This is a genomic window from Xanthomonas arboricola pv. juglandis, assembly GCF_001013475.1.
GTDB classification, from domain to species: domain Bacteria; phylum Pseudomonadota; class Gammaproteobacteria; order Xanthomonadales; family Xanthomonadaceae; genus Xanthomonas; species Xanthomonas arboricola.
In genome coordinates, this window is sequence record NZ_JZEF01000003.1 from 115,343 (window position 1) to 172,764 (window position 57,422).

The following is a 57,422-nucleotide window of genomic DNA, read 5'->3' on the forward strand; positions in this document are numbered from 1 at the left end:
TGGCCGGGATGTTCGCGATCGAGCAGTTGCTGCAGGAAGTCGGCAAACAAGGGGTGATAGCGGAACCATTCGCGCTCGCCATCCATGGGCACCAGCAGGCCGTGGAAATGTTCCAGCCGCGCCAGCAGCCGGCCGCTGTCGTCGCACTGGCGCACCGCATCGGCCAGCGCTGCGTTGACGCGCTCCAATGGACTGGTCCGCAACAGCAGATCGCGCGTATCGGCATCCAGATCGTTGACCACCTGTTCGGTCAGGTACGCGGCAATCTGCGCACTGCGGCCGGAGAAACGCGCGGCCACCTCCTGTTGACGTTGCGCGCCACCCTCCAGCCAAAGACGCGCCAGATGCAGCGCCACCGGCCAACCTTCGGTGTAGCGCAGCAATTCGTCCACCACCGGCGCCGGGACCTGGGGGCCCAGCAATGCCTGCGCCTCGTGCTCGTCCAGCGCCAGTTGCGCACTGCCGAGACGGCTGAGCTGCGCCTGCAGGTCCAGCCGCGCCAGCGGCAGTGCCGGCACGCGCCGGGTGGCCAGCAGCAGGTGCAGGCGTCCGCCGCCGTGCTCGACCAGCCGCAGCACCAGCTCGTCGACGATGCCGCTGCCGAGCCGGTCGTAATCGTCGAGAATCACGCTGATGCGCCGTGGCGCCGTGCGCAGCGCGCGGATCAGCACCGTCACCGCCTCGCGCGGATCCTGGTCGCGGTTGTGCAGCACTGCGGCGCACAGCGCCGGATCGGCACCTGCGTGCTGGATCGCCAACGCCAGATGGCCAAGGAAACGCCCGGCATCGGCGTCCTCTTCGTCCAGCGACAGCCAGGCCACGGCCGCGTGCTCGCGTGCGCGCAGCTGCGCATGCCACTGCGCCAGCAGCGTGGTCTTGCCGAATCCGGGCGGTGCCAGCAGCAGGGTGAGTGGCCGGACCTGGGCCTGATCCAGCGCCGCCAGCAACGCGCCGCGCACTACCGCACCGGTACGCGGCAGCGGCGGCTCCAGCTTGCTGGCAAGCAGCCAATCGGGAAGGGCGGAATCGCGCGACGGTGAGGGGCGCGGTGTGAGCAACGCAACAGGCTTGAGCATGAGGCGAGGGCGGCCCTGGCAAGCGTCGGCAGCGCGCCGGCTCGACACGCTGCAGATCGTGATGAAACAGCGGCGATGCATATCGCGTCACCGTGACCGGCGACAACGTCATATCGGCTGCTTCGAGGGTCCCCACCCATGCCCATCCGTGGACACCTCTCAGAAAGGTATGACAGCCACAAGACAAAAGCAAAGCTTGTCGTTGCGCCGTCGCCTGAATGGCGCAAGCGCTGGCGCAGGGTGTACGCCGGCGCCAGGCAACAGCCGAGTCCATCCGGACGCCATGGGCCCGGCCGCGACGCCGGCGCCGCGCCTGTTCAGTGTCGGCGCGGAGTCGAGATACACATCAGGCATCGCCGATGCCGCGAGCCCAGCCAGCGCCATCGGTGAGCATCGCGAGGCACGCGGTCACGCCTGGCTTTCAACGCCACACAAGGTCAGCGTGTCCGTGCCAGCTCGCAGACAAGACGACGCCCGAAGACGCCTCAGTGCGCCACTTCCGCAAACGCCTCGCGCGCGGCGGCCAGCGTGGCCTCGATCACTGCCGCGTCGTGCGCGCTGGACATGAAGCCGGCCTCGTACGCCGACGGCGCCAGATACACGCCCCGCTGCAGCATCGCGTGGAAGAAACGGTTGAAGGTGGTGATGTCGCAGGCAGTGGCCTGCGCGTAGCTCTCCACGACTTCGTCGGTGAAGAACAGCCCGAACATGCCGCCGACCTGATTGGTGGTGACGGAAATGCCGGCCGCGCGCGCGGCATCTTCCAGTCCCTCGCACAACACGCTGGTGGCCTCGCTCAGGCGGGCGTGGAAGCCGGGCTCCTGCACCAGTTCCAGCATCGCCAGGCCTGCCGCCATCGCCACCGGGTTACCCGACAAGGTGCCGGCCTGGTAGATCGGGCCGGCCGGAGCAATCTGCTCCATCAAGTCGCGCCGGCCGCCGTACGCACCCACCGGCATGCCGCCGCCGATGATCTTGCCGAAGGTGCTGAGGTCCGGCGTGACCCCGTAATGCGCCTGGGCGCCACCGAGCGCGACGCGGAAACCGGTCATCACCTCGTCGAAGATCAGCAGTGCGCCATGCCGCGTGCACAGCGTGCGCAGGTGCTGCAGGTAGCCGGCCTGCGGCGGAATGCAGTTGGCGTTGCCGACCACCGGTTCGATGATCACTGCCGCCACGTCGGCACCGATCTCGTCGAACATGGCGGTGGCGCCTTCGAAGTCGTTGAAGCTGAGGGTGGCGGTCAGCTCGCTCAGGCCGGAGGGCACGCCCGGCGAGGTCGGCACGCCCAGGGTCAGCATGCCGCTGCCGGCCTTGACCAGGAACGAGTCGCCATGGCCGTGATAGCAGCCTTCGAACTTGATGATGCGGTTGCGCCCGGTGGCGCCGCGCGCCAAGCGCACCGCCGACAGCGTGGCTTCGGTGCCGGAATTGACCATGCGCACCATCTCGCAGGACGGCACCAGCTGGTGGATCGTCTCGGCCATGGTGACTTCGGCCGCACACGGTGCACCGAAGGACAGGCCGTCGCGGATCGCGCGCTCCACCGCTTCGCGTACTGCCGGGTGATTGTGGCCGGCAATCATCGGCCCCCACGAGCCCACGTAGTCGATGTAACGGTTGTCGTCCACGTCATACAGATACGGGCCATCGGCGCGCGCCACGAAGAACGGCTCGCCGCCGACCGACTTGAATGCACGCACCGGTGAGTTGACGCCGCCGGGCAGCAGCGTCTGCGCCTGGGCGAACAGGGCGTGGGAGCGGGTGTGGTTCATGCGCGCAGATCCTTGAGTGGTACCGATTGGGGGCGGCGCTGCCCGACTGCGGGCGGCGCACCCGCCATTGTCAGGCTTGCGGCCCCCGTCCGCCTACCCACCAGATGCCTGCCTACCCGTCGGAGCGCACGGGTAGGGCGATCCGGCTGCCTATGATCGAACGCAAGGGTATCGACGGTTTGGCATGAGCAAATGACCGGTGGTCATTGGTCTGCTGCGGCAGATGTTCAGAGAGTGTGATTCCGGTAGCCATTGGCGCCGTTCATTTTTGTCGCGTTGCCGACAGTTCCAGACTTGGGGAGAAAACATGAACCGTAGTATCCAGAAGCGTGCCTTGGCGTTGGCGCTGGTCGTGGCCATGGGGAGCGTCCACGCGCAGTCCACCAGCGGCAGCATCGTCGGCAGCGTGGGACAGAGCAGCGGCACCAGCGTGCTGGTGGAAAACAACAGCGGTTTCAGCCGCGAAGTGCCGGTGGATGCACGCGGCCGGTACACCGCCGGCAATCTGCCGCTGGGCACCTACAAGGTCACGGTCAAGCGCGATGGCGCGGTGGTGGAAACCCGCGAAAACGTCGCGATCACCGTCGGCGCCAACACCGACGTCTCGTTCGCTGCCGCTTCGGGGAGCGGCATGCAGACCCTGGACAGCGTCACCGTCACCGCCGCGGGCCTGACCACCATCGACGTCAGCAGCGTGGACACCCGCACCGTGGTCACCGCCGAGCAGCTGCAGCAGCTGCCGCTGGGCCGCACCGCCGAGGCGATCGCTTTGCTCGCACCGGGCGTGGTGGTCAACAGCGGCGGCTTCGACAATGGCCCGCTCGGTGGCTCGCTGCCCAGCTTCGGCGGCTCGGCCGCCAGCGAAAACGCCTATTACCTCAATGGGTTCAATACCACCACCATCAGCAACAACCTGGGTGGTCTGACCCTGCCGTACGGCGCCATCGACCAGCAGGAAATCTTCACCGGCGGCTATGGCGCGCAGTACGGCCGCGCCAATGGCGGCGTGATCAACCAGATCGGCAAGCGCGGCACCAACGAGTGGAAGTTCGGCGCCGCCGTCATCTGGGAACCCAATGGCCTGCGTGCCAACCAGCGCGATATCTACTGGCGCCCGGACAGCCAGGGCAGCACGATCAACAACGCCGCCTACCGCTACGCGCGCTCGGCCAATGGCCTGTATCAGCCGGCGAGCGAGGCCGAAGCGAATCAGACCACCTACAGCGCCTATGTCGGTGGGCCGATCATCCAGGACAAGCTGTTCTTCTTCCTGGCCGCCGAACAGGTGGATTCGGACGGCGTACGCGTCGGCACCAATCGCGACACCGACAACGGCCGCACCGGTGGTCTGACCGATTACGACTACAAGCAGAAGCGCTGGTACGCCAAGGTGGACTGGAACATCACCGACAACCACCTGATCGAGGTGACCGGCGCCAGCGACGAGGCAGAGACCAACGGGTCGATCTACCGCTACGACTACGTCAATCGCCAGCGTGGCAGCTATTTCACCGACGAGTCCACCTGGAAGACCGGCCCGACCCTGTTCACCGGCAAGTACACCGGCTACCTCAGCGACAACCTCACCGTGACCGCGCTGTACGGCAAGATGAAAACGCCCGACGAGCTGACGCCCTTCAACTACGACGCAGCCGGCGGGCCGGTCATCAACAGTGCCGCGCTGCAGAATCCGGCCTACACCGGCGGCACGCCGCGCATCGGCAGTCAGCTGGTCACCTCGGTCAGTTCACCGGATCGCGAATACAAGAAAGACAATCAACGCCTGAATCTGGAATGGCGCATCGGCCACCACACGCTCAACTTCGGTATCGACAACCAGAAGTCCGAGGGTATCGATGTGGGCTCGGTGCTGTCCGGCCCGGGCTTTGCGTGGACCTACGGCCAGACCAACGATCCCAATGGCCTGCGGACGGGCGGGCTGGTCAGCCAGTCGGCCAATGAAGCCGGTGGCATCGGCGCGCCGAGCCCGGGCCTGGTCGATCCTGTCAACGGATCGAGCGGTTATTACGTGGTGCGCAACATCAATACCAGCCTGTATTCGTACGAGGCCAAGCAACGCGCCTATTACATCGAAGACAAGTGGCAGGTCACCGACAACGTGTTACTGAGCATCGGTCTACGCAAGGACGAGTTCACCAACTACACCCCGTCCGGCGACCCCTACATCGAAGTGGATAATGCCTGGGCGCCGCGCTTGGGCTTCAGCTGGGACGTCAACGGCGATTCCAGCCTGAAGGTGTTCGGCAACGTCGGCCGTTATTACCTCGGTCTGCCACTGTCGGCAGTGAGCCTGTTCACCCCGGCCACCACCACCGATACCTACTTCACCTACAGTGGCATCAATGCCGATGGCACGCCGGTCCTGGCGCAGCAGCTGGGGTCGGCGGTGTCGGCCAACTCGCGCTTCGGCCGCATCGCCGATGTGCGCACTGCAGTGGTCAAGGACATCGAGGGCGAGAACCAGGACGAAGTCATCCTCGGTTTCACCAAGCAGCTGGAGACCGGCTGGGTGCTGGGCGTGCGCGGCACGCATCGCCGCCTCAATGCGGGTATCGACGATCAGAACTACGACGTCTCCAATACCGCATTGATCGCCGCTGCGGCCGCGCAGGGCGTGACCATCGATTTCTCGCAGGTTGCCGGTGCATCGCTGATCAATCCCGGCCAGACCAATACCTGGGGCGTGATCGGCACCGATGGCCAGTTCCATGAAGTATCGGTGAGCCGCGAAGCGGCGGGTTTCCCGAAGTTCAAGCGCAACTACTCGGCAGTCGAGTTCAACCTGGAACGTCCGTTCGACGGCAAGTGGTACGCCAAGGTCAACTACGTCTGGTCGCATAGCTACGGCACCACCGAAGGCCAGGTGCGTTCGGACCTGTGGCGCACCGGCGGCGCCTTGGGCAGCTATCAGGGCCAGGCCTCGGTTTCCACCACGCAGAGCTGGGACCACGCGGCGCTGATGGAACACTTCAACGGCGATCAATCCAACGATCACCGCCATCAGCTCAAGTTGTTCGGCTTCTACCAGTTCACTCCGCAATGGGGTGCGTCGGCCAACTTCAGCCTGATCTCGGGCGCACCACACAATTGCCTGGGCAACTACTACGGCGACAACTACACCGGCACCGATCCGGCTGGCTACGGTGGCAGCGCGATCACCGGCGGTCCTTACCACTACTGCTACAACCCGGAAACCGGCACCGGCGTGGCATCGCCTCCCGGCTCGCAGGGACGGCTGGGCTGGATCGCGCAGCTCGACATGGGCGTGACCTACAAGCCGGCATTCGCCGCCGGCAAGCTGGCACTGCGTTTCGACGTGTTCAACATCACCAACGAGCAGACCGCAACCAACATCTATCCGTTCTCGCAGTTGCCCGACAACACCACCAACCCGCTCTGGGACCAGGTCGTGGCCTATCAGGCACCGCGCTCGGGTCGGGTGACATTGAGCTACGACTTCTGATCGCGCCAGGCAATGAGCTCGGTTTCGGCAGCGACGCGTGATGGCACGCGTCGCTGCCTTGTTTTTGGCGTTTGGGTGCTGGCGCTCAAGCCGCTTCAATCATCTGACGTACGACGCGCGGCAGGTGTAGAGCGGTTGATCTGCGGCTTGGCTGCAGGGCCCTTGCCCGCCCACCGTCGCGGGACACGCTGCAAGTACGTCCCTGTAAGCTCTTACGCGGCATCCATGCCGCGTAAGGTCCCGCGACGGTGGGCGGGCAAGGACCTGTCGAGATGGTCGGTGTGCGTGGTCAAGAGCGGAGCATGACGTGCGCTGGTCGTATCACGTTGCCTCAGGAAATCCCGCATCGCAGTTCCAGCGGCACGCAGGCTTTCCACAAGCGCACTCCGAGTTTCTCACTCAACGCAGGTCTCGCAACACCCAGGGTTTGCCTGACCACCGACCAATTGCCTGGTGCGGTGTCCTCACCGATTGCGGGACTCCTGGCGGCCTGGATGCCGCCACGCAGCCTCCAGAGACGGATGCACGGCGCGTCCCGCGAGCGGTGAGGGCACCGCGAACACGACGCTGCGAGTTGGCTGCACGGCCCTTGCCCGCCCACCATCGCGGGACGCGCCGCAAGTACGTCCATGTAGGCTCCGGCGCGGCATCCATGCCGCTCAGGGTCCTGCGACGGTGAGCGGGCAAGGACCAATCGAGATGGTCGGTGTGCACGGTAAGAGCGGTGCTGGATGCGCCTCGTTGGATCGTGGAGCAACGGCTTCACGTCCTAATGCATACCGCACGAGAGACAGCTTTTCACAAGAGCGCCGACCAACTGTCTGGTGCGGTGTCCTCACCGATTGCGGGACTCGTGGCGGCATGGATGCCGCCACGGAGCCTCCAGGGACGGATGCACGGCGTGTCCCGCGAGCGGTCAGGTTGCTGCGCCCTCGACTCACGCAGCTTGTGACTGCATCAGGTAAACGACGCTTCGACTCGAATCCTGGTTTCCGGTGTCTTCGCTAGCGCGTGTGGCCCGCCACGGTTGTTGTCTGTTACCTGCCAGCCACGCTACCGTGCAAACCCGGCCCGATAGGCCTGCACTGCCGCGAGCGGATCCGGCGCGGCATAGACGCCGCTGACCACCGCAATCAACTCGGCGCCCGCAGCCACCAACGCGGGCACCTGCGCAGCCGCGATGCCGCCAATCGCCACCCGTGGTACTCCCAGCGCTCCAGCTTGCTGTAGCAACGCAGGCGTTGCGCGACGTGTCGTCACCTTGGTGGTGGTGGGGAAGAACGCACCGAAGGCCACGTAGCTGGCACCGGCCGCGACCGCTGCGTACGCACGCGCGATCTCGTCATAGCACGACACTCCGATGATGGCCTGTTCGCCCAACAGCGCACGCGCCGCCGCCACCTCGCCATCGTCTTCACCCAGGTGCACGCCCTGCGCGCCCACCTGCAATGCCAGCTGCGCATCGTCGTTGATGATCAACGGCACGGCGTGCGCGGCGCAGGCCTCGTGCAGCGCACTGGCCTGCTCCAGGCGCAGCGCCGCGGTGGCCTGCTTGTTGCGGTACTGCAGCCAGGCGACAGCGGGCAGCAGCGGCAAAGTGCGCGCGATCAGGCGCGCGGTGTCGGGCTCGTCGGGTGTGATGAGGTAGACGCCGCGGGCGTTGTGCAGGTCGGGCATGGCAGCGCTTCCGGAAGCGGTGGGTGGGATGGGACAATGCAGTCCCACCGTTGCGTGACCGCGATTATCCGATGAGCGAGACATCCACGACCACCTACCGCACCTGGATGTGCGTCGTCTGCGGGTTTCTCTACCACGAGGCCGACGGCATCCCCGAAGAAGGCATCGCCCCGGGCACCGCCTGGCAGGACGTTCCCGACACCTGGACCTGCCCCGATTGCGGCGTGACCAAGGACGATTTCGAGATGGTCGAGATCGACTGAGGCGCTGCCCGTTCGGCTGGATTGGTGCGTTTTGCGCGCCACAACATCGCCTGCTTCCATTCGGGCGGGCGCTGATGACGACGCGGCAAGCTGTGTTTTCAGTGCGCGCGCGCGCGCTGACTGTTCAGCTCGACCAGATGCTCATGCAGATTGGTCGCATCCTGCGCACTGGGGTTGAGCTGCAGATAGCGCGACAGATCGTGGCGTGCGCCGTTGCGGTGGCCCAGATGCAGATAGGCCATGCCGCGATCGCGTAGCGCCTCGGGCTGGTCCGGCACCAGCTTCAGGATGCGGTCGGCACTGCGCGCGGCGCGATCCCAGTGCTCGGCATCGGCGTAGACGCCGTGCAGATTGCGCAGGATGCGGATCAGGATCGCGCGGTGCGGCGCGGGGTCGAGGATCTGCGCCAGGGCGCGGTCGTCGGGGATCTCGCCACCCAGGTGCGGACGCGCGCGCTCGCGCAGCTCGTCCACGCCCAGCGGACGGCCCCCGTTGAACGGATCCATGACCAGCACGCCGTCGTCCACCGGCAAACGCACCAGGAAATGCCCGGGAAACGACACGCCCGCCAGCGGAATGCCCAGCCGGCGCGCGACTTCGATCTGCACCATCGCCAGCGAGATCGGGTTGCCCAGCCGGCGTTCGAAGACCTGGTTGAGGTAGCTGTTGCGCGGGTCGTAGTACTCGTCGTGATTGCCCGAATAGCCCAGCTCGTCGAACAGGTAGCGATTGACCGCGGCCATCTTCAGCGGCCACAGGTCGATCGCCTCTACCTCGCGGCGCAGGTGCTCGACGTGGCTTTGCACCAGCGTGTCGTACAGCTCGGCGTCCAGCTGCGGATACTCGTCGCGCGCGATCAGCAGCGCGGTGGACATCAACGGCACTGCGTCGTCGTCCAGGCTGGCGAGCGCAGTCCAATGGGGAAGTGGGAGCATGTCGACCATGCTGCCAAGAGTGTCGGCAAGCGGCGCGTGGTTCAAGTCCGGTACTTCCTGACAGCAAGGGCCTGTCGCGTGAGATTCACTTGAGCTTTGGGATATCCGGGCTCAGGGTCAGGCTGGCGCCGTCCTGCAGGTTGAGCTTGGCGGCCTGGCCGGCATTGAGTTCCAGCACGTAACGGGCCGGGCGCTTGCTGGGGTAGGGCGGGCAGGCATCGCCGGCCGAACACGGCGGCACGTCGCGCTGCTGCGAGACCAGCCGGCGCTCATCGTCGAAATACAGGATATCCAGCGCGATCTTGGTGTTCTTCATCCAGTACGCCAGCGGTTCCTGGCGGTCGTGGACGAACAGCATGCCGTGATCGTCCGCCATGGCATCGCGAAACATCAGGCCTTTGGCGCGGTCGGCATCGTTCTGCGCCAGCTCCACCTGGTAGCGCGTGCCGGCCAGTTCCACCCAGCTACCGCCGCTGCTGGCGCAGCCGCCGAGCAGGATCAAGGACGCAAGGGCGAGGAGGCAAAGACGGCGCATGCGGCATTCCAGCGGGCGGGGATGCCGCACCATCTGCCAAGCGGCCGCGTGCGTCAAGCCGCTGTGGTGCGTCGTACCGTCATCGCAGGTGACAGGAGTCCGGCCCGCTGTCGCTTCGCAACGCGGGCCGCAACTGCGCGTGCGCGTGCTTGCACGCGATCGCTCAGATCACCCGTGGCGGCTCGCCGCCGACGATCACCACATCGGCCGGGCGACGCGCGAACAGGCCCACGCAGACCACGCCGGGAATCTGGTTCAGGCTGCGCTCCAGCGCCACCGGGTCGGTGATCTGCAGGTTGTGCACGTCCAGCACCACGTTGCCGTTGTCGGTGACCACGCCATCGCGCCATACCGGCTGACCGCCTGTGAGCGCCAGGATCTGGCGGGCCACCAGGCTGCGCGCCATCGGAATCACTTCCACCGGCAGCGGGAACTTGCCCAGCACCGGCACCTGCTTGCTCGGGTCGACGATGCAGATGAAGCGCTCGCTGGCCTCTGCAATGATCTTCTCGCGCGTCAACGCTGCGCCGCCGCCCTTGATCAGGCAACGATTCGGGTCGCACTCGTCGGCGCCATCCACATACAGCGACAGATTGCCGGTGTGGTTGAGATCCAGCACCTCGATGCCGTGGCGCCTGAGCTGCGCGCTGCTCTGCTCGGAGCTGGACACCGCCCCCTTGATGCGGTGGCTGATGCGGCCCAACGCATCGATGAAGTAGGCCACCGTCGAACCGGTACCGACCCCGACGATCATGCCGTCTTCCACGTAATCGATCGCTTTTTCGGCGGCCAGGCGTTTTGCTTCGGACATTTTGGGGCTCGGGATGGGGGAATCGGGAATCGGGATTGGGGAATCGCAAGAGCGGCTGGGCTGAGCGGGATTTGCAAATCGCAAATCCCGAATCTCTACTCCCGGCTACTCCATCGCCAGCAACAATTTCCACTGCGCGGCGGTCACCGGCAGGATCGACAGGCGGTTGCCGCGGGCGATCAGTGGGAAGCCTTCGCCCAGTGCGTCGGCCTGCTGCTTGATTTCGTCCAGTGCGATCGTGCGCGTGAGCTTGCGCTCGAAGGCCACGTCCACCAGCATCCAGCGCGGATCTTCGCGGGTGGCCTTGGGGTCGTGGTAGTCGGATTTGGGATCGAACTGGGTGTCGTCCGGATATGCGGCGCTGGCGACCTTGGCGATGCCGACAATGCCCGGCACCTTGCAGTTGGAGTGGTAGAACAACACCCCATCGCCGACATGCATGCCGTCGCGCATGAAGTTGCGTGCCTGGTAATTGCGCACGCCGTTCCACGGTTCGGTGCCGACGCGTTCCAGATCATCGATGGAAAACGTGTCCGGCTCGGACTTCATCAACCAGTAGCGCTTGCGGGCAGTCATACGGAAACGGCGTCGTCTTTCAGGAAGGTGGCGTGTTCGGTGCAGATCGCATCCACCGCCACGTCCCAGGATTCAGTGGGCAGGGCGGGCAACTGCTGCGCGGCGAAGCCGACGCCGACCAGCCAGGGCGGCGGCGTCTGGCGATACCGGAACGCGAAGCTGCGATCATACCAGCCGCCCCCCATGCCCAGCCGCCGGCACTGCGCGTCGAAGCCGGTCAACGGCGTCACCACCAGCGCCATCTCCTCGGGTGCGAGCAACTCGGTGCGTGCCACGTCCGGCTCGGGGATGCCGTAGCGGTTGCTGACCAGCCCCTGGCCCGGCCGCCACGGCGCAAAGCGCAAGACGCGCCCATCCAGCACCGGCAGGCAATAGCGCACGCCGGCCGGCAGGCTCAGTTGCCAGCGGTGCAGCGCGATTTCGCCATCCATTGCCCAGTACCCGGCCACCGCACCGGTCTGCGGCGCGAACGGCAGCGCCAGCAGGCGCTCGGCCAGCGCATCGGCGGCTGCCAGGCGCTGCGCTGCGGGCAGGCTGCGGCGCAGCGCGCGCAACTGCTGGCGCAAGGCGTCTCGGTCGTCGGTCATGGCGTCTCGCAGCGATAGGCGGAGGGATATTGTCGATGGCGTGGACGCGCCTGCCTAGCTGCGTGTGTCCCACCGATCGCGGTGCCTGCAAGTCTCCCGTCTGTCGCTGAGCGCGTGCGTGCAGCACTGGCAACGTTGCGGCGCTCGCACGCATGTCTTGGCGCAGTCATTGCAACAGCGGCGCAGCCGAGCTGCGCGTGCCGTGCGTTTCAGACATGCAAAAAAGAAACGGCGCCCGAAGGCGCCGTTTCAGATTTGCATTCTCCGCCGTGAACGATGCGGGCGAAACGACCTTGAACCCGGGGTTCAAGTGGGGACGTTGTGAGGCCATCGGGCTTCCCGCTACAAGGCGGACTTGCACTCCCGGCTTCGTCGCGCCCCCGTGGTCGTAATTAAGGGACAAGGCGAATGTTTTGCACGCTGTCGTTTACAGCAGAGAACGCAGGTGAAGTATAGACCTCTGCTGCGCGATGGCTAGCCCATTCGTCGGCCGGCGCAATTGAAAGTTCATATTTGCGACGACAGTGCGAACTGCACCTCAACGCGGCGTGTCGGACACGCTGTCCAGGCGGCGATTCAAGCTGTCCAGCGTGTTGGCCAATTCACGGTCGTACAGCGCTTGCTGATCGCGCAGCTGCTGCAATTCATGCGCCAGGTTGAGTGCGGCCAGCACCGCAACGCGGTCCACCGCTGCCATGCGATTGCTGCCGCGAATCTCGCGCATGCGCAGATCCAGCAGGCGCGCCGCAGCGGTGAGGCTCTCGCGTTCGTCGGCGGTGACGCCAACGGTGTATTCACGATCCAGAATACGCACGCTGACCGGCTCGTTGTTGCTCACGTGTGCTGCTCCAGGGATTTCAACCGCACGATCATCGCTTCCACGCGCGAGCGCGCCTGTTCGTTTTTGGTCAGCAATTGCGCGCGCTCGCCGATCAACTGTTCCTGCTGGTGACGCAGGCTGCGGTTCTCGTCGGTCAACCGCTGGCTGCGCTCGACCAGGGCCTCCACACGGGCGGCAAGTGCGCGGATCTGGGCGAGGGCAGCGGCGTTGTCCATGCGCTCACGATAGGGGCGCGTGCGCGCGGCGGTCAAGCGCCCGATCGCAGCCCGCTTACCCGCCGTCAGGCCAATCCCGACAAGGGATTGCACCGCGCCCGGCGCGGCCGGCGTCACGCGCGTGGACCCCGTAGGGAACACGCCGCTGGCGGCCGACGCGGGGTGCCTTGATACACTGGGAAGTCAAATCGCCGGCCCATGTGCCGGCACCTCCTGTTCCCAGCCTGGATGACCCGATGGATCTGCCTGATGTAACCGCTGTGCAAAACGAAAGTCGCCAGTTGGAGTTGGCTTCCTCCGCAGCGGAGTTGCATGGCGGGCTGTGCGGGTGGCTCTCCGGTGGCGGTGCCGACAGCGGCGACTGGCTGGCGCGCATTCTGGCCGACACCGCGCAGGTGGCGCCCAAGCAGGGCGGGGCGCTGGACCAGATGCGTCAGGCCACGGTGGCGCAGCTGGAAGACCGCGATTTCGCCTTCGAACTGCTGCTGATCGATGACGGTGCACCGCTGGCGGCGCGCACCGATGCCTTGTTCGACTGGTGTCGCGCCTTTCTGGGCGGCTTCGGCCTGGCGGCGCAGCAGCGCCCGGCACTGACCGAAGAGGGCGAAGAGGCGCTGCAAGACCTGGCGCGGCTGGCGCAGGCGTCCAGCGACGATTTCGATGCAGCCGACGAAGACGACACCGCCCTGGCGGAGATCGAGGAGTTCGTGCGCGTGGCGGTGCTGTTGCTGCATGGCGACTGCGTGATGGGGCCGCGCTTCCGCCAACGTCTGAACTGACCGCGTAACCGCCATGAAAAAACTCACCGGGATCGGCGCGGCCGAGTACGCGCGTCGGCGCAAGCAGCTGATGCAGATGGCCGGCGATCAGGCCATCCTGATCCTGCCGGCGGCGCCCGAGCGGGTGCGCAGCCACGACACCCACTACCCGTATCGGCAGGATTCGGATTTCTGGTATCTGAGCGGTTTCCCCGAGCCGGAAGCGGTGCTGGTGCTGGTGCCGGGCCGCAAGCATGGCGAGGCGATCCTGTTCTGCCGCGAGCGCGATGCCGAGCGTGAGGCCTGGGATGGCCCGCGCGAGGGCCAGGAAGGCGCGGTGGAGCGCTACGGCATGGACGATGCGTACCCCATCGACGATGTCGACGAGATCCTGCCGGGCCTGTTGGAAGGGCGCAGCCGCGTCTATTACCACTTCGGGCGCGATGTCGACTTCGACCTCAAGCTGATCGGCTGGCTCAAGCGCGTGCGCGAGCAGGTGCGCCACGGCGCGCAGCCGCCGCATGAATTCCTCGAGCTCGGGCATCTGCTGCACGAGCAGCGGCTGTTCAAGTCGCGCGACGAGATCGCATTGATGCAGCAGGCCGCCGACATCAGCGTGCGCGCGCATCGCGCCGCCATGCGGCTGGCGCGGCCGGGGGTGCACGAGTACGAACTGCAGGCCGAGGTGGAGTGCGCGTTCCGCGCCGCCGATGCGTGGCCGGCATACGGCAGCATCGTCGGCACCGGCAGCAATGCCTGTGTGCTGCACTACCGCGCCAACAACGCGCGCAGCCGCGATGGCGAGCTGGTGCTGATCGATGCCGGCGCCGAGTACCGCGGTTACGCGGCCGATATCACCCGCACCTTTCCGGTCAACGGCCGTTTCACCCCGGCGCAGCGTGCGCTGCACGATCTGGTCGGCGCTGCGCAGGCTGCCGCGCTGGCGCAGGCGCGCCCCGGCGTGCCCTACGAAGCCGGGCATCTGGCCGCGGTGCAGACCTTGACCGAGGGGCTGCTGCAGTTGGGCCTGCTCAAGGGCAAGCTGGAGCGCAATATCGCCGACGGCCATTACAAGCGCTTCTATCGGCACAAGACCGGCCACTGGCTGGGGCTGGATGTGCACGATGTGGGCGACTACCGGTTGGCTGGCGACTCGCGTCTGCTCGAGCCTGGCATGGTGTTCACCATCGAGCCGGGGCTCTACATCTCCGCCGACGACACCACGGTGGAGGCCAGGTGGCGCGGTATCGGCATCCGCACCGAAGACAATGTGCTGATCACCGCCGAGGGTCATCGGGTGCTGACCGATGCCTTGGCGCGCAGCGCCGACGAGATCGAAGCGGAGATGGCGAGCGTCGGTGTTCAAATCGTCTGAGCTAACGCCGCAGGCGTATCCGCGACTGCATACCGGCGCCATCGCGGCGGTAGCCATGGCGATTCAATAGCCTAACGACGGCCCGCCGTGTGGGCGATGCAGACATGGCATCTGCATATCCGATTCGCGCATTGCCAACCACGCAGGCCACGCATTGAACCAGTGGTTTCAGCCGCTCTCCGGTTGAGAAGCGTTTGGCCAATACCCGCATGGAGCGTGACTAACTGCACAATTGTGATGGGCATTACTGATTCGACGAATTCCGTCGGCAGGAAACGAAGTGAGCCAATGAATGCGCTGCCGGTGCGGGGCTAATGTCGCTGGTGCAGAAAATAAGGTCGCTAGGCGAAATTGTTTTCTGCTTATTAGCCGATCTCCTTCAGTCCTCACTCGGAAGCCGTTCTATGAAGCTCATGAAGATTCAACCGCTGACGTGGCGCCATGGCCTGTGCTCAACTGCCTTACTATTGACCACGGTTCTAGCTGTTGCACCCGTCATGGCGGCTGGCACGACAAGAATTTTAGCAAATGCGCGCGGCCCCGCCGACGCGTTGAAGACAATCAGCAGCAAGGAAGTATTTGCTGCGCATTGGCAATTAGCCTGGAACAGGTGCAAAGCAGGCTCCCCGTCCACGCGGTCCCTGGCGCTGACCGGATTCAATGTGAGGAGCAGGGACTTGAGAGGTAATTACTCGGTGATCAGTGATTGGGCGTGCCGAGATAGTCCCTGAATCGTGCGAGTCCGGTGCCGATGACGGTGCGGCCATGTCGCTTTCCCATCAAGATTCAGGTGGGGGCGGCAAACACCGGGCGGGTCAGGTTTTCAGGGGCGCCATCGGTGCATACCACCTCGTCTTCGATACGGATGCCGCCGTAGGGTTTGAACTGCGCAACGCGTGCCCAGTCGACGCTGGCGGCGTGGCCGTTCTGCTTCACTTCGTCCAGCAACATGTCGATGAAGTACACGCCCGGTTCGATGGTGACCACCATGCCCGCTTCCAGCACGCGGGTCAGGCGCAGATACGGGTGGCCGGCGGGGCGTTCGATGCGGCCGCCGCGGTCGCTGGCTGCAAAGCCTGCCACGTCGTGCACCTGCAGGCCGATCAGATGGCCCAGCCCGTGCGGGAAGAATGCGGCGCTGACGCCGGTGGCGAGCGCAGCTTCCGGCGACACGGTGAGGATGCCGAAGTCCTTGAGGATGCCCATCAGGGCCAGATGCGCATCCACGTGCAACTGCTTGTAATCCACGCCGCTGCGCACGCCCTGGCCCATGCGCACCTGTGCGGCATCCACCGCATCGATCAGGGCCTGGAATTCGCTGCCGGGGTCGGCGGCATAGGTGCGGGTGATGTCGCTGGCATAGCCGTAGGCCGAAGCACCGGCATCGATCAGGAAGCTGCGCAGCGGCTGCGGCGGCTGCTGGCCGAGTTCGGTGTAGTGCAGCACCGCGCCGTGCTCGTTGAGCGCGATGATGTTGCCGTAGGGCAGTTCGTTGGCGTCCTGACCGACGGCGGCGCAGTAGGCCATATGGATGCCGAACTCGCTCTGGCCGGCGCGGAAGGCCGCTTCGGCGGCGCGATGGCCGCGCACTGCCAACTGCTGGGCGATGCGCAGCAACGCCAGTTCGTACGGCGTCTTGAACGCGCGCTGGTACTCCAGGTAATCGAGCACCGGCTGCGGATTGTTGGGCACATACGCACCGAGCGCGCTCTGCGCCTCGCCCAGGATGGCGCAACGGTCGATCTGCTTGGGCAGCAGCGCCAGGGCCTGGTCCGGGGTACGGATGATGTGGATGTCGCAGTGCTCCACCCACCAGCCGCTGGGCGCGTCGGGCACCACATGCCAGTAGTCGAACGGCTGGCAGAAGATCAGCGTCGGGCGCTTGCCAGGGGTGTAGACCAGCCAGCTGTTGGGCACCCGCGTCAGCGGCACCCAGGCCTTGAACTGCGGATTGACCGCGTAGGGATAGTCGCGGTCGTCGAACACCTGGTAATGCAGGCTGCCGCTGGGCACCACCAGGTGGTCGAAGCCGCCGCGCTGCAGCGCCTCGTCGGCGCGCGCGGTCAGCGTGCGCAGGTGGTCGGAATACAGGTGGCTCAAGGACGGCTGGGGCATGCGGGGCTCGATCGGCAATGCAAAGACAGGTCGCGATTTTGCCGTAATCGTGGTGATGCTGTCCTTCAGCCCAGCATGTGTTCTTCGGCGATCCAGGCGCGCAGGCGTTGGCGATGCGGCTCGGACATGGTCAGGAAGCGGAAGCCGGCCCAGGCTTGTCCGGGTGCGTGCGCGGCTTCGGTCCACAACAGATGCACGCCGACATCGATCTCGGTGGCACGGCCGATGCGCTCGGGCAGGCTGAAGCGCAATTGATACAGGGCGTCGTCATGCAGCGGAACCGAGGCCAGCAGCAGCATGCCGGTTTCCGAGACATTGCCGACCCGGCCGATCTGCGCCTCGCTGAGCATGTCGGTCACCGGTATCAGGTCGGACGGCTGGCGGCGCGGTGCGCGGCGGGTGTCCTGGATCATGGATTGACCTCTGCAATGGGCGCCTGGCCGGCCAGGCTGCGCAGCGTGCGCACGGTGGCATGCCAGGCACGGTCGATCAGGCGCGATTTCTCTTCGACCAGCAGGCGCGCCTGGCCGCCGGCCATCAGCCGCGACAGGCCATCCAGCGAGTGCTCGGCGACCTTTTGCCCACGTTGATTGACGAACAGCGCGTTGCCGGTCATCGGGCTGTACCAGGACAGCCGTTGCCGACGCAGGTCGCCCTGCTGGTTGATCACGAACTCGAACCAGCTGCCGAACGGCAGGCTGCGCAGCTGCGTGTAGCAGGCCTCTTCGGCCGGCGAACGCGGGCCGGCGATGTCCTTGCGCGGTGTGCTGTCGCCCTGGTCGCCCAGCCGCGTGCGCGCCTTGAGCTTGGTGGCGAGCTCGGTGCGCGAGGTCATCTCGTCCTCGCCGCCGGGCGTGGACAGGCGCCGCGCGATCGCCGCCGCTTCATCGTGGTGATAGCCGACCTGCAGCAGCGCGGTTTCGATCTCGGTGCCGAGAGCGATGTCGGCAGGTTGCCCCTTGCTGCGGCAGGTGACTTCGGCAATGCGCGCGGTCAGTGCCTGGCGCTCGTCCCATTCGGGCGATTGCTCGCCCTGGCGCAGCAGTGTCAGCGTCAGCACGTCCGACCATGCCTGACGCAGCAGCGCCTGCACGAAGCGCGGCGGAACGCTCTGCTCGCACAACTGCTCGATGCGCGCCTCGGCCTGCTGCTTGGCCGACTCCAGCCGCTCCTTGCCACGCGCCGCATCCACATGGCGGCGCTCGGCGAGGTCGGCCTTGCGCGCCAAGGCGCGCAGATGCGCCTGGATATCGGCGTTGGCCGCGGCGAACACGGCCTCGTCGCCTTGGTAGTCGTTGACGATCCGGTCCACCGCGCTGCCCAGCTTGTGCAGCAACTGCGGGTCGACGTCGTCGTCGCCCAGCCAGACCGCGCCGGACTCGGCCACGGTGTTGAGCAATTCGCGCACCGGGTGCTGGTCGCGTACGAAGAAATGCGTATCGGCCAAGGCCGCGCGCACCACCGGCACCTGCAATTTGGCGAGCAGGGCCTGCGCCGGGGTCTGCTCGCGCACTTCGCGTTGCATCTGCGCGTAGAGCAGGCCGAGCAGATCGAAGGTGTCGGTGTCCTGCGGCGACAGCGCGGCGTCGGGGCCGTGTTGCGCCCGCAACAACGCCAGCAGCTGGCGCTGCACCGCATCGATGCCGCTGGGCTGCGCCGCCGCTGCTGCCTGTGCCGCCAGCGTGCCCTGCAGGCTGGCCAGTGCGTCGCTGACGGCGGCCTTGGGTACGGCCGAGGAGGCGAGCCGGAGAGATGCTTTTTCGGGTGTTGCCTGCGCGCTGGTCGCAGGCGCTGCGCCGTGATTTGCAGAACTTTGATTCGCCGCTGCGCCTGCGGTGCCGGCCGCCTGCGCCTGACGCGCCGACGACATCAGGCCGCCGAGCGCCTGCACTGCATCGCTCAGGGCGGGTGCTGCCTGCTCACCGTAGGTCGCCCCTGCCAGTGTCATCGGCATGGCGGGCGGATCCAGCAGGGCGCTCTGCCACGGTGTCGGTGCCGATTGCCCGCTCCAGCCAGTTGTAGGCCGCCCGTTGCGCGGCGGCAGCGCGCGCGCTGGCGGCCGCAGCATCCTTCGGTGCGGTGGCTGCTGCAGGCGGTGCGCGCCGCGTCTGCACCTGGGTGGGCTTGACCAGGTACGGGTGATAGATCAGCCCCGGCAGGATGCCTTCCTGCGCGAGCGTGCCGTTGGCGCGCTCGTACAGATCGTTCAAACGCTCGATGACCTGATGCTCGAACACGCGGTACAGCGTCAGCTGCCCGTCCAGGCTCAGTCCCAGCGTTTCGCCGCACTGGCGCAGCACGCGGCACAGGGCGTACGGGCCCAGCGGCACTGCCTCCAGTTCGAACTCGGCCACCGCGCCGATCACCGCCACCCGCTGCGCCAGCAATTGCAGCGCATCGGCGCGGCGGGAGGTCTCGCGGCGCGCAATCTCGCTGAGCACGATATCGCGATCGATATCGGTGTCCTCCACCAGGGTGAGCATCTGCGGATGCGCCGATACATCGGCTATTGGCATCAGCGACGGGCGATCGCGCAGCGTGGCCAAGTCCTGCGCCAGCTGCTGCAGGAACGCCTGCGGAAACCGATCGATGTGGTCGCGCAGGCCGCGCGTCTGCGCATAGGTTTCGGCCTGGATCTGGCTGTTGCGTGCATGCTCGGCCTGATGCAGCAGCTCGCGTTCCAGCTCGACGATGGTCAGCCGCAGCGGCCCGCTGAGCGCCTGCACGCAGTGCGCGTGCAGCGCGGCGAGCAGGCGCCGCCCGCGCGCGGAAACCGGCGCATCGGCGATCGGGCCGCTGAGCGTGTGCTGCAGGGAGGAGGCGGGAGTGGACATCCGGGGGAGGCGGGCTCGGTGCGAGGCGTGAGCTATGTAGCATGTTTTTCCGCCGGGCAGCGACCGCGCGGGCGCATGACGCGGCTTGCCCGCTACGGTCGTTACCCTCATACGAGGGCGCGTGTGACGCAAAATCGCTGGATCTGCGCGCCAGTGCTGTCGCGTGCGCTGTCGATCACGCCGTGGCGTGCTGTTTGCTGTGCCGCCGCGAGATCGCCGTGATCAGCCCAGAAACAGCTCGACCACGTCATTGGTGAAGCGGCGGCCCAGCTCGGTCGGCACCACGCGTCCGTGCTGCGCGGTCATCCAGCCTTGCGCAATCGCGCGCGCCACGGGCAACTCGATGACCGAGGCGGCCAGGCCGGTGGAGACTTCAAAGTCGCGCAGGGCGAAGCCCTCGTGCAGGCGCAGCAGGTTGAGCATGTATTCGAACGGCAGCCGCTCGCGCGGCACGATCTCGTCGCCGCCGATCGACGCCGCGCTGCCAGCGCTGGCCAGGTAACTCTGCGGGTGCTTGTGCTTCCAGCGTCGCAGCACATGCTGTTCGGCGCCGGAACTGATCTTGCCGTGCGCTCCGGCGCCAATGCCCAGGTAATCGCCGAAGCGCCAGTAATTGAGGTTGTGCGCGCATTGCCGCCCGGGCCTGGCGTAGGCGCTCACTTCGTACTGCGCGTAGCCGGCCTCGGCCAGCAGGCGCTGGCAATGTTCCTGCATGTCCCAGGCCGCATCGTCGTCGGGAATGCCCCTGGGCGGCCGCGCGAAGAACACCGTGTTCGGCTCCAGCGTGAGCTGGTAATGCGACATGTGGGTGGGCTGCAGCGCGAAGGCGCGTTCGAGATCGCGTTCGGCCTGTGCCAGGGTCTGCTCGGGCAGCGCGTACATCAGGTCGATATTGAAATTGTCGTAGCCGGCATCCTGCGCCAGCTTGATCGCATGCTCGGCCTCGGCACTGTCGTGGATGCGACCCAGCCGTTGCAGCGCCACATCGTCGAAGGTCTGCACGCCGAAGCTCAGGCGGTTCACCCCGGCGGCGCGATAGCCGTCGAAGCGGCCATGTTCGGCGGTGCCTGGATTGGTTTCCAGGGTGATCTCCAGATTCGGTGCAAAGCGCAGCCGGGCGGCCGCCGCCTGCAGAAACCGGTCGATCGCCTGTGGCGGAAACAGGCTCGGCGTGCCGCCGCCGAAGAACACCGAATGCACCACGCGCCCCCACACCAGCGGCAGGTCCGCATCCAGGTCGCGGATCAACGCATCCACGTAGTCCTCGAACGGCAGCACGCCCTTGGCCGCATGCGAGTTGAAATCGCAGTACGGGCATTTGCGCACGCACCAGGGCAGGTGCACGTAAAGCGACAGCGGCGGTGGAATCAGGTCGGGCACTGCGTCAGGCCATGGTTCACAGCGACAGGGCGTGCAGCTTGTGCTGCAGCGTGGCCAGCGCCACCGCACGGTGGCTCAGCCGGTTCTTCAACGCGGTATCCATCTCCGCAGCGGTCAGACCATGCACCGGATCCAGGAACACCGGGTTGTAGCCGAAGCCGCCCGTGCCGCGCGGTTCGGTGGTGATCACCCCTTCCCAGCTGCCTTCGGCGATCAGCGGTTGCGGATCTTCCGGGTGACGCAGCAGCACGATCACCGCGTAAAACCGCGCGCTGCGGCGTTCGGCCGGCACGGCGCGCATGGCGTCGAGCAGCTTGGCGTTGTTGGCCTGCGCATCGGTCGGGCTGCCTGCATAGCGGGCGCTATACAGGCCGGGTGCGCCGCCGAGCGCATCGACGATCAGGCCGGAGTCGTCGGCCAGTGCCGGCAGGCCGGTGACCGCGCTGGCATGGCGTGCCTTGATCAAGGCGTTCTCGACGAAGGTCAGGCCGGTTTCCGGCACATCGTCCACGCCGAGCTCGCCTTGCGCCACGATGCGCAGCGGCAGGTCGGCGAGCATGGCGCGCAGTTCTTCCAGCTTGCCGGCGTTGCCGCTGGCCAGGACCAGTTGTTTCATTGCTTGGGCTCCAGCAGGTCCCACTTGGTGCCGTACAGATCGCGGAACACCACGACCGTGCCGTACGGTTCCTCGCGCGGGGTTTCCAGGAATTCCACCCCGAACGCCTGCATCGCCGCGTGGTCGCGCCAGAAGTCGTCGGTGTAGAGAAAATGATCCACCCGCCCACCGGTCTGGTCGCCGATGCGTGCGCGCTGGGCGGCGTCGGCCGGCTGCGCGAGCAGCAAGCCGGCGTCCTGCGCGCTGCCCGGGCCGATCACCACCCAGCGCTTGCCGTCGCCAAGTGCGCGATCCTCCAGCACCTGGAAGCCCAGCGCGCCGGTGTACCAGGCGATCGCCGCGTCGTAATCGGCGACCAGCAGGGTGGTCAGGGCGATGCGCCGGCTCATCCGGCCAGTGCAGCGCGTTGCAGGGCGAACAGTTCGCTCATGCCTCGTTCGGCGAGTGCGAGCAATGCGTTGAGTTCGTCGCGGCGGAAGGCGTGGCCTTCGGCGGTGCCCTGCAGCTCGATGAAGCCGCCGCCGTCATTCATCACCACATTCATGTCGGTGTCGCAGTCGCTGTCTTCGGGGTAGTCCAGATCCAGCACCGGCTCGCCGCGATAGATGCCCACCGACACCGCAGCCACGGCGCCGATCAGCGGGTGCTTCTTGATGTCGCCACGCTTGAGCAGCAGGTTCACCGCATCGGCCAGCGCCACGTAGGCGCCGGTGATCGCGGCGGTGCGGGTGCCGCCATCGGCCTGCAGCACGTCGCAGTCCAGGGTGATGGTGCGTTCGCCCAGGGCATTGCGATCCACGCAGGCGCGCAGTGCGCGGCCGATCAGGCGCTGGATTTCCAGCGTGCGTCCGCCCTGCTTGCCGCGTGCGGCCTCGCGATCGGAACGGGTGTGGGTGGAGCGCGGCAGCATGCCGTATTCGGCGGTCACCCAGCCTTCGCCTTTGCCGCGCAGGAATCCGGGGACGCGGTTTTCCACGCTGGCGGTGCACAGCACGCGGGTGTCGCCGAAGCTGACCAGCACCGAGCCTTCGGCGTGACGGGTGAAGGCGCGTTCGATGCGCACCGGGCGCAGCTGGTCGGCCGTGCGGCCGCTGGGACGGGAAAAGGTCATGCGATGAGTCCGGAAGTCGGGAGGTGGGTCTGGGTCGGCGCGTGGCGGGGCGGTCAGCCAGCGCGGGCCGCTAGGGTACCATTCGCGCTTTGAAGGCACGGGACTGACGATGATTCGAAGCATGACCGCGTTTGCTGGTGGCGAACGCATCACGCCCTGGGGCACGCTCGGCTGCGAGCTGCGCTCGGTCAACCATCGGTTTCTGGAAGTGGGCGTGCGCCTGCCCGAAGAACTGCGTGCGCTGGAGCCGCTGCTGCGCGAGCGGGTGGCGGCGAAAAACAGCCGCGGCAAGCTGGATCTGGCGCTGCGCCTGCGTGCGCCGGACAACGCGCAGACCCTGGCCGTGAACGAATCGCTGCTGCAGGAACTGGGCGTACTGGCCACGCGCCTTGACGGCATGTTCCCCAAGCTGCAGGTCGGCTTCACCGATCTGCTGCAGCTGCCCGGCGTGCTGCAGGTGCAGGACGTGGACGCACCTGCATTGCAGGCGCAGGCCCTGGCATTGCTGGACGAGGTGGTGGACAGTTTCGTCGCCGCGCGCGAGCGCGAAGGCGGCAAGCTGGCCGATGCGATCAGCGAGCGGGTCGATGCGATCGAACGCATTGCCGCCGAGGTGCGCACGCTGATTCCCGTCATCCGCGAAGGGCAGCGTGCCAAGCTGGCCGCCCGTCTGGCCGATCTGCCGCATCCGGTGGACCCGGGTCGCGCCGAACAGGAACTGGTGCTGTGGCTGCAGAAGCTGGACGTGGACGAAGAGCTCGACCGCCTGTCCAGCCACATCGCCGAGATCCGCCGCGTGCTCAGGCAGCGCGAGCCGGTCGGCCGCCGCCTGGACTTCCTGCTGCAGGAATTCAACCGCGAAGCCAATACGCTCGGCTCCAAGTCGGTGGACAGCCGCACCTCCAACGCCGCGGTGGATCTGAAGGTGCTGATCGACCAGATCCGCGAGCAGGTGCAGAACATCGAATAGCCGGGAGTGGTGATTGGGCATTCGGGATTGGTCGGCGGCCATCCCGGGTTTCAGCGGGGCGCGGCCAATACCGGTAGCATATCGACCCCGGTGGTACCGGTCCGCAGCCCGTTCGCGAATCCCGACTCCCCAAGCCCGAATCCCTGACCCTATGCGCGGCACCCTCTATATCGTTGCGGCCCCTTCCGGTGCCGGCAAGAGCAGCATCGTCAACGCCACCCTGGCGCGTGATCCCAAGATCGCCTTGTCGATCTCGTTCACCTCGCGCGCGCCGCGGCCGGGCGAACGGCATGCCGAGCACTACCATTTCGTCTCCGCCGATGAGTTCCAGGGCATGATCGAAGCCGGTGACTTCTTCGAATACGCGCTGGTGCATGGCGACTGGAAGGGCACCGCGCGGCAGTCGGTGGAGCCGCAGCTGGCCGCCGGTCACGACGTGCTGCTGGAGATCGACTGGCAGGGCGCGCGCCAGGTGCGCCAGAAGGTGCCCGACGCGGTCAGCGTGTTCATCCTGCCGCCGTCGCGCCAGGCGCTCGACGAGCGCATGCGCAAGCGCGGCCAGGACAGCGAGGACGTGATGGCGCAGCGTCTGGCTGCCGCCCGCGAAGAGATGCTGCATTTCGAGGAGTTCGATTACGTCATCATCAACGAGACCTTCGACACCGCTGTCTCGGAGATGTGCGCGATCTTCACCGCCAGCCGGCTGCGCCGGCAGGCGCAACAGCAGCGGCATGCGGAGTTGATCCGGGCCTTGCTGGACTGAGCGGCTCAAACCCCTGATTCCAAAGGAAACTGAACAGGCCCAGGTTGCCGTGACGGCGGCCCGGGCGTACACTCCGCCCCCTTTCCCTCATTCGATGCGCGGCCGTTGCTGGTCGCCGGGAGCCCGCATGGCCCGCATTACCGTAGAAGATTGCCTGGAAGTCGTGAACAACCGTTTCGAGCTGGTCATGATGGCGTCCAAGCGCGCCCGTCAGCTCGCCAACGGCGTGCAGCCGTTGATCGAAAATGCCGACGCCAGCGACAAGCCCACCGTGATGGCACTGCGCGAGATCGCCGCACGCCGGATCGACAACGCGCTGATCGACGAAGTCGAGAAGGCCGAGCGCGAGCGCGCCGAACGCGAGGCGCTGGAATGGGCCGCTGCCGAAGTCGTTGCCGACGAAGACATGTCCAAGAACGACGATTGATTGTTCGCATCGCTGCGATCGATCTGAACAGCCCGCCATGTGCGGGCTGTTTTCGTTTCGGGCCCGCGTTGTCGCCTGCAGTGTGCAAACGTTTGCCGTGACTGCGTTGCTGGCATAGTCTTCCGGCATGAACCCAGGCCCCACTGCCCAGGCGACCGTCGTGACGTCTCCGTCTTCCGACCAGGCCATCCCCGACTACGTCCTGCACCTCGAACGCGCGGCCAGCTACCTTCCCAAGGAGCAGCTGCCGATCCTGCGCCGTGCCTGGGAAGTGGGCGCCAGCGCGCATGCCGGCCAGACCCGCAAGTCGGGCGAGCCGTACATCACCCATCCGGTTGCGGTGGCCGGCGTGCTCGCCGAGCTCGGCCTGGACATGGAATCGCTGATCGCCGCGATCCTGCACGACACCATCGAAGACACCCCGCTGACCCGCGAAGAGCTGGCGTCGGAATTCGGTGAAGCGGTGGCCGAGCTGGTCGATGGCGTCACCAAGCTGGACAAGCTCAAGTTCCGCGACCGCCAGGAAGCGGCGGCGGAGAGCTTCCGCAAGATGCTGCTGGCGATGTCGCGCGACCTGCGCGTGATCATGATCAAGCTGGCCGACCGCCTGCACAACATGCGCACGCTGGGCGCGCAGAGCAGCGAGGCGCGCAGCCGCATCGCGCGCGAAACGCTGGAAATCTATGCGCCGATCGCCCAGCGCCTGGGCATGAGCCTGATCAAGTCCGAGCTGCAGAACCTGGGCTTCCGCGCGCTGTATCCGTGGCGTCACGCCATCATCGAAAAACATATCCGCAGCCAGCCGGTGGTGCGGCGCGAATCGATGGCGCAGGTGGAAGTGCAGCTGTCGCAGCGGCTGGCCAAGGAAGGGCTGGAGCATCGCCTGGTCAGCCGCATCAAGACGCCCTGGAGCATCTATTCCAAGATGCACGAAGAGAACAAGTCCTTCGACCAGGTGATGGATGTGTTCGGCTTCCGCCTGGTGGTGCGTTCGGTGGCCGATTGCTACCACGCGCTGGGTGCGGTGCATGCCACCTTCAAGCCGCTGGACGGGCGTTTCCGCGATTTCATCGCCATCCCCAAGGCCAACGGCTATCAGTCGCTGCACACCGTGTTGTTCGGCCCGTACGGCTCGCCGATCGAAGTGCAGATCCGCACCGAGGAGATGGACCTGATCGCCGAACGCGGCGTGGCCGCGCATTGGACCTACAAGGTCGGCTCGGCCTCGCCCAACAGCGCGCAGAGCCGCGCGCACGACTGGATCGTGGAGCTGATCGATTCGCAGCGTGCGGCCGGTTCGTCGCTGGAGTTCCTGGACAACGTCAAGGTCGACCTGTTCCCGGACGAGGTCTATCTGTTCACGCCCAAGGGCAAGATCCTGGCGCTGCCGCGCAACTCCACCGCGCTGGACTTTGCCTACGCGGTGCACACCGACGTGGGCAACCGCGCGGTCGCCTCGCGGGTGGACAAGAAACTGGTGCCGCTGCGCACCAAGCTGGCCAGCGGCCAGGCGGTGGAAATCATCACCGCGCGCTCGGCCACGCCCAAGCCGCAGTGGCTGGAGTTCGTGGTCAGCAGCAAGGCGCGTACCGCGATTCGCCACCAGCTCAAGCAGCTCGAACACGAGGACGCCGTGCAGCTCGGCCACCGCATGCTCGATCGCGCGCTGGAAGCGATGGACAGCTCGCTGGAGCGGTTGCCCAAGGGCCGCCTGGACGCCTTCCTCACCGAGCATCGCTATCCACGCCTGGAAGCCTTGCTGGCCGACGTGGCGCTGGGCAACTGGATGCCGACCCAGGCCGCGCAGGCGCTGATGGCCTACGCCGAATTGCGCGGTGGCGGCCACTCCAAGCATTCGCACGAAAAGATCCTGATCGACGGCAGCGAGCGCGGCGTGATCAGCTTCGCCAATTGTTGCCAGCCGATTCCCGGCGACGAAATCATGGGTTACCACACCGCCGGCAAGGGTATCGTGGTGCACCGTCTGGACTGCCCCAACCTGGCCGAGCTGCGTAAATCGCCCGAACGCTGGGTGCCGATCGACTGGGACTCGGGGGTGACCGGCGATTACGACACCGCATTGGTGGTCGAGGTGGAAAACCGCACCGGCGTGCTGGCCCAGCTGGCTGCGGCGATTGCGCAGAGCCAGTCCAATATCGAACGCGTGGATTACCTGGACCGCGATTTCAACGCGGCGGTGCTGCGCTTCAACATCCAGGTCCGCGACCGCCGCCATCTGGCCGAAGTGATGCGCCGGCTGCGGCGCCTGCATGTGGTGCAGAGCGTAGGGCGGCAGTAGCGGCCCGGGTGGCGGCGCGCTGAGGCCGCCCGCGCAACAGCCTGCACTGATGCGCCGACGCCGTGTCTCGGGCCTGCCGCGGCGGCAGGTAGTGGCTGCCGCCGCGTGCTCGGTCAGGCTCCACGCCGCCCTTGCAGCGCGATCTGTCCTGTACGCCGGCACGGTGCCTGGCGATCGTGGCAAGAACCGTCGCAACAAGATCGTGCGCAACAGTCGAGCAAATCCGCACAAACGCCTAAACTGCAGTACACATCTTTGCAGTGGAGCTTCCATGTCCCAGATCATCCATACCGACCAGGCGCCCGCCGCCATTGGCCCGTATTCGCAGGCCGTGCGTGCCGGCAACACGGTGTATTTCTCCGGGCAGATCCCGCTGGATCCGGCCACCGGCGAGATCGTGCCGGGCGATGTCGGCGTGCAGGCACGCCGCGCGTTCGACAACCTCAAGGCGGTGGCCGAAGCCGCCGGTGGCTCGCTCGACAAGATCGTGCGGCTGGGCCTGTACCTCACCGATCTCGGCCAGTTCGCCGCCGTCAATGCAGTGATGCAAGAGTATTTCCAGGCGCCGTTCCCGGCGCGTTCGACCATCGAGGTCTCCGGCCTGCCCAAGGGGGCTGGCTTCGAGGTCGATGCGGTGATGGTGCTCGACTGATCCAGCTCGGCTGACCCGAGCGCCCTGCCGTGCCGCGTGCCGCGACCGTCACCCCGCGCCTGGCCGTCGCAGGCCAGGCCTCGCTTGCCAGCCTGCCCGGCGTCGGCCCCAAGGTGGCCGAGAAATTCGCTGCGCGCGGCATCTTGACGCTGCAGGATCTGTGGCTGCATCTGCCGTTGCGCTACGAAGACCGCACCCGGCTGACCACGATCGCACAGTTGCAGAGCGGCGTGCCGGCGCAGATCGAAGGGCGTGTGGATGCGGTGGAGCGCGGCTTCCGTTACCGGCCGGTGTTGCGGGTGGCGGTCTCGGACGAGTCGCATGGCAGCGTGGTGCTGCGCTTCTTCCATTTCCGCGCCGCCCAGGTCGCGCAGTTCGCACCGGGCACGCGGCTGCGGGTGTTCGGCACGCCCAAGCCGGGACAGAACGGCTGGGAAATCGTGCACCCCAGTTACCGCGTGCTGGCACCGGGCGAGGATGCCGGGCTGGGCGACAGCCTGGATCCGGTCTATCCGGTGCTGGAAGGCGTGGGCCCGGCCACGTTGCGCAAACTCATCGGCCAGGCGCTGGAGCGCTTGCCGGCCGAGGCCGCGCTGGAACTGCTGCCGCCGCACTGGCTGCAGGACGCACAACTGCCGTCGCTGCGCAGCGCGCTGCTGACCATGCATCGCCCGCCGGTGAACACCGACCCGCAGCAACTGCTCGCAGGCGGGCATCCGGCCCAGCAACGCCTGGCGATCGAAGAACTATTGGCGCATCAGCTCAGCCTGCGTCGCCAGCGCATCGCCTTGCAGCGCTTCCGCGCACCGCTGCTGCCTGGCAACGGCACCCTGGTGCAGCAGCTGCGTGCGGCATTGCCGTTCCAGCTTACCGGTGCGCAGCAGCGCGTGTTCGCCCAGATTGCCCGCGACCTGGCAAAACCGTCGCCGATGCTGCGGTTGGTGCAGGGCGATGTCGGCAGCGGCAAGACCGTGGTCGCCGCATTGGCCGCGATGCTGGCGGTGGAGCAGGGCAAGCAGGTCGCACTGGCCGCGCCGACCGAGCTGCTGGCCGAGCAGCACCTGACCAATCTACGTGGCTGGCTGGAACCGCTGGGCGTGCGCATCGTCTGGCTGGCCGGCAAGGTCACCGGCAAGGCGCGCGCCGCGGCAATGGCCGAGGTGGCCTCCGGCCAGGCGCAGGTGGTGGTCGGCACGCACGCCTTGATGCAGGACGCGGTGGTCTTTCGCGATCTGGCGCTGGCCATCATCGACGAGCAGCACCGCTTCGGCGTGCATCAGCGCCTGGCCTTGCGCGACAAGGGGGCGGCCGCCGGCAGCGTGCCGCATCAGTTGGTGATGACCGCCACGCCGATCCCGCGCACCCTGGCGATGTCCACCTATGCGGATCTGGATGTCTCGGCCATCGACGAGCTGCCGCCCGGGCGCACGCCGGTGCAGACCATCGTGCTCAGCGCCGAGCGTCGGCCGGACCTGGTCGAGCGCATCCGCGCCGCCTGCGCCGAAGGGCGCCAGGCGTACTGGGTCTGTACCTTGATCGAAGAAAGCGAGGAGCCCGGCAAGGGCGCGCCCAGTGGCCCGCCGAGGATCGAGGCCCAGGCGGCGGAGGCCACCTTCGAAGCGCTGTCCGCGCAATTGCCCGGCGTGCGCGTGGCGCTGGTGCACGGGCGCATGAAAGCGGCCGAAAAACAGAAGGCCATGCTGGATTTCAAGCAGGGCCTTACCGATCTGCTGGTCGCCACCACGGTGATCGAGGTGGGCGTGGACGTGCCCAATGCCTCGCTGATGATCATCGAGAATGCCGAGCGCCTGGGTCTGGCGCAGTTGCATCAGTTGCGCGGCCGGGTCGGTCGCGGCGCGGCCGCATCCAGCTGCGTGCTGCTGTATCAGGCCCCGCTATCGATGATGGCGCGGCAACGCCTGGAAACCATGCGCCAGACCAACGATGGCTTCGTGATCGCAGAAAAGGATCTGGAGCTGCGCGGTCCTGGCGAATTGCTGGGCACGCGGCAGACCGGCCTGGCCAGTTTCCGCATCGCCGATCTCACCCGCGATGCCGGGCTGCTGCCGCGCGTGCAGGTGCTCGCCGAGCGGTTGCTGGCCGAAGCGCCGGACATTGCCGACCGCGTGGTCGCGCGCTGGATCGGCAGCGCGGTGCGTTATGCCGCTGCTTGAGTGGCGGGGATTGGGGATTCGGGATTGGGGATTGGTCAGAGCTGGCTGCTGCGGCCTGTAGGTTCGCGTGACCGGCCGATCCTTGCGAAGATGCGGCAACGAATCCCGAATGACCAATTCCCAATCCCATGACCAAAAAGATACCGCTGCTGATCGACACCGACCCGGGCGTGGACGACGCGCTGGCCTTGCTGATGGCCTTCAACGACACCCGGCATGACGTCGTTGGCCTGACCATCGCCGCCGGCAACGTGGGCCTGGAGCACACCGTGCGCAACGCCTTGAAGGTGTGCGAGATTGCCGGGCGCGACGATGTGCCGGTCTATGCGGGCTGTCCGCAGCCGCTGCTGCATCCCTCGGTGGACGCGGCACATGTGCATGGCATCGACGGTTTTGGCGATGTCGGCCTGGCGCCGGCCAAGCGTATTGCCGAGACCGAGCACGCCGCGCTGGCCATCCTGCGCCTGTCGCACGAATACGCCGGCGAACTGCTGCTGGTCGCGCTCGGTCCGTTGACCAATCTGGCCCTGGCCCTGACGCTGGATCCGACCCTGCCGCAGCGCGTGGCGCGGCTGGTGGTGATGGGCGGGGCGCTGACCGGGCACGGCAACATCACCGCCGCGGCCGAATTCAATATCGGCTTCGACCCGGAAGCGGCACATATCGTGTTCCGCGGTTTTCCGCAGTTCGACGTGGCCGATTGGGAAGCCACCATCGCGCACGGCCTGCTGCATCGCGATGTCGAGCAATGGCTGGCGGCCGACTCCGCGCAGGCGCGGTTCTACGAGGAAATTTCGCGCAAGCCCCGGCTGTGGTCCGAAGACAGCCGTGGCGAGCACTGGTACGCCGCCGACGCGCTGGCGATGGCGTTCGCGCTGCATCCGGAGGGCGCGCAGCGACTGGAGCAGCGGCCGGTGCATATCGAGCTGGCCGGTACCCACACCCGCGGCATGACCCTGGTGGACTGGGAGCGCCGGGATGGCAACCCCGACAACGCCAACCTGCTGCTGGACTACGATCGCCCGCAATTCTTCGGCTTGGTCGCGGCGGCGCTGGCGGCGGGCTAGGGCGATCTTGCGCCGGGCGTCGGGAGGCCGCTATAATGCCCGGCTTATCCAGGCAGCCCGGCGCCAAGTCCATGAAAGATAACGTTCATCCCAGCTACAACGACGTCGTCTTCCACGACGTGACGTCCGATTTCAAGATTCTGACCCGTTCCACCATGAGCTCGAAAGGGACCGTGAAGTGGGAAGACGGCCAGGAATACCCGCTGATCAAGGTGGATATCTCCTCGGCCTCGCACCCGTTCTATACCGGCAAGCACAAGGTGATCGACACCGGCGGCCGGATCGACAAGTTCCAGAAGCGCTACGCGCGCTGAGCTTGCAGGACGGGCTGTACCGGCAGCGGCCGCGCATTGCGCGGCCGTTGTTTTTTGAGGCGGCGGCAACTTCGTTTTCACCCTTCGACGTGGCGTCTACGACTTCTGTCCAAGCGACGGCCAAAATGTTGCTGTGCGATAATGACGTGATCCGGGGCGATGCCCTGGACTTCCATCACGTGCCTGCCCATTTGGTGACAGGCGCCTTCCACTGAAGGAGCGTACACAGTGTCCGATCTTGATCAGGTCACGCTCAACGCCGGCGACAAGTCGGTCGTTCTGCCGGTTCTCAAGCCCACGCTTGGCAATGATTGCGTCGATATTTCAAAGCTGACCAAAGAAACCGGTCTGTTCACCTACGACTCGGGCTTTACCGCCACCGCCAGCTGCAAGTCGGCCATCACCTACATCGATGGCGACAACGGCGTGTTGCTGTATCGCGGCTACCCGATCGAACAGTTGGCTGAGAAGTCCAGCTTCCTCGAAGTCTCGTACCTGCTGATGAACGGCGAGCTGCCGACCGCGGACGAATTCAAGAAGTTCGACCACGAAGTCACGCATCACACGATGATGCACGAGTCGCTGAAGAACTTCCTCGGTGGCTTCCGGCATGACGCTCACCCGATGGCCATGCTGGCCGGTTCGGTCGCCTCGCTGTCGGCGTTCTACCACGACACCCTGGACCTCAACGATCCGGAGCAGCGCCGCCAGGCCGCCATCCGTCTGATCGCCAAGGTGCCGACCCTGGCTGCTGCCGCGTACCGCTATTCGATCGGCTGGCCGATCCGCTACCCGCGCAACAACCTCAACTACGTCGACCGCTTCCTGCACATGATGTTCGAAGTGCCGAGCGAGCCGCTGGAGATCAATCCGGTGGTGGCCAAGGCGCTGGATCTGCTGTTCATCCTGCATGCCGATCACGAGCAGAACGCCTCGACCTCGACCGTGCGTCTGGTCGGTTCGACCGGCGCCAACCCGTACGCCTCGGTCGCAGCGGGCATCACCGCGCTGTGGGGCCCGGCACACGGTGGCGCCAACGAAGCCGTGCTGAAGATGCTGGAAGAGATCGGCACCGCCGACAACGTCGAGTCCGCCGTGGCCAAGGCCAAGGACAAGAACTCCTCGTTCCGCCTGATGGGCTTCGGTCACCGCGTTTACAAGAACTTCGACCCGCGCGCCAAGATCATCCGCGAGATGACCCACAAGGTGCTGGGCGAACTGGGCGTCAACGATCCGCTGCTGGAAGTGGCGCTGAAGCTGGAAGAAGCCGCGCTGAAGGACGACTACTTCGTGCAGCGCAAGCTGTACCCGAACGTCGACTTCTACTCGGGCCTGATCTACAAGGCGCTGAACATCCCGGTGGAAATGTTCACCGTGATGTTTGCCATCGCACGCACCGCCGGCTGGGTGTCGCATTGGCTGGAGCAGCAGGTCGACCCGGAAATGAAGATCGGCCGTCCGCGCCAGATCTACACCGGCTACGACAAGCGCGACTACAATGACGCCGGCCAGCGCTAAGCGCCTGCGGTTGTCTGCTTGAACGAACGCCCCGCATTGCGGGGCGTTTGCTTTTGCGGGTTGGCGTTGTGATCAGTGGTCACGCGTCATGGCGCGCTGCGCTCAGCGCGTGCGCGGCAGGGCGTGGCCACCATCCTCTTCTGCCAGCAACTGACGCAACTGGGCGGCCGAGGCGCGCTGCATCGGTTTTTCGTCCAGCTGCGACAACGGTGCCTGGCGCAAGGCATCGTACGGCAGCACGGTCAGGTCGAAGGTCAGTTCCTCGGCACTGAACAGCCACACCGGAAACTCGGCCGTGCGCTCGCGGTCCAGGCGCAGCCGGCGCGTGCGCAGTTCGGCCGGAATGCGGTGTTCTTCCAGGAAGCGCTGCACGGCGTCGGCATCGTCGCTGTGTAGCTGCAGCTGCACTGGCGCGTTGGCGTCGGCTGTGCCATCGAGCACCGGGCCGGCCAGGCGCGGCTGAAACGGGCTAAGAAACTCCAGCGCGCGCAATGCGGCTTCGCGACGTTGGCGCAGCCGCAGCCCGTGCGCAGGCCCGGAGAACAGGCGCTGGTGCTCGCGCAACGCATCTTCGATCTCGCGGTTACGCGGCAGCGATGCGTCGTCGTGGATGCCCAGCCGGCTGGCCGCCTTGAGCTTGGCCTGATGAAAATCGCGGATGCCGCCCTCGGCCATCAGTCGGGCCGCTTCGTGCGCCAGGCGATGGCGACGTTCTCGGGTTCGCGTATCGGCGTGTTCGCGCGCGTGATGCATGACCGGGCTCCCCTAATGAACCTGGTTCGACTCTACAACAGCGGCATGAAGAGGTGGCGAATGCCCCCGTGTCTCCCTGCAAGGGCAATCACGCCATGGTGATTGCCCGGTTCCTTCTACTGCAGTCGGAGACAGTCAACGCCACGAACCCGATCGGGGAATCGGGCGGAAGAAGCCGTTCCGATTCCCCAATCCCGATTCCCGATTCCCGGCCCTCAAAAGATATCGAACGCCTTCTCGTCCTGCTGTTCCTGCAGGCCGTAGTCGTAGTCCTGCAGGCGATCCAGGTCCTCGTTCTTCACCCATTCCACCGCACCATTGATGGTGGCCTGGGTCATGCCGTCGGGCGGGTCGTTGGCGGCGATCGGCTTGTCCTTCAGCGCCACGCGCATGTAGTCGATCCAGATCGGCAGTGCCGCCTTGCCGCCGTACTCGCGATAGCCGAGCGAACGGAAGTCGTCGCGACCCACCCACACCGTGGTGGCATAGGGACCGCCGAAGCCGGAGAACCAGGCGTCGCGGTGATCGTTGGTCGAGCCGGTCTTGCCGCCGACGTCCTCGCGCCCCAGCACCTTGGCCGCGGTGCCAGTGCCGCGCTGGACCACGTCGCGCATCATCGAGACCAACTGGTAGGCGGTACGCTCGTCGATGGCGCGCGGCGCGATCTTGGTTTCGGCAGTGGCTGCCGGGGCGGTCTCCGCCGGCGTGGCCGGGGCCGCCGGGGTCGGTTCGATCGACTTGGGCAGCGCGGGGGCGCCGAAGTTGAAGCCGTCCACCACCTGGCTCACCGGCGCGACATTGCCGCCCTGCAAGGCGCAGGTACGGCAGGCCACCGCCGGCACTTCCTTGAAGACCACATTGCCGTCGCGGTCCTTGACCTCGTCCACGATCCAGGTCTCCACCCGCGAGCCACCATTGGCGAACACCGCATAGCCACGCGCCACCGACAACGGCGTCAGCGAGGCCGTGCCCAGCGACATCGACAGATTGGGCGGCAGCTCGGCTTCCTGGAAGCCGAACTGGCTGATGTACTTGCGTGCGAAATCGACGCTGATCGCATCCAGCAAGCGGACCGACACCAGGTTGCGCGATTGCACCAGCGCCTCACGCAAGCGCATCGGGCCGCGGAAGCCACCGCCGTCGTTCTGCGGCGACCAGGTCTTGCCGCGGCGGTCGCGGAACACCACCGGCGCATCGAGCACGATCGAGGCCGGGTTGAAGCCTTTCTCGAACGCGGCCGCATACACGAACGGCTTGAAGCTGGAGCCCGGCTGGCGGCGCGCCTGGGTGGCGCGGTTGAACTTGTTGCCGGCGAAGCTGAAACCGCCGACCAGCGCGCGCAGCGCACCGCTGTTGGCATCCAGCGACACCAGCGCGGCCTGGCCGCGCGGCAACTGGTCGATGATCCACTCGCCGTCCTTCTCGCCGGCGCGGATGCGGGTCAGGTCGCCGCGCGTCAACAGCTTGGCCGGCGTCTTGTTGGTCCAGCGACTGGCGCTGGCCGGCAAGGTCAGCTCGGTCTTGTCGCTCTGCACGACGGTCACGCCGCCGTCGGCATTGGTGCGTGCCACGATCACCGCGCGCAGGCCGCCCTGGGTGAACACGCCAGACAGATGCTTGGCCAGTGCCGCGGCATCCGCATCGGCGGCGACATCGAAATGCTGCTCCACCCCATGCCAGCCATGCCGGTGGTCGTACAGGCGCAGGCCTTCGGCAACCGCCGCATCGGCGCCGGTCTGCAGCGTGGCATCGATGGTGGTGGTGACGTGGTAACCCTTGTTGAGCACATCGCCGCCGTACTTGGCGATCATTTCCTGGCGCACCAGCTCGGCCACATACGGGGCGTAGACCTCGACCGGCGGCTCATGCGGCTTGGCGTGCATCGGCACCGCCTTGGCGGCATCGGCTTCGGCCTGGCTGACAAAGCCCAGGTCGGCCATGCGTTGCAGCACGTAGTAATCGCGGCGCTCCTGCGCGCGTTCCGGATTGCTGATCGGGTTGCCGCTGGACGGGAACTTGGGGATGCCGGCCAGCGAGGCCATCTCGTCCAGGCTCAACTCGCTCATCTTCTTGCCGTAGTAGTACTCGGCCGCAGCACCCACGCCGTAGGCGCGATTGCCGAAGAAGCTCTTGTTGAGATACAGCTCGAAGATCTCGTCCTTGCTCAGCTCGCTCTCGATCTTGCGCGCCAGCAGGATCTCGGCGAGCTTGCGCGTGTAGCTGTATTCGGAACTGAGGAAGAACTGCCGTGCCACCTGCTGGGTGATGGTCGAACCACCCGGCACGCGCTTGGCGTCGGTGCTTGCCAGCAGCCACACCGCGCGGGCGATGCCCTTGTAATCCACGCCGCCGTGTTCGTAGAAGCGTGCATCCTCGGTCGCCAGGAAGGCCTGTTTCAGGCGCAGCGGCACGTCCTTCATCTGGATGGGGTAGCGCCGGGTCTCGCCATAGACGGCCATCAGGCGGCCGTCGCTGGAATAGACGTACATCGGCTCCTGCAGTTCGACCTGCTTGAGCGACTGCACGTCCGGCAACTTGGAGGAAACGGCGTAGTACAGGCCGCCGGCAGCAATAGCGCCAAGCAGGGCGAGCACCACGAACGCGGCCAGGACCCAGCCCAGCCAACGACGAATACGGGGCATGTTAAGAGAGATTCCGATTGCAGATTTCTTGGTCGCAGAGTATAGATGACGCCGGGTTTGGCTGGGGCCGAACTCTGGGGATCGCAGCAGACAGAACTGGGGGCGCGTCGCGGGGCCATTGCCTTGCGCGTGAAGGGCTTGTCAACTGTTAAAATTTGATTATTAATACGAGGGCGCAGACAAGCGTCCAAGTGCCCATCGGCAGGGGAGTTTCCGTGGGGCTTCTACCCAAGAGTCAGTCGCAACTTATCGGTGTCGATATCAGTTCCACTGCAGTCAAGCTCTTGCAGCTGTCGCGCAGCGGGAACCGTTTCCGCGTGGAACACTACGCGGTAGAGCCGTTGCCGCCGAATGCGGTCGTCGAAAAGAACATCGTCGAGGTCGAGGCGGTCGGCGAAGCGATTCGTCGCGCCATCAACCGGTCCGGCAGCAAGGCCAAGAATGCCGCAGCTGCGGTGGCCGGGTCGGCGGTGATCACCAAGCTGATTCCGATGCCGGCCGATCTGGATGACAGCGATCTGGAAGCCCAGGTCGAACTGGAAGCCACCAATTACATTCCGTACCCGATCGAGGAAGTGAATCTCGACTTCGAGGTGCTCGGCCCGATGCCCAACAGCCCGGACATGGTCCAGGTGCTGCTGGCAGCCTCGCGTTCGGAGAACGTGGAACTGCGCCAGTCCGCGCTGGAACTCGGTGGCCTGACCGCCAAGGTGATGGACGTGGAGGCCTTCGCGGTCGAGAACGCCTTCGCCCTGGTCGCCAGCGAGTTGCCGGTGGCTGCCGATGCGGTGGTTGCGCTGGTGGACATCGGCGCGACCATGACCACACTGAGCGTGCTGCGCTCCGGTCGCAGTCTGTATAGCCGCGAGCAGGTCTTCGGCGGCAAGCAGCTCACCGACGAGGTGATGCGCCGGTACGGGTTGACCTACGAAGAGGCCGGCCTGGCCAAGCGTCAGGGCGGTTTGCCAGAGAGCTACGAGGTCGAAGTGCTGGAGCCGTTCAAGGAGGCGACGGTGCAGCAGATCAGCCGTTTGCTGCAGTTCTTCTACGCGGGCAGCGAATTCAATCGGGTCGACTGCATCGTGCTGGCCGGCGGTTGCGCCGCGCTGTCGCGCCTGCCGGAGATGGTGGAAGAACAGCTCGGCGTGACCACCGTGGTCGCCAACCCGCTCGCGCAGATGACGCTGGGCCCGAAGGTCCAGGCGCATGCGCTGGCGCTGGATGCGCCTGCATTGATGATTGCCACCGGCCTGGCCCTGAGGAGCTTTGACTGATGGCAAGAATCAATCTATTGCCCTGGCGCGCCGAGCGCCGGAAGGCGCGCGAGCGTGAGTTCTATTCGATGCTCGGCTTCGCTGCGCTTGCTGGCGTGCTGCTGTCCGGACTGATCTGGTTCTACTACGACGCGCAGATCAGCGGCCAGACCGAGCGCAATGCGTTCCTGACCGCCGAAATCGACAAGGTCAAGGCGCAGAACGAAGAGATCAAGGAACTCGACAAGAAGAAGGACCGTCTGCTCGCCCGCAAGAAGGTGATCGAGGAACTGCAGGCCAATCGCTCGCAGATGGTGCATCTGTTCGATTCGCTGGTGCGCACCATTCCCGATGGCGTGGCCTTGACCAACATCAAGCAGGATGGCGACACCCTGACCCTGGAAGGTCGTTCGCAGTCCAACGCGCGCGTCAGTGCCTACATGCGCAACCTGGAAGGCTCGGGCTGGATGACCAATCCTGACCTGTCGATCATCGAGGCCAAGAGCCAGGACAAGGCCGGGCAACCTGCGGGATCGTCGATGGACACCAAGACGCTGCCGTACGTGTTCACCCTCAAGGTCAAGCTGGCCAATCCGAACGAGGCTGACAAGAACGGCACCGCACCGGTCGACGCGCAAGCGCCGGCTGCAGCGCCTGCCGGCACGGCACCTGCGGGCACGCCAGCGGCGACACCTGCAGCGCCTGCGCCTGCCACGCCGCCGGCGGCTGCGCCTGTGCAGCCAGCGCCGGCGTCAGCCAATCGGCCGCAGGAGGGGGCCGCGTCATGAGTCAGAAATCATTCAAGCTCAGCGATCTGGATTTCAACAACATCGGCGGCTGGCCGCAGCAGGCGCGTATCGTGTTCTGCGTGGTGGTCGGCCTGTTCATCATGGTGCTGGCGTGGTTCCTGTTGATCAGCGGCAAGCGCGATGAACTCGAAGGCCTGGAAGGCACCGAAACGCAGCTGCGCACCGAGTTCGAGACCCAGCAGGGCCGCGCGGTGAATCTGGAGCCGCTCAAGCAGCAGCTCGCGCAGATGGAGCAGGTGCTGCAGCAGATGCTGCGGCAGCTGCCCAGCAAGACCGAAATGCCGGATCTGATCATCGACATCTCGCAGACCGCGCTTTCGAGCGGCCTGTCCAACGAGTTGTTCCAGCCGGGTCCGGAATCGCCGAAGGAGTTCTACGCCGAAAAGCCGATCGCCTTGCGCATGGTGGGCAGTTACCACCAGTTCGGTGCCTTCGTCAGCGGCGTGGCGTCGCTGCCGCGTGTGGTGATCCTGACCATGCACGACATCAACCTCAAGCCGAAGGACCCCAAGGCCGGCATCACCCCGCGCGGGGCGCTGGAACTGTCCGGCACGGTCAAGACCTATCGTTATCTGGACGATGAGGAAATGGCCGAGCAGGAGAAGGCTGCGGCCGACGCTGCGAAGAAGGGCGGCCAATGACCATGAGACTGCTCAAGATCCTGTCGTGCGTGGCGCTAATTGCTGTGTTGCCGGCGTGTACGCGCAGTGTGACCAGCACACCGGGCGATGCGCCGAATCTGGAAGCCTGGGTCGCCGAAGTGCGCGCACGTCCGGCACCGCCGTTGGAGCCATTGCCGGTGATGCAGCAGTTCGAGACGTTCGAATATGCGGCGCAGTCGATGCGCGACCCGTTCAGCGATGCCTGGGTCAGTGCGGAAGGCGGTAACGGCACGCGTCCGGATCCGAACCGGCGCAAGGAGCCGCTGGAAGCCTATCCGCTCGACGCCCTCGATATGGTGGGGACCATTGGCGGCGGCTCGGGCCTGATCGCGCTGGTCATGGCACCGGACAAGGTGACCTACCGGGTGCGGCCGGGCGTGTATCTGGGACAGAGCGATGGCCGGGTCACCGGGGTCTACGAAGACCGCATCGAGCTGATTGAACTTGTGCCGGACGGTGCGGGCGGATGGCTTGAACGGCCGGCCGCGCTCGCATTGGATGATCAATAAAGTGATAGGGGATAGCACGATGACGTTTTCCAATGCCCGGCGGCTGCGTCCGGTTCGGCGCCACGCGGTATTCCAGGCCTGCGCGATGGGGTTCGCGCTGGCGCTGGCGAGCGGTAGCGCTTTCTCGGCGGCAGCACTGAAGCAGCCTGCGCAGGATCCGGCCAAGACCGCTCCGGCGAGCCTGGCGGTGTCCAAGATCGACTTCAAACGTGGCGAGGATGGCACTGGTCGTCTGATCCTGCAGTTCGACGGCCAGGGCGCCAGCCCGGATCTGCGCACGCAGGGCGACAACGTGCTGGTCGATATCAGCAACGCACGCCTGCCCGCCGAACTGCAGCGCCCGCTCAACGTCACCGATTTTGCAACGCCGGTGCAGCGTGTCGAGGTCAAGCCATCCGGCTCGGGGTCGCAGCTGGTGCTGTCGACCAAGGGCGCGTTCGATTCGCTGGCCTACCAGACCGGCAACGAATACGTGGTCGAAATCACTCCGCGCAAGGGCCAGCCCGCGGTCGGGGGCGTCAGCGCCGCAGCCGTCACCCAGGCCGCCGCGCAGATCGCTGCGCGCGGTTACAGTGGCCGCCCGGTAACGTTCAACTTCCAGGACGTGCCGGTACGCACCGTGCTGCAGCTGATCGCCGAGGAATCCAACCTCAATATCGTCGCCTCCGACACCGTGCAGGGCAATGTCACGCTGCGCCTGATGAACGTGCCGTGGGACCAGGCGCTGGACATCGTGCTGCGCGCCAAGGGGCTGGACAAGCGCCGCGACGGCGGCGTGGTGTGGGTTGCCCCGCAGCCGGAGCTGGCCAAGTTCGAGCAGGACAAGGAAGACGCCCGCATCGCGATCGAAAACCGCGAGGATCTGATCACCGATTACGTGCAGATCAATTACCACAACGCAGCTGTGATCTTCAAAGCGCTGACGGAGGCCAAGGGGATTGGTGGCGGTAGTGGTGGTCAAGGTGGACAGGGCGGCGCAGGGCAGCAGGACAACGGATTTTTGTCGCCGCGTGGTCGTCTGGTCGCTGATGAACGTACCAACACGTTGATGATCAGTGACATTCCGAAGAAGGTCGCGCAGATGCGCGAGCTGATTTCGCATATCGATCGGCCGGTGGATCAGGTGTTGATCGAAAGCCGCATCGTGATCGCGACCGATACGTTTGCGCGTGACTTGGGTGCGCGGTTTGGAGTCACCGGTGCGACAGGGCGGGGCATTTTGAGTGGCTCGCTGGAAAGTAACGTCAACTACCTCAACACCTCTGCGCAAGCTGCTCTGGAGCGCGCTAATGGCGGCACACAGACGACGTTGCCGGCGCATCTGTTTCCGTCCGGGCTGAACGTCGATCTTGGGGCTGGCGGCTTCACGAACAGCGGCGCAGCAGGTCTTGCCTACACCCTATTGGGTTCCCACTTCAACCTGGATATCGAGCTGTCGGCGATGCAGGAAGAAGGGCGCGGCGAAGTCGTTTCCAATCCGCGCATCGTGACCGCCAACCAGCGTGAGGGTGTGATCAAGCAGGGCCGCGAAATCGGCTATGTGACCATCAGTGGCGCGGGTGTTGCAGGTGGCGGGTCGCAGGCCAATGTGCAGTTCAAGGAAGTTCTGCTCGAACTCAAGGTGACGCCGACGATCACCAATGACAACCGCGTTTTCCTGAACATGAATGTCAAAAAGGACGAAGTGGCACGCTTCATTACCTTGCCGCAATACGGCACCGTGCCGGAAATCAACCGTCGGGAAGTCAATACGGCAGTGTTGGTGGCCGATGGCGAGACGGTGGTGATCGGCGGTGTGTACGAATTCACTGACCGTGAGAGCGTGTCGAAGGTGCCGTTCCTGGGTGACATCCCGTTTCTGGGCAATCTGTTCAAGAAGCGTGGGCGCAGCAAGGAAAAGGCTGAGTTGCTGGTTTTCGTCACTCCGAAGGTGTTGCGAGTGGCAAGCGCAGCGCAATAAGCACAACCACATGAGAAAAGGGGGCCGCGAAAGCGGCCTTCTTTTTTTCCAGGTTTGCTCGAGTGATGTACATGGCGCATGCAAACGTCAGCTGCGCTAGGTGGCATGCGTGCCTCATCACCCATCCAGATGTCTATCACTCAAGCCCGCCTGCGATGTTCACCGGGATACTCACCTCCGGCGCGGCCGGCAGTGGAGAGCATGAACCCGGTCACTCACTGAACATCTTCCCGCTTCGTAGTGAACCAATCACATTCGAATCGGTCACACTGGGCCTATGAACGCACCGCCGCTGTTGCCCCCAGAAGCCGCTGCCGCGCCCGCCGAGGACCGGTTGCATCGTCAATTCACCCTGCTGCGCGAGTCGCTGGCGCAGCGCATCGTGGGCCAGTCTGCGCTGGTCGAACGGTTGCTGATCGCCCTGCTGGCCGACGGGCATCTACTGGTCGAGGGCGCGCCCGGGCTGGCCAAGACCACCGCGATCCGCGCGCTGGCCTCGCGGCTGGAGGCGGATTTTGCGCGGGTGCAGTTCACCCCCGACTTGTTGCCCTCCGATCTGACCGGCACCGAGATCTGGCGGCCGCAGGACAGCCGGTTCGAGTTCATGCCCGGGCCGATCTTCCATCCGATCCTGCTGGCCGACGAGATCAATCGTGCACCGGCCAAGGTGCAGTCGGCACTGCTGGAGGCGATGGGCGAGCGTCAGGTCACCGTCGGGCGGCACACCTATGCGCTGCCGCAGCTGTTCCTGGTGATGGCCACGCAGAACCCGATCGAGCAGGAAGGCACCTTCCCGTTGCCCGAGGCGCAGTTGGATCGTTTCCTGATGCACGTGCGTATCGGCTATCCACAGGCCGATGCCGAGGCGGAGATCCTGCGGCTGGCACGTGAGGCCGCACGCGACACCCTGGAAAAGCACGAGACGGTACCCGACAAGATCCCGCTGGAAGATGTCTTTGCCGCGCGTCGGGTGGTGCTGGACGTGCATCTGGCGCCGCAGCTGGAGCGCTACCTGATCGAAATCGTGCTCGCATCGCGTGATGCCCAGCGCTACGACCCGGCACTGGCGCGGCGGATTGCCTGGGGCGCGAGCCCGCGTGGGTCGATCGCACTGGAGCGCTGCGCACGGGCGCGTGCATGGCTGGCCGGGCGCGACTACGTGACCCCGGACGATATCCGCGCAATCGCGCCGGATGTGCTGCGTCATCGCGTGCTGCCCAGCTATGAAGCCACTGCCGAAGGCTGGGATGGCGAGCGCCTGGTCGCCGCCTTGCTGGAAAAGATTCCGCTGCCCTGATCGGGTAGCGTGTCGCCGAGGTATGCCGTCCTCTGACCAGAATCCGATGTCTTCGATGCCGTCTTCTTCCCCTGTCACCGCTCCGGCGTCGATCGCCGGCGATGGGCTGCGGCCGACGCTGGCGGAGCTGATCGCGCTGCGTGGCACCACGACCCATCGCGGGCAGCCAGGGCGTGGCCGCCATGGGCTGGTCGGGCCGGTGCCGGCGGCAACGCGTGGGCGCGGGATGGAATACGCCGAGTCGCGCGAGTACGTGGCCGGCGACGATGCGCGGCATATCGACTGGCGCGTCACTGCGCGTACCGGGCGCGCGCACACCAAATTGTTCCAGGCCGAGCGCGAACGCTTGAGTCTGATTGTGGCCGATACCTCACCGGCGCTCTTCTTCGGTACGCGGGTGCGCTACAAATCAGTGCAGGCCGCACGTGCCGGCGCGGTTGCCGCGTGGCTGGCGCAGCGGCAGGGCGACCGGATCGCCGCGCTGCGTGGCACTGCCAGCGAAGCGCCGATTGCACCGCGCTCGGGTCAACGCGGCGTATTACCGGTGCTGGATGCGTTGGCGCGCTGGTACACGCAGCCGCCGTCCGGCGATGCAGGTCTGGAGGTGGCACTGGACCATGCCGCGCGGTTGCTGCGCCCGGGTGCGCGGCTGACCGTGCTGGCCGATGCGCGCAGCGCCAGCAGGATTTCTGCCACACGCTGGTCGGGCCTGGCCTTGCATCACGAGGTGGTGGTGATCGTACTGGTCGACCCGCTGGAGCTGGCGCCACCGGCCCGCGCACTCAGCTTCGATGTGCGCGGCGAGCGCATCGCGATCGATCTGTCCACGCAGGCCGGACGTGCGCGTTGGCAGGCCGAATTCGTGGCGCCGCTGGAACAATTGACCGCGGTCCTGCAGGCACGCGGTGTGCGCTTGCATCGCCTGTCCACCGACGATGCCAGCGATGCCTGGTTGGGCGGCAGTAGCGCCGTGCGGAGCCGATGACGATGTCGCCGCAATCGCTGCCGCTACGCGATGTCCATCTGCCGCCATCGCCGCCATGGTGGCCGCTGGCGCCGGGCTGGTGGCTGGTGATCGCGGTAGTGGTCCTGGTGCTTGGCAGCGCATGGTGGTGGTGGCGTCGCCGTCGTCAGCAGCAGCGGCGCTGGCTGGCGGCATTCGATGCCGAGCTGCAGCGCGCAACGACTCCCGCGCAGCGTCTGGCCGCGTTGTCGGTGTTGCTGCGACGCGCAGCGCGCAGCGTCGATGCGCAGGCCGACCGGCTGCAGGGCGAGGCATGGCTGCAGTTTCTGGACGGGCGCAAAAGCAAGACGCGGGCCTTTTCGCAGGGACCGGGGCGCGCGCTGCTGGACGGCGGCTTTCAACGTGCGCCGGCGGTGGCCGATCTGGATGCGGTGCAGGCGCTGGCGCGGCAGCGGTTTCTGAGTCTGATGCGAGGCCGGCGATGAACTGGCTGCAATGGTCGCAATGGCAGGATGCGCTGGCGCACTGCGCATGGCCGTGGGCATGGTGGTTGATGCCGCTGCCGTTGCTGATGTGGTTCTGGCCGCAGCGCCGTGCCGATACGGCGGCACTGCGCGTGCCTTACGCCGATCAACTGCATGCGGTTGCGCAGGCAAACAGCGCACCGGTACTGCGGGTGCCGCGCTGGCTTGCCTGGCTGGGCTGGTTTTTCCTGTGCGCGGCGCTCGCGCGCCCGCAGCAATTGGGCGATGTGATCCAGCCGCCGCGTGAGGCGCGGCAGATGATGCTGGCGGTGGATCTGTCCGGCAGCATGAGCGAGCCGGACATGGTGCTCGGCGGCAATGTGGTGGATCGCCTGACCGCCGCCAAGGCGGTGTTGTCGGACTTTCTGGATCGTCGCGACGGCGATCGGGTCGGCTTGCTGGTGTTCGGTCAGCGCGCCTACGCGTTGACGCCGTTGACCGCCGACCTGACCTCCGTGCGCGACCAGTTGGCTGACAGCGTGGTGGGGCTGGCCGGGCGCGAGACGGCGATCGGCGATGCGATCGCGTTGTCGGTCAAACGGCTGCGCGAGCAGAAGCAGGGCCAGCGCGTGGTGGTGTTGCTCACCGACGGCGTCAACACCGCAGGCGTGCTCAATCCGCTCAAGGCCGCCGAGCTTGCCAAGGCCGAAGGCGTGCGCGTGCATACGATCGCCTTCGGCGGCAACGGCGGCTATTCGTTGTTCGGCGTGCCGATTCCGGCCACGGGCAACGACGATATCGACGAAGACGGCTTGCGCAAGATCGCCGCGCAGACCGGTGGACGCTTTTTCCGTGCCCGCGATACCGAAGAACTGGCCGGCATCTATGCCGAGCTGGATCGGCTGGAGCCGGTCAAGGCGCTCGGCCCTTCGGTGCAGCCGCGCGTGGAACGCTATTACTGGCCGTTGGGCGCTGCCATCGTGATTGCGCTGCTGGCCTATGTGTTGCCGCGGAGATGGCGATGAACGCGCTGACCGAACTGGCAGGCGGGCTGCAGTCGCTGCATCTGCTGCGCCCGGGGTTGCTGTGGGCGCTGCTGGCGATCGTGCCGGCGGCAGTGCTGTGGCAGTTGCGTCGACGCGATGCGGACGTGTGGCGGCAAAGCGTGGATGCGCATCTGTTGCCGACCTTGCTGGTGTCCGGCAGTCGGCGTGGATGGCTGGGATTCGTGCTGGCTGCGCTGACCTATGCGCTGGCGGTGCTGGCGATGACCGGGCCGAGCTGGCGGCAGACCGAGCGGCCGGTGTATCACTCCAGCATGCCGCTGGTGGTGGCGCTGGACCTGTCCTCCAGCATCACCGCCAACGACCTGCCGCCGTCGCGTCTGCTACAGGCGCGGGCCAAGTTGGCCACGTTGTTAAGCAAGCGGGCCGGTGGCGAAGTCGCATTGCTGGTCTATGCAGGCGAGAGTTTCACCGTTGCGCCGTTGACCGAAGACACCGCCAACGTGGCGTTGTTTCTGGATGCGCTGTCGCCATCGGTGATGCCTGTGGACGGCAAGCGCGCCGATGCGGCGATCGACGCGGCCACGCAGTTGCTGCTGCAGGCGGGTTTCAAGCAGGGCGACATCCTGCTGGTCAGCGACAGCGCCGATCGTGCGGCCGGAAGTTCTGCACGGCTGGCGCGCTCGCGTGGATTCAGCGTGTCCGCGCTCGGCGTGGGGAGCACGCGCGGCGCGGCCTATCGCACCACGACCGGTGAGATTGCGCAGACAAAACTGGATGAAGGCAGCCTGCGCGATCTTGCCGGGCAGGGCGGTGGTCGCTATGCGCGTATCACCGCCGACGATGCGGACCTACGTGCGCTGGGTGTGCTCGACCCGGCGCAACAGCCGCTGGCCGATGAAACCGCCGAGTCCACCGGCGGCAAGACCTGGCTGGACGAGGGCTACTGGCTGCTGCTACCGGTGATGCTGTTGGCACTGCTGGCGTTCCGGCGGCGTACGGTTGTGGCGGTACTTGCATTGGTGTGCGTGTTGCCATTGGCCCAACCCGCGCATGCTGCCGACGGCACCTTGTGGCAACGCGCCGATCAGGTGCAGCAGCAGCGCCTGGATGCAGGCGTGCAGGCATATCGCAGGGGCGATTTCGCCGCGGCACAAAAAGCCTTCGAGAATGTGCCCACCGATGAGGGTTTGTACAACCTCGGCAACGCGCTGGCCAGGCAGGGCCAATACGACGAAGCGATTGCGGCTTACGACCGGGCGCTCAAGCAACATCCGGATCAGCCCGACGCCATCGCCAATCGTGCGGCGGTGGAGGCGGCGCGCAAGCGTCAGCAGCAGAACAATAAAGACGGCAAGGGCAAGGACGGCAAGGGCCAGTCCGACGACCAGAAACAATCCGGTCAGAACGGCTCCGGCCAGAATCAGTCCGGACAGAACAAGCAGAACGATCCAAAGCCTGGCCAGGACGGGCAAGGCAAGCAGGATGCGCAAGGCAAACAGGACGGCAAGGATCAGCCGTCTGCGCAGGCGCCGCAGGACGCAGCCTCGCAGAACCAGCAGTCCAAAAACGGCCAGGGCGAGCAGAGCAAGCAGGACGCAGCGCCGCAATCGGCCGACGCCAAGGCGCAGCAGCAGGCCGATGCCGCGCAGCGGCAAAAGATGCAGCAGGCGATGGCGCAGGCTGGCGACAAGAGCGCCGATGCAAACGGCAAGCAGGCCGCTGCGGCAACGGCGAACGAAACGCCGGAGCAACGCGAGCAACGCCAGGCAGTGGATGCCTGGTTGCGGCGGGTGCCGGACGACCCGGGCAGTCTGCTGCGCACCAAATTCAGGCTGGAACACGAACGCAGGCAACGGGACGGACGATGATCGGCACACACCATTTGCGCCGCGCGGCGATCGGCATGTTGACCAGCGCGATGCTGCTCACCTGTGCACCGGTGGGTGCCGTCACGCGCGCGTGGCTGGATCGCGACAGCGCCAATGCCGGCGACGTGGTGATGCTGAATATCGAAACCGATCAACGCGGTGTCGATCCGGATTACACGCCGTTGCGCAACGATTTCGCGCTGGGGGCCAAGAGCGCCAACCAGCAGATGCAGGTGACTAATGGGTCGGTGACGGTGCGCGCGCTGTTCGGCGTGGTGCTGACGCCGCGCAAGAGCGGCGAGCTGATCGTGCCGGCGATCCGCGTGGGTAACGAGCGCACCGAACCGTTGCGGTTGCAGGTGGGCGCGTCGGCAAGCGATGCCGGCAGTAGCGCGCCCGGCGCAGCAGCAGCGGCGCAAGGCAACGAGGATGCCTTTGTGCAGACGCAGGTGGACGATCCGCAGCCCTATGTGCAGCAAAGTGTGGGCGTGGTGGTGCGGCTGTATTTCGCCACGCAGCTGGCGTCCGGCGAACTCGATCTTGAAGCGCCCGATGGTGCATCGCTGCAGCGCATCGGCGACGACGTCAGTTCGGTCAAGGTACTCAATAACCGCCAATACAACGTGGTCGAGCGGCGCTATCTGCTGGTGCCCGAGCGCAGCGGCCGGCTGGTGTTGCCGTCGGCGCGCTTCAATGGTCGGTCGGTCGGCGGCTTCTTCGACGACTATTTCGGTCGTGGCAATGGCGAGCTGAGTGCACGCAGCGCCAGCATCCCGCTGCAGGTACGCGCACAACCGGCCAACGCGCCGCAGCCGTGGTTGCCGCTGCGCAGCCTGCAGTTGCGCTACACGACCACGCCGCAGCGCGCCACCGCCGGTGAAGCGGCCCAGCTCGTGGTGGAGGCCAGCGCACGCGGCGCCACCCAGGCGCAGTTCCCGGAATTGCCGACCCCGAGCGTGCCCGACGCGCAGGTGTTCGCCGAGCCGCCGCAATACGAAGAACGCTTCGTGGATGGCTCGCCGCAGCTGCGGCTGACCCGCCGTTATTCGATCGTGCCCAACCGCGCCGGTCGGCTGGTGGTGCCCGGCTTGCAGGTAGCATGGTGGGATGTGGGCGCGGGGGCAGCCAAGACCGCGGCGTTGCCGGACCTTACGCTGGATGTGGCGGCAGGTAGCGGTGCGTTTGCGGCGCCCGCGCCCGCGCCAACGCCTGCAGCCAGTCCATCACCGGATAACGTTGCGCCAACCGCTGCGGCCGGTACGTTGAGCCTGCAGCAGGCTGCGGCCACGCAACGGCCATGGGGCTGGATCGCTGCGGCGATCGGCTTTGCGCTGCTGTGGATTGCCACCCTGGTGTGGGCCTTGTCGCGGCGTCGTGGCGGCTCGCACGGCGCGCCGGTGATCAACGCCAGCGATGCAGCTGCGCCCGGACGGCGTGTGACGCACGGTGTGGCCGAGCTGCGACGCGCGCTCGATACCGGCGGCATGGACGACGTGGCCGCGGTGCTGTGCGGCATGGCCGGCGTTGCCGATATCGACAGCGTGCTGGCAGCGTTGAGCGACCCGGCGCAGCGGGCAGCGGTGGCACAGATGCAGCGTGCCCGTTGGGGCGGCGATGGCGACGTGACCAGTGCACGTTCGGCCTTGCGCGAGGCCTTTGCCAAGGGCCCGCGGTGGCGAAATGCCACGGCTGCGGAGCCGGAGGTCTTGGCGCCGCTGTATCCGCCGGCGCCTTGATCGGTTTCGGTGCATCGGAAGTTGCTGACTGGGTCTAGATGGTCACCATGTCCTGTCCGGCTTTGACGCATTGATCCCGGTTGCGCCTGGTTGTTCACCTGTGCTGCTTAAAACAAGGCGTTGGGTCTGTGACCTGGCTGCAGAGCCCTTGCCCGCCCACCCTCGCGGGACACGCCGCAAGTACGTCCTTGTAGGCTCTTACGCGGCATCCCTGCCGCGTAAGGTCCCGCGACGGTGAGCGGGCAAGGACCAGTCGGGATGGTCGGTGTGGTTAGTTGCAAGCAGAGCACGAGGTGCGCTGGGCGCATCACTCTGGGTCCCACCAGCTTCTTATCGCCTTCCCATTGCAAATAGCCGACAGGCTTTCAACACGCAACCTACAGGCTTCTCACCTGCCTAGCGCAAGTCGAGCGACATGCCTTCAAGAAAGCAATCGGCCAACTCTCTGGCGCGGTGTCCTTGCCGGTTGCGGGACCATTGGCGGCATGGATGCCGCCGAGGAGCCTCCATGGACGGATTCACGGCGTGTCCCGCAAGCGGCGAGGGCACCGCGCACTCGACTCACCAGGCTTCTGATTCAAGCATCCGATCGCGCTTCGACGACACTACAGTTTGAAGTCTTGGTTGCTTTGTACGTTGTGTCTCGATGCGCTTGGACAGTGTGGAGAGATCAGTGGCAGAGCGACGGATCTGTGGCTTCGCTGCAGAGCCCTTGCCCGCCCATCATCGCGGGACACGCCGCAAGTACGTCCCTGTAGGCTCTTACGCGGCATCCATGCCGCGTAAGGTCCCGCGACGGTGAGCGGGCAAGGACCTGTCGGGATGGTCGGTGTGCATGGTTGCAAGCAAGAGCTCAGGGACTGATTCCATGCGTGTTCCCAAAGCGGTTGGGCATCGCGCCCCGGTACAGGCGGCTCATGCATCCGCTCTGCCTGCCCACGGCGAGCGCGCCAGATGTGTTGAACGCTCCAGCGCCCGTATCGGCTGACGTAGGGAGCTGCACCTACCCTCGGGCAGGCGCACGGCGACAGGCCGGGTAGGTGGCCGCGTCGATGGCGTTTGTTAAGCTCCGGGACTTGTGTCCAGATCAAGGCCCGACCAGATGACTGCATCCCCCGCCGCACGCCGCCCGGGCCTGCCCCTGCATTGGAAGATGGGCATTGGCTTCGCCGTCGGTCTGCTGCTGGGTCTGGCCGTCTACTACCTGGCCGGCAGCGATGCCGACTGGGTGCGCGTGGTCACCAAATACGTCACCACGCCGTTCTCGCAGATCTTCCTCAATCTGATCTTCATGCTGATCGTGCCGCTGCTGTTTTCGGCATTGGTGATGGGCATTTCCGAAATGGGCGACATCCGTGCGCTCGGGCGCGTGGGGTGGCGCACCCTGGGCTACACCGTCGTGCTGTCCGGCGTGGCGGTGTTGCTGGGGCTGGTGCTGGTGAATGTGCTCAAGCCTGGTGCCGGCGTGGACCCGCAGCTGGCCAACCAATTGATCCAGCAGAACGCTGAGCGCACCCGCGAGATCATCTCCAGCTCCGGCACCCAGCCGCAGGGCATGGACATGCTGTTGTCGATCGTGCCCAGCAACGTGATCGCGGCAGCGTCCAGCAACGGCGCGATCCTGTCGCTGATGTTCTTTGCGGTGATGTTCGGCGTGGGCATGGTGCTGACCGCCGACGAAAAGGTGGCCACGCTCAAGCGCGGCATCGAGGGCATCTTCGAAATCTCGATGACCCTGATCGGCTTGGTGATCCGTCTGGCGCCGTATGCGGTGGCTTGTTTCATGTTCAATCTGGCCGCGCTGTTCGGCTTCGATCTGCTGATCCGCCTGGGCGCTTATGTGGGTGTGGTGGTGCTGGCGCTGGGCCTGCACATGGTGGTCAGTTATGGGCTGGCAGTGAAGTTCGCCGGGCGCTCGCCGATCGGCTTCTTCAAGCAGACCCAGGAGGCCACGATGATGGCGTTCTCCACCGCCTCCAGTAACGCGACCCTGCCGACCGCCCTGCGCGTGGCCGACGAGATGGGCCTGCCGCCGCGGGTGTCGCGTTTCGTGCTGACCGTGGGCGCCACCGCCAACCAGAACGGCACCGCCTTGTTCGAAGGGGTGACGGTGATCTTCCTGGCGCAGTTCTTCAACGTGGACCTGAGCATCGGCCAGCAGTTCATGGTGATGCTGGTCTGCATCCTGGGTGGCATTGGCACCGCCGGCGTACCGTCCGGCTCGCTGCCGGTGGTGGCGCTGATCTGCGCGATGGTTGGGGTCAACCCGGTCGGCATCGGCATGATCCTGGGCGTCAATCATTTCCTGGATATGTGCCGGACGGCGCTGAACGTGACTGGCGATCTGGCACTGACGACCTTGGTTGCCAAGGGCGAGGAGTAGGGAGTCGGGAATCGGGAATGGGTAAGAGCGGGCTATAGCGATCGTTACGTGTGAAGTGAGGTCCTGTTGCACCGCAGCGGTAGCTTTGGTGAGAGCGGCGTCAGCGACCAACCTGCTGCACTGCACCCGATTCCCGATTCTCCATTCCCGATTCCCCAATCCCGGCTCCCTAACGCGCTCTGTGGGAGAATAAGCGGCTCCGCTTCCAGCGGTGTTCCCCTCCGCTTCCATAGACGCCCATGACCCAGCCCACCCGCCGCCAGCTGGCCAACGCCATCCGTTTTCTCGCCGCCGATGCGGTCGAAGCCGCCAAATCCGGCCATCCCGGCATGCCGATGGGCATGGCCGATATCGCCGAAGTGCTGTGGAATGATTTCTTCCGGCACAACCCGAACAACCCGCAGTGGTTCAACCGCGACCGTTTCGTGCTGTCCAACGGTCACGGCTCGATGCTGCAGTACGCGCTGCTGCACCTGTCCGGCTATGACCTGCCGATCGAGCAGCTCAAGCAGTTCCGTCAGCTGCACAGCAAGACCGCCGGTCACCCCGAGCGCAGCGAAACCCCCGGCGTGGAGACCACCACCGGCCCGCTCGGGCAGGGTTTTGCCAATGCGGTCGGGTTCGCGCTGGCCGAGAAGTTGCTGGCGCAGCGCTACAACCGCCCGGAGCTGGAAATCGTCGACCACCGTACCTGGGTGTTCATGGGCGATGGCTGCATGATGGAAGGCATTTCCCATGAAGCCGCCTCGCTGGCCGGTACCTGGGGCCTGGGCAAGCTGGTCGCGTTCTGGGACAACAACCAGATCTCCATCGACGGCAACACCGCCGGCTGGTTCAGCGACAACACCCCGGAGCGCTTCGAGGCCTATGGCTGGCATGTGATCCGCGATGTGGACGGACACGACGCCGAGAAGATCAAGGCTGCCATCGAGACCGCGCTGGAGAACACCGACAAGCCCTCGCTGATCTGCTGCCGCACCAAGATCGGCTTCGGCGCACCGAGCAAGGCCGGCAAGGAATCCTCGCACGGCGCACCGCTGGGCAAGGAAGAACTCGAGGGCGCCCGCAAGGCGCTGGAGTGGCCGTACGGCCCCTTCGAGATTCCCGAAGAGATCTACGCCGGCTGGCGCGCAGGTGGCACCGGCACCCTGCGCCAGGCCGAGTGGGAGCAGCTGTTCGACAAGTACGGCAAGCAGTACGCCACCGAAGCTGCCGAGCTGACCCGCCGCTCGCACGGCGAGCTGCCGGCCGACTTCATCGCCCAGGCCGATGCCTATATCGCCAAGGCGCAGCAGGACGGCCAGACCATCGCCTCGCGCAAGGCCTCGCAGCTGGCGATCGAAGCGTTCGCGCCGTTGTTGCCCGAATTGATCGGCGGTTCGGCCGACCTGGCGCATTCCAACCTGACCTTGTGGAAGGCCAGCAAGTCGGTGGCCACCGATGATCCGGATGCCAACTACGTCTATTACGGCGTGCGCGAGTTCGGCATGACTGCCATCGCCAACGGCCTGGCGCTGCATGGCGGCTTCATTCCGTTCGACGCCACCTTCCTGGTGTTCAGCGATTACGCGCGCAACGGCGTGCGCATGAGCGCGTTGAATCCGGCCCATGCCATCCACGTGTACACGCACGACTCGATCGGCCTGGGCGAGGACGGCCCGACCCATCAGCCGGTGGAACACCTGGCCTCGCTGCGCTACATCCCCAACAACGATGTGTGGCGCCCGGGCGATGCGGTGGAATCGGCGGTGAGCTGGAAGGCCGCCATCACCCGCAAGGACGGCCCGAGCTGCCTGGTGTTCAGTCGCCAGAACCTGCAGCACCAGCCGCGCAGCGACGAGCAGCTCAAGCTGATCGAGCGCGGCGGTTATGTGCTGGCCGATGCCGAAGGCGGCACGCCCGACGTGATCCTGATCGCCACGGGTTCGGAAGTCGGGCTGGCGGTGGAAGCCAAGCAGACCCTGGACGCGGCCGGGCTGAAGACGCGCGTGGTGTCGATGCCGTCGACCGATGTGTTCGATCGCCAGGATGCGGCCTATCGCGAGTCGGTGCTGCCCAATGCGGTGCGCAAGCGCGTGGCGGTAGAAGCGGGCGTGACCGGCTTCTGGCGCAAGTACGTGGGCCTGGATGGTGATGTGGTCGGTATCGACACCTTCGGTGCCTCGGCACCGGCGGATCAGCTGTATGCGTACTTCAAGATCACCGCCGAGCATGTGGTCGCGGCAGCCAAGGCGCTGTAACGCCTTGCGTGGTGCCTGAAAGAAAAAGCCGGCGAAAGCCGGCTTTTTTGTTGGATCTCGTGATCAATGCGCGATGTGCGGTACTTCATCATTCAACGAGCGCGTTGCGTGTTTCAGTGCGCGTCGTTGGCCAGCGCCGATGCGCGGATCCTGGTCAGCACTTTCAGCTGTGCGTCCATCATCGGCGGGTTGGGGTCGTGCCCGGTGCGTGGCAGCAGCAGGAATTCCTTGCTCGGTGCAGAAAGTCCATCGAAATAGGCTTTGCTGATCTGCGCCGGCGTGACCAGATCCTGTTCGCCCTGAATCAGATAGACCGGCATGGCGAACTGCGGCCCGAGTTTGCGCAGGTCGATCTGCGGGCCCATGCCGTCGCCTGCCAGCCCGACGAACTGCAGGAAGGAATAGTCTTCTCCGGCCTCATAGGCTGCACGGTAGTCGGGCGTGTCGTACTCCGCTGCGAAGGTGAACCAGTCTTCCGGTGCCGGGTCGGTACTCAAGGCTTCGTACTTGCGCGTCAGGCGCCTCAGGACGCCGAAGTTGCGCGGGTTGGTCCATGGCGGCGGGCCGATCTTCTCTAGCTTGCCGATCGCGTCTGCATCGCTGGCTACGCTGGCCAGGCTCAGCGTCTTGGTGTAACTGGCCGCCATATCGTCCTGGTAATTGACCAGTTGCGCTGTACCGACATACGCATGGAACAGACTGGGATTTGCCTTGGCGATATTGACCGACAGTGCCGAGCCCCACGATCCACCCATCAGGATGAGCTTGGATTTGCCCAGCCGTTGCGTGGCATAGCGCGCGACTGCGCTACCGTCCTGGGTCAGCCGCTGCATGGTCAGCGTCTCGCCGTCGGCAGGTTTGCTTGCGGCGTAGGTCTTGCCGGAGCCGCGTTGGTCCCATTGCACGATGGTGAAGTCGCGTGTCCAGCTGCCGAACAGGCGATGCGCGAACGGCGTGTTGGGGTTGCCCGGCCCGCCATGCACGATCAGCACCACCGGATTGCGGCAGTCCTGACCTTCGATCGTGACCCATTGCTGGATGCCTCCGATCTGGACAAGACCTGCCTCGTGCACGCCGTTGCCGGGTACGCGGCAAGCCTCGTTCAGCGACGTTTTATCTGACCCTGCAGCGCTCACTCCCGGCGTGCACAGCAGCAATAGAGCGACAGCCATCCAGCATTTCTTCATGTGATCCCCGTTGTAGTGCGTTCCGTCGTTACGTCAGCCAGCTGTTCAGTAGCTCCCGTTCCGAGTGTCGCGTCTATGCGAGTTCGGCTGCAATGGCTGAGGTCAGACCGAGAGTTGCGCAGTGGGCCTCCTGTCCAGGTAGCGCTCGCTTGTGTCAAGTAAATGCTAAAAATATGTCAATCCAGCTATTTAAAATGTGAATCATTCCCATTAAAATGGCGCTGCCGCTGGTAAGGCACACCGTTTCCTCCCCCTTGTTGCCGGCGCGGCGTCTTCGCAGCGCGTGGTCTGATCCGTCTGCGTTGGAGTTCCCGATGATCCGTAGTACCGAATTGCGTCTTGCTTCCGCGGGCGCGCGTCGCCATGTCCTTCCGCGCGCGCTGTTCGCCGCGCTGTGCGTGATGGCCGCCGGCCAGGCATTGGCCGAGACGCCTGCCGCCGGCGATGCAGAGGTCACCACCCTGGACCGGCTCATCGTGCAGGGCGAGCAGGCCAAGGGCTATACGGTGGGGAAGACCACCGCCGGCACGCGCATGAACCTGTCGCTGCGGGAGATCCCGCAGTCGGTCACCGTGATCACCCGCGACCGCATGGACGACCAGAACCTGCAGAGCATCACCGATGTGCTCAACAACGTCACCGGCATCTCGGTGGCGCAGAGCGACAGCGAGCGGCTGGAGTTCTATGCACGTGGCTTCTACATCGACAACTACCAGTTCGACGGCATCCCGGCGTACATGGAGCAGGCCTGGAGCTACGGCGATTCGGCGCTGGACGTGGCGCTGTACGACCGCGTCGAAGTGGTGCGTGGCGCCACCGGCCTGCTGACTGGCTCGGGCAACCCGTCGGCCTCGATCAACCTGGTGCGCAAGCATGCGCTCAGCCGCGACTTCACCGGCACCGTGTCGGTGGGCGGTGGCGATTTCAACAAGACCCGCAGCGTGGCCGATGTCACCGTGCCGCTCAGCCCCGAAGGCACCGTGCGTGCGCGCGTGATCGGCGTGTACCAGGACGGCGAGTCGGACATGGACCGCTACGGCCTGCGCAAGAAGATCGGCTCGGCGATCATCGATGCCGATCTCACCGACAGCACCTTGCTGAGCGTGGGCTACGAGTACCAGAAGAAGGAATCGAACGATGTCACCTGGGGCGGCTTCCCGCTGTTCTACAGCGATGGCACCCGCACTAACTACGATCGTTCGTTCAACCCGGCGGCCGACTGGACGTTCTGGGACACGCGCCTGCAGCGCACCTTCGCCAGCCTGCAGCAGAGCTTCGACAACGGCTGGACCCTCAAGGCCAATCTGAGCCACGAGAAGACAGAAGCGGCCAACCACCTGTTCTATCCGTTCTATACGATCTTCGGGTTCGACCGTGCCACCGGTGGCGGCGTGGTGCCGTATTCGGGCAACTACCTGACCGAGCGCAAGGCCGATGGCGCCGACGTCTATGCGGAAGGTCCGTTCCAGCTGTTCGGCCGCGAGCATCAGCTGGTTGCCGGCGCCAGCTACAACCGCCGCGAGTACGTCAACAACGGCACCTTCGATTTCCCGGCGCCGCTGGACAGCTATCTGGGCTGGACCGGTGCCTACCCGGAACCCAACTGGAGTCCGCGGTTGGTGCAGAGCGACGGCACCATCAAGCAGAAGGCGGCCTACGTGGCTGCGCGCTTTTCGCTGGCCGATTCGCTGAAGTTGCTGGTGGGTGCGCGCTACACCGACTGGCAGATCGATGGCCGCAATCTCGACTCCGCTACGCAGCAATTGGTGCCGTTCTCCGACAGCCAGACCGAAGTCACCCCGTACGCCGGTCTGGTCTACGACATCAACGATGTGTGGTCGACGTACGTCAGCTACACCGAAATCTTCAACCCGCAGACCCTGCGCGATGCCAATGGCGGCTACCTGGATCCGTTGACCGGCAAGGGCTACGAAGCCGGCGTCAAGGCAGCGTGGTTCGACGACAGGCTCAACGCCTCGCTTGCGGTGTTCCGCATCGAGCAGGACAACCTGGGCGTGGCCACCGGCGGCTTCGTCCCCGGTAGCAGCGACTTCGCGTATGAGGCCGCCAACGGCGTGGTCAGCGAAGGCTTCGATTTCGAGGTGTCCGGGCGGGTGACCGAGAGCTGGAACACCACCTTCGGCGCCTCGCACTACACCGCGCGCGATGACAGCGGCACCTCGATCAATACGCACCTGCCGCGCACCACCCTCAAGCTGTTCAACAGCTACACCCCGCAAGGTGCGTGGAGCGATCTGACCGTGGGTGGTGGCGTCAACTGGCAGAACCGCTCGTACTATGTGGACCCGGTCTACGGCGCCTTTCAGCAGAGTGCTTACGCACTGGTCAGCGCGTTTGCGCGCTACCGGCTGTCGCCGCAGTTCTCGGTGCAGCTCAATGTGGACAACCTGCTCGACAAGCGCTACTACGCGCAGTTCAACGGTGGCTATGGCGCATGGGGCGCCTCGCGCAACGGCATGCTGACCTTCAACTACACGTTCTGATCGAAGATCGGGCCGGGCGCGATGTCAGCGCCCGGC

At 65.8% G+C, this 57,422-nt stretch carries 47 protein-coding genes, 1 other RNA gene and 1 pseudogene (1 of these 49 cut by a window edge); 27 read left to right on the top strand and 22 right to left on the bottom strand.

Translation table 11 applies throughout. From position 1 onward, the window contains the following. Positions 1-1,076: the beginning of a winged helix-turn-helix domain-containing protein gene (locus XARJCFBP2528_RS11330; RefSeq protein ID WP_047124715.1), read on the bottom strand. The gene continues 1,696 nt to the left of window position 1, outside the view; 1,076 of the gene's 2,772 nt are visible here — the first part of the coding sequence; its start codon is at positions 1,074-1,076; its stop codon lies off the left edge, out of view. 485 nt (positions 1,077-1,561) lie between these two features. Further along, the gene (gene hemL, locus XARJCFBP2528_RS11335; protein WP_016903024.1) at positions 1,562-2,851 is read right to left on the bottom strand and encodes a glutamate-1-semialdehyde 2,1-aminomutase; all 1,290 of its coding nucleotides are present in this window, start codon (positions 2,849-2,851) and stop codon (positions 1,562-1,564) included. Between the two features lie 307 nt (positions 2,852-3,158). Here hemL and XARJCFBP2528_RS23710 point away from each other — a divergent pair, with 307 nt between their 5' ends. After that, positions 3,159-6,335, top strand: coding sequence for an outer membrane beta-barrel protein (locus tag XARJCFBP2528_RS23710; protein ID WP_047124716.1), 3,177 nt, complete (start codon positions 3,159-3,161; stop codon positions 6,333-6,335). Between the two features lie 1,053 nt (positions 6,336-7,388). Here the strand turns inward: XARJCFBP2528_RS23710 and thiE are convergent. Then, positions 7,389-8,012 carry a thiamine phosphate synthase gene (gene thiE / locus XARJCFBP2528_RS11345; protein ID WP_016903553.1) on the bottom strand — a complete coding sequence of 208 codons (624 nt, stop codon included), beginning with the start codon at positions 8,010-8,012 and terminating at the stop codon, positions 7,389-7,391. 23 nt (positions 8,013-8,035) lie between these two features. Between thiE and XARJCFBP2528_RS11350 the strand changes: the two genes are divergently transcribed. Next, complete coding sequence (locus XARJCFBP2528_RS11350) at positions 8,036-8,275, top strand: rubredoxin (protein WP_047124717.1); 240 nt, start codon at positions 8,036-8,038, stop codon at positions 8,273-8,275. A gap of 98 nt (positions 8,276-8,373) precedes the next feature. Here XARJCFBP2528_RS11350 and XARJCFBP2528_RS11355 read toward each other — a convergent pair whose 3' ends face one another. The 8 genes from XARJCFBP2528_RS11355 to XARJCFBP2528_RS11385 form a co-directional block, all read right to left on the bottom strand. Further along, positions 8,374-9,255, bottom strand: coding sequence for a SirB1 family protein (locus XARJCFBP2528_RS11355; RefSeq protein ID WP_024938107.1), 882 nt, complete (start codon positions 9,253-9,255; stop codon positions 8,374-8,376). Between the two features lie 40 nt (positions 9,256-9,295). Beyond that, complete coding sequence (locus XARJCFBP2528_RS11360) at positions 9,296-9,745, bottom strand: DUF192 domain-containing protein (RefSeq protein ID WP_047124828.1); 450 nt, start codon at positions 9,743-9,745, stop codon at positions 9,296-9,298. 163 nt (positions 9,746-9,908) lie between these two features. Then, positions 9,909-10,556: a ribose-5-phosphate isomerase RpiA gene (gene rpiA, locus XARJCFBP2528_RS11365; RefSeq protein WP_016903557.1), complete on the bottom strand. Its 648-nt coding sequence runs from the start codon at positions 10,554-10,556 to the stop codon at positions 9,909-9,911. A gap of 105 nt (positions 10,557-10,661) precedes the next feature. Then, the gene (locus tag XARJCFBP2528_RS11370) at positions 10,662-11,132 is read right to left on the bottom strand and encodes an EVE domain-containing protein (protein WP_016903558.1); all 471 of its coding nucleotides are present in this window, start codon (positions 11,130-11,132) and stop codon (positions 10,662-10,664) included. Then, on the bottom strand, positions 11,129-11,719 hold the full coding sequence (locus tag XARJCFBP2528_RS11375) for a 5-formyltetrahydrofolate cyclo-ligase (RefSeq protein WP_016903559.1): 591 nt from the start codon (positions 11,717-11,719) through the stop codon (positions 11,129-11,131). The genes XARJCFBP2528_RS11370 and XARJCFBP2528_RS11375 overlap by 4 nt, the downstream gene beginning before the upstream one ends. Positions 11,720-11,976: 257 nt before the next feature. Then, a non-coding RNA gene (gene ssrS / locus XARJCFBP2528_RS22450) (6S RNA) lies at positions 11,977-12,161 on the bottom strand. 96 nt (positions 12,162-12,257) lie between these two features. Then, entirely contained in the window at positions 12,258-12,557 is a 300-nt protein-coding gene (locus tag XARJCFBP2528_RS11380; RefSeq protein ID WP_016903560.1) for a cell division protein ZapA, read from the bottom strand. Continuing rightward, positions 12,554-12,775, bottom strand: coding sequence for a TIGR02449 family protein (locus tag XARJCFBP2528_RS11385; protein WP_024938110.1), 222 nt, complete (start codon positions 12,773-12,775; stop codon positions 12,554-12,556). Before XARJCFBP2528_RS11385 ends, XARJCFBP2528_RS11380 begins: the two co-directional genes overlap by 4 nt. 236 nt (positions 12,776-13,011) lie before the next feature. Between XARJCFBP2528_RS11385 and XARJCFBP2528_RS11390 the strand changes: the two genes are divergently transcribed. Together XARJCFBP2528_RS11390 and XARJCFBP2528_RS11395 are read left to right on the top strand one after the other, a co-directional pair. Further along, positions 13,012-13,554, top strand: a complete 543-nt coding sequence (locus XARJCFBP2528_RS11390; RefSeq protein WP_016903562.1) for a YecA/YgfB family protein — start codon at positions 13,012-13,014, stop codon at positions 13,552-13,554. A gap of 13 nt (positions 13,555-13,567) precedes the next feature. After that, entirely contained in the window at positions 13,568-14,908 is a 1,341-nt protein-coding gene (locus tag XARJCFBP2528_RS11395) for an aminopeptidase P N-terminal domain-containing protein (protein WP_047124718.1), read from the top strand. A gap of 786 nt (positions 14,909-15,694) precedes the next feature. Here the strand turns inward: XARJCFBP2528_RS11395 and pepQ are convergent. From pepQ to rph, 8 genes are all read right to left on the bottom strand, one after another. Then, positions 15,695-17,023 (bottom strand): Xaa-Pro dipeptidase, encoded by a 1,329-nt coding sequence (gene pepQ / locus XARJCFBP2528_RS11400; RefSeq protein ID WP_047124719.1) that lies wholly within the window; start codon positions 17,021-17,023, stop codon positions 15,695-15,697. 65 nt (positions 17,024-17,088) lie between these two features. Then, entirely contained in the window at positions 17,089-17,436 is a 348-nt protein-coding gene (locus XARJCFBP2528_RS11405; RefSeq protein WP_024938115.1) for a PilZ domain-containing protein, read from the bottom strand. After that, positions 17,433-18,977 (bottom strand): DUF1631 family protein, encoded by a 1,545-nt coding sequence (locus XARJCFBP2528_RS24440; protein WP_425511764.1) that lies wholly within the window; start codon positions 18,975-18,977, stop codon positions 17,433-17,435. The genes XARJCFBP2528_RS11405 and XARJCFBP2528_RS24440 overlap by 4 nt, the downstream gene beginning before the upstream one ends. Further along, positions 18,943-19,857 carry a DUF1631 family protein gene (locus XARJCFBP2528_RS24445; protein WP_425511765.1) on the bottom strand — a complete coding sequence of 305 codons (915 nt, stop codon included), beginning with the start codon at positions 19,855-19,857 and terminating at the stop codon, positions 18,943-18,945. The genes XARJCFBP2528_RS24440 and XARJCFBP2528_RS24445 overlap by 35 nt, the downstream gene beginning before the upstream one ends. A 222-nt stretch (positions 19,858-20,079) precedes the next feature. After that, positions 20,080-21,237: a radical SAM family heme chaperone HemW gene (gene hemW, locus XARJCFBP2528_RS11415; protein WP_016903567.1), complete on the bottom strand. Its 1,158-nt coding sequence runs from the start codon at positions 21,235-21,237 to the stop codon at positions 20,080-20,082. 16 nt (positions 21,238-21,253) lie between these two features. Next, a complete protein-coding gene (rdgB, locus tag XARJCFBP2528_RS11420; protein ID WP_016903568.1) occupies positions 21,254-21,853 on the bottom strand; it encodes an RdgB/HAM1 family non-canonical purine NTP pyrophosphatase in 600 nt (199 codons plus the stop codon). Continuing rightward, a complete protein-coding gene (locus XARJCFBP2528_RS11425; protein WP_016903569.1) occupies positions 21,850-22,242 on the bottom strand; it encodes a VOC family protein in 393 nt (130 codons plus the stop codon). Before XARJCFBP2528_RS11425 ends, rdgB begins: the two co-directional genes overlap by 4 nt. Then, the gene (gene rph / locus XARJCFBP2528_RS11430) at positions 22,239-22,964 is read right to left on the bottom strand and encodes a ribonuclease PH (protein WP_039519212.1); all 726 of its coding nucleotides are present in this window, start codon (positions 22,962-22,964) and stop codon (positions 22,239-22,241) included. Before rph ends, XARJCFBP2528_RS11425 begins: the two co-directional genes overlap by 4 nt. A gap of 109 nt (positions 22,965-23,073) precedes the next feature. Between rph and XARJCFBP2528_RS11435 the strand changes: the two genes are divergently transcribed. The 9 genes from XARJCFBP2528_RS11435 (at position 23,074) to XARJCFBP2528_RS11475 (ending at position 33,148) form a co-directional block, all read left to right on the top strand. Then, positions 23,074-23,934 carry a YicC/YloC family endoribonuclease gene (locus XARJCFBP2528_RS11435; RefSeq protein ID WP_047124720.1) on the top strand — a complete coding sequence of 287 codons (861 nt, stop codon included), beginning with the start codon at positions 23,074-23,076 and terminating at the stop codon, positions 23,932-23,934. Positions 23,935-24,085: 151 nt separating this feature from the next. After that, positions 24,086-24,697, top strand: coding sequence for a guanylate kinase (gene gmk, locus XARJCFBP2528_RS11440; RefSeq protein ID WP_039525672.1), 612 nt, complete (start codon positions 24,086-24,088; stop codon positions 24,695-24,697). Between the two features lie 127 nt (positions 24,698-24,824). Continuing rightward, positions 24,825-25,124, top strand: a complete 300-nt coding sequence (rpoZ, locus tag XARJCFBP2528_RS11445; RefSeq protein WP_002812428.1) for a DNA-directed RNA polymerase subunit omega — start codon at positions 24,825-24,827, stop codon at positions 25,122-25,124. A gap of 127 nt (positions 25,125-25,251) precedes the next feature. Next, the gene (locus XARJCFBP2528_RS11450) at positions 25,252-27,423 is read left to right on the top strand and encodes a RelA/SpoT family protein (protein WP_039525675.1); all 2,172 of its coding nucleotides are present in this window, start codon (positions 25,252-25,254) and stop codon (positions 27,421-27,423) included. 271 nt (positions 27,424-27,694) lie between these two features. Then, positions 27,695-28,075, top strand: a complete 381-nt coding sequence (locus XARJCFBP2528_RS11455; RefSeq protein WP_024938123.1) for a RidA family protein — start codon at positions 27,695-27,697, stop codon at positions 28,073-28,075. Positions 28,076-28,104: 29 nt separating this feature from the next. After that, the gene (gene recG / locus XARJCFBP2528_RS11460; protein WP_047124721.1) at positions 28,105-30,249 is read left to right on the top strand and encodes an ATP-dependent DNA helicase RecG; all 2,145 of its coding nucleotides are present in this window, start codon (positions 28,105-28,107) and stop codon (positions 30,247-30,249) included. Between the two features lie 128 nt (positions 30,250-30,377). Further along, positions 30,378-31,316 carry a nucleoside hydrolase gene (locus XARJCFBP2528_RS11465; protein ID WP_016904706.1) on the top strand — a complete coding sequence of 313 codons (939 nt, stop codon included), beginning with the start codon at positions 30,378-30,380 and terminating at the stop codon, positions 31,314-31,316. A 71-nt stretch (positions 31,317-31,387) separates the two neighbouring features. Beyond that, on the top strand, positions 31,388-31,630 hold the full coding sequence (locus tag XARJCFBP2528_RS11470) for a type B 50S ribosomal protein L31 (RefSeq protein WP_016904707.1): 243 nt from the start codon (positions 31,388-31,390) through the stop codon (positions 31,628-31,630). Positions 31,631-31,858: 228 nt separating this feature from the next. Further along, positions 31,859-33,148: a citrate synthase gene (locus tag XARJCFBP2528_RS11475; RefSeq protein ID WP_016904709.1), complete on the top strand. Its 1,290-nt coding sequence runs from the start codon at positions 31,859-31,861 to the stop codon at positions 33,146-33,148. A gap of 102 nt (positions 33,149-33,250) precedes the next feature. Here the strand turns inward: XARJCFBP2528_RS11475 and XARJCFBP2528_RS11480 are convergent, their stop codons facing one another. Together XARJCFBP2528_RS11480 and XARJCFBP2528_RS11485 are read right to left on the bottom strand one after the other, a co-directional pair. After that, positions 33,251-33,901, bottom strand: coding sequence for a hypothetical protein (locus XARJCFBP2528_RS11480; RefSeq protein WP_026064862.1), 651 nt, complete (start codon positions 33,899-33,901; stop codon positions 33,251-33,253). Positions 33,902-34,116: 215 nt separating this feature from the next. Next, the gene (locus XARJCFBP2528_RS11485; RefSeq protein ID WP_047124722.1) at positions 34,117-36,543 is read right to left on the bottom strand and encodes a penicillin-binding protein 1A; all 2,427 of its coding nucleotides are present in this window, start codon (positions 36,541-36,543) and stop codon (positions 34,117-34,119) included. Between the two features lie 215 nt (positions 36,544-36,758). Between XARJCFBP2528_RS11485 and XARJCFBP2528_RS11490 the strand changes: the two genes are divergently transcribed. The 13 genes from XARJCFBP2528_RS11490 to tkt all read left to right on the top strand — a co-directional run bounded on the left by XARJCFBP2528_RS11490 (position 36,759) and on the right by tkt (position 53,695). Next, entirely contained in the window at positions 36,759-37,817 is a 1,059-nt protein-coding gene (locus XARJCFBP2528_RS11490; protein ID WP_047124723.1) for a pilus assembly protein PilM, read from the top strand. Further along, positions 37,817-38,584, top strand: coding sequence for a PilN domain-containing protein (locus tag XARJCFBP2528_RS11495; protein WP_047124724.1), 768 nt, complete (start codon positions 37,817-37,819; stop codon positions 38,582-38,584). Before XARJCFBP2528_RS11490 ends, XARJCFBP2528_RS11495 begins: the two co-directional genes overlap by 1 nt. After that, complete coding sequence (locus XARJCFBP2528_RS11500) at positions 38,581-39,246, top strand: type IV pilus inner membrane component PilO (protein ID WP_047124725.1); 666 nt, start codon at positions 38,581-38,583, stop codon at positions 39,244-39,246. The genes XARJCFBP2528_RS11495 and XARJCFBP2528_RS11500 overlap by 4 nt, the downstream gene beginning before the upstream one ends. Then, positions 39,243-39,776 carry a pilus assembly protein PilP gene (locus tag XARJCFBP2528_RS11505; RefSeq protein ID WP_047124726.1) on the top strand — a complete coding sequence of 178 codons (534 nt, stop codon included), beginning with the start codon at positions 39,243-39,245 and terminating at the stop codon, positions 39,774-39,776. Before XARJCFBP2528_RS11500 ends, XARJCFBP2528_RS11505 begins: the two co-directional genes overlap by 4 nt. A 19-nt stretch (positions 39,777-39,795) precedes the next feature. Next, complete coding sequence (locus XARJCFBP2528_RS11510) at positions 39,796-41,736, top strand: type IV pilus secretin PilQ (protein WP_047124727.1); 1,941 nt, start codon at positions 39,796-39,798, stop codon at positions 41,734-41,736. Positions 41,737-42,013: 277 nt separating this feature from the next. Beyond that, positions 42,014-43,033 (top strand): AAA family ATPase, encoded by a 1,020-nt coding sequence (locus tag XARJCFBP2528_RS11515; protein WP_039525693.1) that lies wholly within the window; start codon positions 42,014-42,016, stop codon positions 43,031-43,033. A 22-nt stretch (positions 43,034-43,055) separates the two neighbouring features. Beyond that, positions 43,056-44,018 (top strand): DUF58 domain-containing protein, encoded by a 963-nt coding sequence (locus XARJCFBP2528_RS11520; protein WP_026064595.1) that lies wholly within the window; start codon positions 43,056-43,058, stop codon positions 44,016-44,018. A 2-nt stretch (positions 44,019-44,020) separates the two neighbouring features. Continuing rightward, positions 44,021-44,482 carry a DUF4381 domain-containing protein gene (locus XARJCFBP2528_RS11525; protein ID WP_026064594.1) on the top strand — a complete coding sequence of 154 codons (462 nt, stop codon included), beginning with the start codon at positions 44,021-44,023 and terminating at the stop codon, positions 44,480-44,482. Continuing rightward, a complete protein-coding gene (locus tag XARJCFBP2528_RS11530; protein WP_016903579.1) occupies positions 44,479-45,486 on the top strand; it encodes a vWA domain-containing protein in 1,008 nt (335 codons plus the stop codon). The genes XARJCFBP2528_RS11525 and XARJCFBP2528_RS11530 overlap by 4 nt, the downstream gene beginning before the upstream one ends. Next, entirely contained in the window at positions 45,483-47,336 is a 1,854-nt protein-coding gene (locus XARJCFBP2528_RS11535; RefSeq protein WP_026064593.1) for a tetratricopeptide repeat protein, read from the top strand. Before XARJCFBP2528_RS11530 ends, XARJCFBP2528_RS11535 begins: the two co-directional genes overlap by 4 nt. Further along, a complete protein-coding gene (locus XARJCFBP2528_RS11540; protein ID WP_047124728.1) occupies positions 47,333-49,072 on the top strand; it encodes a BatD family protein in 1,740 nt (579 codons plus the stop codon). Before XARJCFBP2528_RS11535 ends, XARJCFBP2528_RS11540 begins: the two co-directional genes overlap by 4 nt. 1,102 nt (positions 49,073-50,174) lie before the next feature. After that, the gene (locus tag XARJCFBP2528_RS11545) at positions 50,175-51,455 is read left to right on the top strand and encodes a dicarboxylate/amino acid:cation symporter (protein WP_026064592.1); all 1,281 of its coding nucleotides are present in this window, start codon (positions 50,175-50,177) and stop codon (positions 51,453-51,455) included. Between the two features lie 239 nt (positions 51,456-51,694). Then, positions 51,695-53,695, top strand: a complete 2,001-nt coding sequence (gene tkt / locus XARJCFBP2528_RS11550) for a transketolase (RefSeq protein WP_016903575.1) — start codon at positions 51,695-51,697, stop codon at positions 53,693-53,695. A gap of 254 nt (positions 53,696-53,949) precedes the next feature. Here the strand turns inward: tkt and XARJCFBP2528_RS11555 are convergent. Then, positions 53,950-54,882: pseudogene (locus tag XARJCFBP2528_RS11555) on the bottom strand (alpha/beta fold hydrolase); the annotation flags it as partial. A 314-nt stretch (positions 54,883-55,196) separates the two neighbouring features. Here XARJCFBP2528_RS11555 and fhuE point away from each other — a divergent pair. After that, positions 55,197-57,386: a ferric-rhodotorulic acid/ferric-coprogen receptor FhuE gene (fhuE, locus tag XARJCFBP2528_RS11560; RefSeq protein ID WP_026064257.1), complete on the top strand. Its 2,190-nt coding sequence runs from the start codon at positions 55,197-55,199 to the stop codon at positions 57,384-57,386. The last annotated feature ends 36 nt before the right edge of the window (positions 57,387-57,422 follow it).

What these genes read in the sequence shown, in the direction of transcription:
- hemL (WP_016903024.1), bottom strand. Translation starts at nt 2,851, where the DNA reads ATGAACCACACCCGCTCCCACGCCCTGTTCGCCCAGGCGCAGACGCTG.
- XARJCFBP2528_RS23710 (WP_047124716.1), top strand. Translation starts at nt 3,159, where the DNA reads ATGAACCGTAGTATCCAGAAGCGTGCCTTGGCGTTGGCGCTGGTCGTG.
- thiE (WP_016903553.1), bottom strand. Translation starts at nt 8,012, where the DNA reads ATGCCCGACCTGCACAACGCCCGCGGCGTCTACCTCATCACACCCGAC.
- XARJCFBP2528_RS11360 (WP_047124828.1), bottom strand. Translation starts at nt 9,745, where the DNA reads ATGCGCCGTCTTTGCCTCCTCGCCCTTGCGTCCTTGATCCTGCTCGGC.
- rpiA (WP_016903557.1), bottom strand. Translation starts at nt 10,556, where the DNA reads ATGTCCGAAGCAAAACGCCTGGCCGCCGAAAAAGCGATCGATTACGTG.
- XARJCFBP2528_RS11370 (WP_016903558.1), bottom strand. Translation starts at nt 11,132, where the DNA reads ATGACTGCCCGCAAGCGCTACTGGTTGATGAAGTCCGAGCCGGACACG.
- XARJCFBP2528_RS11375 (WP_016903559.1), bottom strand. Translation starts at nt 11,719, where the DNA reads ATGACCGACGACCGAGACGCCTTGCGCCAGCAGTTGCGCGCGCTGCGC.
- XARJCFBP2528_RS11385 (WP_024938110.1), bottom strand. Translation starts at nt 12,775, where the DNA reads ATGGACAACGCCGCTGCCCTCGCCCAGATCCGCGCACTTGCCGCCCGT.
- XARJCFBP2528_RS11390 (WP_016903562.1), top strand. Translation starts at nt 13,012, where the DNA reads ATGGATCTGCCTGATGTAACCGCTGTGCAAAACGAAAGTCGCCAGTTG.
- XARJCFBP2528_RS11395 (WP_047124718.1), top strand. Translation starts at nt 13,568, where the DNA reads ATGAAAAAACTCACCGGGATCGGCGCGGCCGAGTACGCGCGTCGGCGC.
- pepQ (WP_047124719.1), bottom strand. Translation starts at nt 17,023, where the DNA reads ATGCCCCAGCCGTCCTTGAGCCACCTGTATTCCGACCACCTGCGCACG.
- XARJCFBP2528_RS11405 (WP_024938115.1), bottom strand. Translation starts at nt 17,436, where the DNA reads ATGATCCAGGACACCCGCCGCGCACCGCGCCGCCAGCCGTCCGACCTG.
- XARJCFBP2528_RS24440 (WP_425511764.1), bottom strand. Translation starts at nt 18,977, where the DNA reads ATGCCGATGACACTGGCAGGGGCGACCTACGGTGAGCAGGCAGCACCC.
- XARJCFBP2528_RS24445 (WP_425511765.1), bottom strand. Translation starts at nt 19,857, where the DNA reads ATGTCCACTCCCGCCTCCTCCCTGCAGCACACGCTCAGCGGCCCGATC.
- rdgB (WP_016903568.1), bottom strand. Translation starts at nt 21,853, where the DNA reads ATGAAACAACTGGTCCTGGCCAGCGGCAACGCCGGCAAGCTGGAAGAA.
- XARJCFBP2528_RS11425 (WP_016903569.1), bottom strand. Translation starts at nt 22,242, where the DNA reads ATGAGCCGGCGCATCGCCCTGACCACCCTGCTGGTCGCCGATTACGAC.
- rph (WP_039519212.1), bottom strand. Translation starts at nt 22,964, where the DNA reads ATGACCTTTTCCCGTCCCAGCGGCCGCACGGCCGACCAGCTGCGCCCG.
- XARJCFBP2528_RS11435 (WP_047124720.1), top strand. Translation starts at nt 23,074, where the DNA reads ATGATTCGAAGCATGACCGCGTTTGCTGGTGGCGAACGCATCACGCCC.
- gmk (WP_039525672.1), top strand. Translation starts at nt 24,086, where the DNA reads ATGCGCGGCACCCTCTATATCGTTGCGGCCCCTTCCGGTGCCGGCAAG.
- rpoZ (WP_002812428.1), top strand. Translation starts at nt 24,825, where the DNA reads ATGGCCCGCATTACCGTAGAAGATTGCCTGGAAGTCGTGAACAACCGT.
- XARJCFBP2528_RS11450 (WP_039525675.1), top strand. Translation starts at nt 25,252, where the DNA reads ATGAACCCAGGCCCCACTGCCCAGGCGACCGTCGTGACGTCTCCGTCT.
- XARJCFBP2528_RS11455 (WP_024938123.1), top strand. Translation starts at nt 27,695, where the DNA reads ATGTCCCAGATCATCCATACCGACCAGGCGCCCGCCGCCATTGGCCCG.
- XARJCFBP2528_RS11465 (WP_016904706.1), top strand. Translation starts at nt 30,378, where the DNA reads ATGACCAAAAAGATACCGCTGCTGATCGACACCGACCCGGGCGTGGAC.
- XARJCFBP2528_RS11470 (WP_016904707.1), top strand. Translation starts at nt 31,388, where the DNA reads ATGAAAGATAACGTTCATCCCAGCTACAACGACGTCGTCTTCCACGAC.
- XARJCFBP2528_RS11480 (WP_026064862.1), bottom strand. Translation starts at nt 33,901, where the DNA reads ATGCATCACGCGCGCGAACACGCCGATACGCGAACCCGAGAACGTCGC.
- XARJCFBP2528_RS11485 (WP_047124722.1), bottom strand. Translation starts at nt 36,543, where the DNA reads ATGCCCCGTATTCGTCGTTGGCTGGGCTGGGTCCTGGCCGCGTTCGTG.
- XARJCFBP2528_RS11495 (WP_047124724.1), top strand. Translation starts at nt 37,817, where the DNA reads ATGGCAAGAATCAATCTATTGCCCTGGCGCGCCGAGCGCCGGAAGGCG.
- XARJCFBP2528_RS11500 (WP_047124725.1), top strand. Translation starts at nt 38,581, where the DNA reads ATGAGTCAGAAATCATTCAAGCTCAGCGATCTGGATTTCAACAACATC.
- XARJCFBP2528_RS11505 (WP_047124726.1), top strand. Translation starts at nt 39,243, where the DNA reads ATGACCATGAGACTGCTCAAGATCCTGTCGTGCGTGGCGCTAATTGCT.
- XARJCFBP2528_RS11510 (WP_047124727.1), top strand. Translation starts at nt 39,796, where the DNA reads ATGACGTTTTCCAATGCCCGGCGGCTGCGTCCGGTTCGGCGCCACGCG.
- XARJCFBP2528_RS11515 (WP_039525693.1), top strand. Translation starts at nt 42,014, where the DNA reads ATGAACGCACCGCCGCTGTTGCCCCCAGAAGCCGCTGCCGCGCCCGCC.
- XARJCFBP2528_RS11520 (WP_026064595.1), top strand. Translation starts at nt 43,056, where the DNA reads ATGCCGTCCTCTGACCAGAATCCGATGTCTTCGATGCCGTCTTCTTCC.
- XARJCFBP2528_RS11525 (WP_026064594.1), top strand. Translation starts at nt 44,021, where the DNA reads ATGTCGCCGCAATCGCTGCCGCTACGCGATGTCCATCTGCCGCCATCG.
- XARJCFBP2528_RS11530 (WP_016903579.1), top strand. Translation starts at nt 44,479, where the DNA reads ATGAACTGGCTGCAATGGTCGCAATGGCAGGATGCGCTGGCGCACTGC.
- XARJCFBP2528_RS11535 (WP_026064593.1), top strand. Translation starts at nt 45,483, where the DNA reads ATGAACGCGCTGACCGAACTGGCAGGCGGGCTGCAGTCGCTGCATCTG.
- XARJCFBP2528_RS11540 (WP_047124728.1), top strand. Translation starts at nt 47,333, where the DNA reads ATGATCGGCACACACCATTTGCGCCGCGCGGCGATCGGCATGTTGACC.
- XARJCFBP2528_RS11545 (WP_026064592.1), top strand. Translation starts at nt 50,175, where the DNA reads ATGACTGCATCCCCCGCCGCACGCCGCCCGGGCCTGCCCCTGCATTGG.
- tkt (WP_016903575.1), top strand. Translation starts at nt 51,695, where the DNA reads ATGACCCAGCCCACCCGCCGCCAGCTGGCCAACGCCATCCGTTTTCTC.
- fhuE (WP_026064257.1), top strand. Translation starts at nt 55,197, where the DNA reads ATGATCCGTAGTACCGAATTGCGTCTTGCTTCCGCGGGCGCGCGTCGC.